Source organism: Nocardioides sp. LHG3406-4, from assembly GCF_049897745.1.
In the GTDB taxonomy this organism is placed as follows: domain Bacteria; phylum Actinomycetota; class Actinomycetes; order Propionibacteriales; family Nocardioidaceae; genus Nocardioides.
This window is the reverse complement of the sequence record NZ_JAFCWV010000002.1, coordinates 388162-443807: the sequence shown is the minus strand read 5'-3', so window position 1 is coordinate 443807 and position 55646 is coordinate 388162. Positions and strand designations below refer to the sequence as shown.

56 protein-coding genes (2 of these 56 only partly in view) are annotated in these 55646 nt (G+C 70.9%); 16 read left to right on the top strand and 40 right to left on the bottom strand.

The annotated features are described in order from the left end of the window. Together infB and ACP7BP_RS08150 are read right to left on the bottom strand one after the other, a co-directional pair. A protein-coding gene (gene infB / locus ACP7BP_RS08155) for a translation initiation factor IF-2 (protein ID WP_426244071.1) crosses the window boundary here: on the bottom strand, positions 1-880 show its start. Its footprint begins 1982 nt before the window's first position; only the first 880 of its 2862 coding nucleotides appear in the window; it begins with the start codon at positions 878-880; its stop codon lies beyond the left edge, outside the window. A 99-nt stretch (positions 881-979) separates the two neighbouring features. Further along, on the bottom strand, positions 980-1276 hold the full coding sequence (locus tag ACP7BP_RS08150) for a YlxR family protein (protein ID WP_426244778.1): 297 nt from the start codon (positions 1274-1276) through the stop codon (positions 980-982). A 117-nt stretch (positions 1277-1393) separates the two neighbouring features. On the opposite strand from ACP7BP_RS08150, the gene ACP7BP_RS08145 reads away from it, so the two are divergent. Continuing rightward, the gene (locus ACP7BP_RS08145) at positions 1394-1849 is read left to right on the top strand and encodes a GNAT family N-acetyltransferase (RefSeq protein ID WP_426244070.1); all 456 of its coding nucleotides are present in this window, start codon (positions 1394-1396) and stop codon (positions 1847-1849) included. 121 nt (positions 1850-1970) lie between these two features. On the opposite strand, the gene nusA is transcribed toward ACP7BP_RS08145, so the two are convergent. Together nusA and rimP are read right to left on the bottom strand one after the other, a co-directional pair. Beyond that, positions 1971-2948 carry a transcription termination factor NusA gene (gene nusA / locus ACP7BP_RS08140; protein WP_426244069.1) on the bottom strand — a complete coding sequence of 326 codons (978 nt, stop codon included), beginning with the start codon at positions 2946-2948 and terminating at the stop codon, positions 1971-1973. Then, the gene (gene rimP / locus ACP7BP_RS08135) at positions 2948-3493 is read right to left on the bottom strand and encodes a ribosome maturation factor RimP (protein ID WP_426244777.1); all 546 of its coding nucleotides are present in this window, start codon (positions 3491-3493) and stop codon (positions 2948-2950) included. Before rimP ends, nusA begins: the two co-directional genes overlap by 1 nt. A 93-nt stretch (positions 3494-3586) precedes the next feature. Here rimP and ACP7BP_RS08130 point away from each other — a divergent pair, with 93 nt between their 5' ends. Continuing rightward, positions 3587-4135, top strand: coding sequence for a hypothetical protein (locus ACP7BP_RS08130; RefSeq protein WP_426244068.1), 549 nt, complete (start codon positions 3587-3589; stop codon positions 4133-4135). Continuing rightward, positions 4132-4572: a ferritin-like domain-containing protein gene (locus ACP7BP_RS08125; protein ID WP_426244067.1), complete on the top strand. Its 441-nt coding sequence runs from the start codon at positions 4132-4134 to the stop codon at positions 4570-4572. The genes ACP7BP_RS08130 and ACP7BP_RS08125 overlap by 4 nt, the downstream gene beginning before the upstream one ends. A 53-nt stretch (positions 4573-4625) precedes the next feature. Here ACP7BP_RS08125 and ACP7BP_RS08120 read toward each other — a convergent pair whose 3' ends face one another. The 4 genes from ACP7BP_RS08120 to ACP7BP_RS08105 all read right to left on the bottom strand — a co-directional run bounded on the left by ACP7BP_RS08120 (position 4626) and on the right by ACP7BP_RS08105 (position 9833). Beyond that, positions 4626-5573, bottom strand: coding sequence for a zinc metalloprotease (locus ACP7BP_RS08120; protein WP_426244066.1), 948 nt, complete (start codon positions 5571-5573; stop codon positions 4626-4628). A gap of 297 nt (positions 5574-5870) precedes the next feature. Then, the gene (locus ACP7BP_RS08115; protein ID WP_426244065.1) at positions 5871-6593 is read right to left on the bottom strand and encodes an HAD family hydrolase; all 723 of its coding nucleotides are present in this window, start codon (positions 6591-6593) and stop codon (positions 5871-5873) included. Continuing rightward, the gene (locus ACP7BP_RS08110; protein WP_426244064.1) at positions 6590-8029 is read right to left on the bottom strand and encodes an amino acid permease; all 1440 of its coding nucleotides are present in this window, start codon (positions 8027-8029) and stop codon (positions 6590-6592) included. The genes ACP7BP_RS08115 and ACP7BP_RS08110 overlap by 4 nt, the downstream gene beginning before the upstream one ends. Before the next feature lie 34 nt (positions 8030-8063). Beyond that, positions 8064-9833, bottom strand: a complete 1770-nt coding sequence (locus ACP7BP_RS08105) for a proline--tRNA ligase (RefSeq protein WP_426244063.1) — start codon at positions 9831-9833, stop codon at positions 8064-8066. Positions 9834-9937: 104 nt separating this feature from the next. Here ACP7BP_RS08105 and ACP7BP_RS08100 point away from each other — a divergent pair, with 104 nt between their 5' ends. Next, positions 9938-10813, top strand: a complete 876-nt coding sequence (locus ACP7BP_RS08100; RefSeq protein WP_426244062.1) for a hypothetical protein — start codon at positions 9938-9940, stop codon at positions 10811-10813. A gap of 167 nt (positions 10814-10980) precedes the next feature. Here ACP7BP_RS08100 and ACP7BP_RS08095 read toward each other — a convergent pair whose 3' ends face one another. The 7 genes from ACP7BP_RS08095 to ACP7BP_RS08065 form a co-directional block, all read right to left on the bottom strand. Then, positions 10981-11772 carry an oxidoreductase gene (locus ACP7BP_RS08095; RefSeq protein WP_426244061.1) on the bottom strand — a complete coding sequence of 264 codons (792 nt, stop codon included), beginning with the start codon at positions 11770-11772 and terminating at the stop codon, positions 10981-10983. A 77-nt stretch (positions 11773-11849) separates the two neighbouring features. Further along, positions 11850-12422, bottom strand: a complete 573-nt coding sequence (locus tag ACP7BP_RS08090) for a TetR/AcrR family transcriptional regulator (RefSeq protein ID WP_426244060.1) — start codon at positions 12420-12422, stop codon at positions 11850-11852. Positions 12423-12486: 64 nt separating this feature from the next. After that, positions 12487-13335 (bottom strand): GNAT family N-acetyltransferase, encoded by an 849-nt coding sequence (locus ACP7BP_RS08085; RefSeq protein WP_426244059.1) that lies wholly within the window; start codon positions 13333-13335, stop codon positions 12487-12489. 46 nt (positions 13336-13381) lie between these two features. Further along, positions 13382-14512: a hypothetical protein gene (locus ACP7BP_RS08080; RefSeq protein ID WP_426244058.1), complete on the bottom strand. Its 1131-nt coding sequence runs from the start codon at positions 14510-14512 to the stop codon at positions 13382-13384. A gap of 32 nt (positions 14513-14544) precedes the next feature. Continuing rightward, complete coding sequence (gene ispG / locus ACP7BP_RS08075; protein WP_426244057.1) at positions 14545-15696, bottom strand: flavodoxin-dependent (E)-4-hydroxy-3-methylbut-2-enyl-diphosphate synthase; 1152 nt, start codon at positions 15694-15696, stop codon at positions 14545-14547. Positions 15697-15727: 31 nt separating this feature from the next. After that, positions 15728-17077 carry a M50 family metallopeptidase gene (locus tag ACP7BP_RS08070; RefSeq protein WP_426244056.1) on the bottom strand — a complete coding sequence of 450 codons (1350 nt, stop codon included), beginning with the start codon at positions 17075-17077 and terminating at the stop codon, positions 15728-15730. Further along, a complete protein-coding gene (locus tag ACP7BP_RS08065) occupies positions 17074-18186 on the bottom strand; it encodes a 1-deoxy-D-xylulose-5-phosphate reductoisomerase (RefSeq protein WP_426244055.1) in 1113 nt (370 codons plus the stop codon). Before ACP7BP_RS08065 ends, ACP7BP_RS08070 begins: the two co-directional genes overlap by 4 nt. 155 nt (positions 18187-18341) lie before the next feature. Here ACP7BP_RS08065 and ACP7BP_RS08060 point away from each other — a divergent pair, with 155 nt between their 5' ends. The 4 genes from ACP7BP_RS08060 to ACP7BP_RS08045 are packed head-to-tail and all read left to right on the top strand — an operon-like array spanning position 18342 to position 22232. Then, positions 18342-19469, top strand: coding sequence for an ABC transporter substrate-binding protein (locus ACP7BP_RS08060; RefSeq protein ID WP_426244054.1), 1128 nt, complete (start codon positions 18342-18344; stop codon positions 19467-19469). A gap of 2 nt (positions 19470-19471) precedes the next feature. Further along, a complete protein-coding gene (locus ACP7BP_RS08055; RefSeq protein ID WP_426244053.1) occupies positions 19472-20386 on the top strand; it encodes an ABC transporter permease in 915 nt (304 codons plus the stop codon). After that, the gene (locus ACP7BP_RS08050; RefSeq protein ID WP_426244052.1) at positions 20383-21177 is read left to right on the top strand and encodes an ABC transporter permease; all 795 of its coding nucleotides are present in this window, start codon (positions 20383-20385) and stop codon (positions 21175-21177) included. Before ACP7BP_RS08055 ends, ACP7BP_RS08050 begins: the two co-directional genes overlap by 4 nt. Then, on the top strand, positions 21174-22232 hold the full coding sequence (locus tag ACP7BP_RS08045) for an ABC transporter ATP-binding protein (protein ID WP_426244051.1): 1059 nt from the start codon (positions 21174-21176) through the stop codon (positions 22230-22232). Before ACP7BP_RS08050 ends, ACP7BP_RS08045 begins: the two co-directional genes overlap by 4 nt. Before the next feature lie 66 nt (positions 22233-22298). On the opposite strand, the gene ACP7BP_RS08040 is transcribed toward ACP7BP_RS08045, so the two are convergent. From ACP7BP_RS08040 to ACP7BP_RS08030, 3 genes are read right to left on the bottom strand one after another with little or no spacing between them, the layout of a single operon-like run. Then, a complete protein-coding gene (locus ACP7BP_RS08040; RefSeq protein ID WP_426244050.1) occupies positions 22299-22883 on the bottom strand; it encodes an AMP-binding protein in 585 nt (194 codons plus the stop codon). Then, complete coding sequence (locus ACP7BP_RS08035; protein ID WP_426244049.1) at positions 22880-24097, bottom strand: saccharopine dehydrogenase family protein; 1218 nt, start codon at positions 24095-24097, stop codon at positions 22880-22882. Before ACP7BP_RS08035 ends, ACP7BP_RS08040 begins: the two co-directional genes overlap by 4 nt. After that, positions 24090-25523 (bottom strand): gamma-aminobutyraldehyde dehydrogenase, encoded by a 1434-nt coding sequence (locus ACP7BP_RS08030; protein WP_426244048.1) that lies wholly within the window; start codon positions 25521-25523, stop codon positions 24090-24092. The genes ACP7BP_RS08035 and ACP7BP_RS08030 overlap by 8 nt, the downstream gene beginning before the upstream one ends. A 186-nt stretch (positions 25524-25709) precedes the next feature. On the opposite strand from ACP7BP_RS08030, the gene ACP7BP_RS08025 reads away from it, so the two are divergent. Continuing rightward, on the top strand, positions 25710-26912 hold the full coding sequence (locus tag ACP7BP_RS08025) for an LCP family protein (RefSeq protein ID WP_426244047.1): 1203 nt from the start codon (positions 25710-25712) through the stop codon (positions 26910-26912). 15 nt (positions 26913-26927) lie between these two features. On the opposite strand, the gene ACP7BP_RS08020 is transcribed toward ACP7BP_RS08025, so the two are convergent. Continuing rightward, complete coding sequence (locus ACP7BP_RS08020) at positions 26928-28541, bottom strand: amidohydrolase (protein WP_426244046.1); 1614 nt, start codon at positions 28539-28541, stop codon at positions 26928-26930. 93 nt (positions 28542-28634) lie between these two features. Between ACP7BP_RS08020 and ACP7BP_RS08015 the strand changes: the two genes are divergently transcribed. Continuing rightward, positions 28635-30005, top strand: coding sequence for an aspartate aminotransferase family protein (locus ACP7BP_RS08015; RefSeq protein WP_426244045.1), 1371 nt, complete (start codon positions 28635-28637; stop codon positions 30003-30005). Between the two features lie 233 nt (positions 30006-30238). Here the strand turns inward: ACP7BP_RS08015 and ACP7BP_RS08010 are convergent, their stop codons facing one another. Genes ACP7BP_RS08010 through ACP7BP_RS07990 form a run of 5 tightly spaced genes read right to left on the bottom strand, consistent with a single transcriptional unit; the run spans position 30239 to position 35591 of the window. Beyond that, positions 30239-31633, bottom strand: coding sequence for an NAD(P)/FAD-dependent oxidoreductase (locus tag ACP7BP_RS08010; RefSeq protein WP_426244044.1), 1395 nt, complete (start codon positions 31631-31633; stop codon positions 30239-30241). Further along, entirely contained in the window at positions 31630-32421 is a 792-nt protein-coding gene (locus ACP7BP_RS08005) for an ABC transporter permease (protein ID WP_426244043.1), read from the bottom strand. Before ACP7BP_RS08005 ends, ACP7BP_RS08010 begins: the two co-directional genes overlap by 4 nt. Then, positions 32418-33263, bottom strand: coding sequence for an ABC transporter permease (locus tag ACP7BP_RS08000; protein WP_426244042.1), 846 nt, complete (start codon positions 33261-33263; stop codon positions 32418-32420). Before ACP7BP_RS08000 ends, ACP7BP_RS08005 begins: the two co-directional genes overlap by 4 nt. Next, positions 33260-34417, bottom strand: coding sequence for an ABC transporter ATP-binding protein (locus tag ACP7BP_RS07995; RefSeq protein ID WP_426244041.1), 1158 nt, complete (start codon positions 34415-34417; stop codon positions 33260-33262). The genes ACP7BP_RS08000 and ACP7BP_RS07995 overlap by 4 nt, the downstream gene beginning before the upstream one ends. Further along, positions 34410-35591 carry an ABC transporter substrate-binding protein gene (locus ACP7BP_RS07990; RefSeq protein ID WP_426244040.1) on the bottom strand — a complete coding sequence of 394 codons (1182 nt, stop codon included), beginning with the start codon at positions 35589-35591 and terminating at the stop codon, positions 34410-34412. Before ACP7BP_RS07990 ends, ACP7BP_RS07995 begins: the two co-directional genes overlap by 8 nt. 154 nt (positions 35592-35745) lie before the next feature. Between ACP7BP_RS07990 and ACP7BP_RS07985 the strand changes: the two genes are divergently transcribed. Further along, complete coding sequence (locus ACP7BP_RS07985) at positions 35746-36216, top strand: Lrp/AsnC family transcriptional regulator (protein WP_426244039.1); 471 nt, start codon at positions 35746-35748, stop codon at positions 36214-36216. A gap of 9 nt (positions 36217-36225) precedes the next feature. On the opposite strand, the gene ACP7BP_RS07980 is transcribed toward ACP7BP_RS07985, so the two are convergent. Continuing rightward, positions 36226-37659 (bottom strand): M1 family metallopeptidase, encoded by a 1434-nt coding sequence (locus ACP7BP_RS07980; RefSeq protein ID WP_426244038.1) that lies wholly within the window; start codon positions 37657-37659, stop codon positions 36226-36228. A gap of 198 nt (positions 37660-37857) precedes the next feature. Here ACP7BP_RS07980 and ACP7BP_RS07975 point away from each other — a divergent pair, with 198 nt between their 5' ends. After that, positions 37858-38748: a serine protein kinase RIO gene (locus ACP7BP_RS07975; protein WP_426244037.1), complete on the top strand. Its 891-nt coding sequence runs from the start codon at positions 37858-37860 to the stop codon at positions 38746-38748. A gap of 27 nt (positions 38749-38775) precedes the next feature. Beyond that, positions 38776-39858: an LOG family protein gene (locus ACP7BP_RS07970; protein ID WP_426244036.1), complete on the top strand. Its 1083-nt coding sequence runs from the start codon at positions 38776-38778 to the stop codon at positions 39856-39858. 7 nt (positions 39859-39865) lie between these two features. Here ACP7BP_RS07970 and ACP7BP_RS07965 read toward each other — a convergent pair whose 3' ends face one another. The 10 genes from ACP7BP_RS07965 to rpsB form a co-directional block, all read right to left on the bottom strand. Then, positions 39866-41047: a glycosyltransferase family 4 protein gene (locus tag ACP7BP_RS07965; protein ID WP_426244035.1), complete on the bottom strand. Its 1182-nt coding sequence runs from the start codon at positions 41045-41047 to the stop codon at positions 39866-39868. A gap of 98 nt (positions 41048-41145) precedes the next feature. Continuing rightward, on the bottom strand, positions 41146-42270 hold the full coding sequence (gene rlmN, locus ACP7BP_RS07960; RefSeq protein WP_426244034.1) for a 23S rRNA (adenine(2503)-C(2))-methyltransferase RlmN: 1125 nt from the start codon (positions 42268-42270) through the stop codon (positions 41146-41148). A 61-nt stretch (positions 42271-42331) separates the two neighbouring features. Then, complete coding sequence (locus ACP7BP_RS07955; protein ID WP_426244033.1) at positions 42332-42706, bottom strand: hypothetical protein; 375 nt, start codon at positions 42704-42706, stop codon at positions 42332-42334. Between the two features lie 9 nt (positions 42707-42715). Next, positions 42716-43243 carry a histidine phosphatase family protein gene (locus ACP7BP_RS07950; RefSeq protein WP_426244032.1) on the bottom strand — a complete coding sequence of 176 codons (528 nt, stop codon included), beginning with the start codon at positions 43241-43243 and terminating at the stop codon, positions 42716-42718. Beyond that, a complete protein-coding gene (locus tag ACP7BP_RS07945; protein ID WP_426244031.1) occupies positions 43240-44022 on the bottom strand; it encodes an SDR family oxidoreductase in 783 nt (260 codons plus the stop codon). The genes ACP7BP_RS07950 and ACP7BP_RS07945 overlap by 4 nt, the downstream gene beginning before the upstream one ends. Then, entirely contained in the window at positions 44022-44915 is an 894-nt protein-coding gene (locus ACP7BP_RS07940) for a phosphatidate cytidylyltransferase (protein ID WP_426244030.1), read from the bottom strand. The genes ACP7BP_RS07945 and ACP7BP_RS07940 overlap by 1 nt, the downstream gene beginning before the upstream one ends. A 15-nt stretch (positions 44916-44930) precedes the next feature. Further along, positions 44931-45485 carry a ribosome recycling factor gene (frr, locus tag ACP7BP_RS07935; protein WP_426244776.1) on the bottom strand — a complete coding sequence of 185 codons (555 nt, stop codon included), beginning with the start codon at positions 45483-45485 and terminating at the stop codon, positions 44931-44933. 75 nt (positions 45486-45560) lie between these two features. Then, positions 45561-46313 carry a UMP kinase gene (pyrH, locus tag ACP7BP_RS07930; RefSeq protein ID WP_426244029.1) on the bottom strand — a complete coding sequence of 251 codons (753 nt, stop codon included), beginning with the start codon at positions 46311-46313 and terminating at the stop codon, positions 45561-45563. A 77-nt stretch (positions 46314-46390) separates the two neighbouring features. Next, positions 46391-47206, bottom strand: a complete 816-nt coding sequence (gene tsf, locus ACP7BP_RS07925; RefSeq protein WP_426244028.1) for a translation elongation factor Ts — start codon at positions 47204-47206, stop codon at positions 46391-46393. A gap of 47 nt (positions 47207-47253) precedes the next feature. After that, positions 47254-48297 (bottom strand): 30S ribosomal protein S2, encoded by a 1044-nt coding sequence (rpsB, locus tag ACP7BP_RS07920; RefSeq protein WP_426244027.1) that lies wholly within the window; start codon positions 48295-48297, stop codon positions 47254-47256. Positions 48298-48724: 427 nt separating this feature from the next. On the opposite strand from rpsB, the gene ACP7BP_RS07915 reads away from it, so the two are divergent. Continuing rightward, positions 48725-49360 (top strand): M23 family metallopeptidase, encoded by a 636-nt coding sequence (locus ACP7BP_RS07915; protein ID WP_426244026.1) that lies wholly within the window; start codon positions 48725-48727, stop codon positions 49358-49360. Here ACP7BP_RS07915 and ACP7BP_RS07910 read toward each other — a convergent pair. The 5 genes from ACP7BP_RS07910 to ACP7BP_RS07890 form a co-directional block, all read right to left on the bottom strand. Continuing rightward, positions 49308-50264 (bottom strand): tyrosine recombinase XerC, encoded by a 957-nt coding sequence (locus tag ACP7BP_RS07910; protein WP_426244025.1) that lies wholly within the window; start codon positions 50262-50264, stop codon positions 49308-49310. The two genes, ACP7BP_RS07915 and ACP7BP_RS07910, sit on opposite strands and share 53 nt — an antisense overlap. Before the next feature lie 69 nt (positions 50265-50333). Next, positions 50334-51140, bottom strand: a complete 807-nt coding sequence (locus ACP7BP_RS07905) for a GNAT family N-acetyltransferase (protein WP_426244024.1) — start codon at positions 51138-51140, stop codon at positions 50334-50336. Next, positions 51137-52351, bottom strand: coding sequence for a DNA-processing protein DprA (gene dprA, locus ACP7BP_RS07900; RefSeq protein ID WP_426244023.1), 1215 nt, complete (start codon positions 52349-52351; stop codon positions 51137-51139). Before dprA ends, ACP7BP_RS07905 begins: the two co-directional genes overlap by 4 nt. Then, on the bottom strand, positions 52348-53934 hold the full coding sequence (locus tag ACP7BP_RS07895; RefSeq protein WP_426244022.1) for a YifB family Mg chelatase-like AAA ATPase: 1587 nt from the start codon (positions 53932-53934) through the stop codon (positions 52348-52350). The genes dprA and ACP7BP_RS07895 overlap by 4 nt, the downstream gene beginning before the upstream one ends. Continuing rightward, on the bottom strand, positions 53934-54329 hold the full coding sequence (locus ACP7BP_RS07890; protein WP_426244021.1) for a YraN family protein: 396 nt from the start codon (positions 54327-54329) through the stop codon (positions 53934-53936). Before ACP7BP_RS07890 ends, ACP7BP_RS07895 begins: the two co-directional genes overlap by 1 nt. Positions 54330-54596: 267 nt before the next feature. On the opposite strand from ACP7BP_RS07890, the gene ACP7BP_RS07885 reads away from it, so the two are divergent. Next, positions 54597-55043 (top strand): TadE family protein, encoded by a 447-nt coding sequence (locus ACP7BP_RS07885; protein ID WP_426244020.1) that lies wholly within the window; start codon positions 54597-54599, stop codon positions 55041-55043. Positions 55044-55045: 2 nt separating this feature from the next. Next, positions 55046-55646, top strand: the start of a protein-coding gene (locus ACP7BP_RS07880; protein WP_426244019.1) for a pilus assembly protein TadG-related protein. The gene runs 641 nt beyond the window's last position; the window shows 601 of its 1242 coding nt (coding positions 1-601); the start codon lies at positions 55046-55048; the stop codon falls past the right edge of the window.

Sequence of the window (55646 nt, the reverse complement as noted above, 5' to 3'; positions counted from 1 at the left end):
AGCCGCCGGGACGTCCCGGAGCACCGGCTCCGGCACCGCCGCCGGGCGCACCGCGACCGGGAGCGCCGCCACGGCCGGGAGCACCGCCGGGGCCACCGCGACCGGGAGCTCCGCCGGGGCCACCGCGACCTGCCGGGGCACGGCCGCCTGGGCCGGCACCGAACGCGGCCGGGGACTTGGGCATCATCGCCGGGTTGGGGCGCGGCATGCCCGGGCGAGCCGGGACGCCGCCTTCGCGTGCCGCCGGAGGACGCGGCGGTCGCTGCTGGTCGTCGGCCGCGGGCGGGGCTGCGGGAGCGGCTGGACGTCGACCCATGCCCTGGCTGGGCGCGAACGGGTTGTTGCCGGGGCGCGGGGTGCCACCGGGCTTGCCGACCGGGCGCGGGGCCGGGGCCTTCGGCGTGGCACCGGCGGTGGGGGCCTCGGCGGCGGGCGCCTCGGGCGCTGCGACCTCGGCGGCCGGGGCCTCCGGTGTCGTGTCAGCAACCGGGGCGGCCTTGGGGCCGGGCTTGGGGCCGGGGCGCGGCGCAGACGACGCCGTGCTCGCGGCGGCGGCTGCCGGGGTCTCGGCCGGCGTCTCGGCCGGGGCCGCCACTGCGGCCTCGGGGGCGGGTGCGGCCTCGGGGGCCGGCGCGGCGGCCTTCGCGGCCGGCGCCTTGCGGGCCGGCTTCGCGGCCTCCTCGGCGGGGGCGGCGGGCGCCGGGGCCGCTGCGGCCCTCAGCTCGTCGCCGTACTGCTTCTTGAAGCGCATCTCGACGGGGGGTTCGACCGTCGACGATGCCGACTTGACGAACTCCCCCATCTCCTTGAGCTTCTCGAGAACGAACTTGCTCTCGACGTCGAACTCCTTGGCGAGTTCGTGGACTCGGGTCTTTGCCACGTTGGAACGCTGCTCCTTCTGGTCCGAGCCCCAGAAGGATGGGGTGATTCGGAACCGTTAGTTGTGGTGCTGGCTCATCGGAAAGAACTCATCGAGTGCTCATGAGCTGCCTGCTCCAGTTTCTGGTCGGTCGATCACGGTGGGTAGCGAGTCGAGGTAGTCCCTCACCGGTGTGCTGGCCAGTCCCTCTCGGGCCCTGAGGGCCCGGGAGAATGCCCGCCTGCGCACCGCGAGCTCGCAGCACTCGGTCGTGGGGTGCAGATGCGCTCCGCGGCCGGGTGCGGTGCCGGTCGGATCGGGTACGGCGGCCGGTTGCCCGGCCTGGTCCGTGCCGATGACGATGCGCACCAACTCGCTCTTCGTGGTCCGCCCCCGACATCCGATGCAGGTTCGCACAGGGGTGTTGCGGGTGCCGACCACTGCGACAACTCTACCGGGTCGCCCCGGCTACGACGAACCGGCCGCTTTCGCGGCCGGCCCGCCTGCCTGCGTGCCTGCCGCACAATGGTGCGCATGACCCGCCCGACCGTCGTCGTCCGTCCCGTCGTCGATGACGACCGCCCGGCGTGGGAGCGGCTGTTCGCCGGCTACCGCACCTTCTACGAGATGCCCGAGGACCCCGCCACGCTCGCGACGGTCTGGGAGTGGCTGCGCGATCCGGGCCACCCGGTCGGTGGGCTCGTCGCCGAGGTCGACGGTGAGATCGTCGGCCTGGCGCACCACCGGCGGTACGCCCGGCCGTCCGAGGGCGGCTACGGCACCTGGCTAGACGACCTCTTCACGCTCCCTCAGGCCCGAGGCCGTGGCGTGGCGAGGGCCCTCATCGAGGCCGTGACCGAGCTGGCGTCGGCCCGCGGCGACCAGCTCGTGCGCTGGATCACCGACGACGACAACAGCACCGCGCGACGTCTGTACGACGACCTCGCCGTCGCGACGCGCTGGGTCACGTACGACCGCGCGATCGGCTGAGGGGGCCGTGCCGCGATACCCGGGTAGCCGGGTATCGCGACGCTTCACGGGCGTTGCAACCCCCGTGAAGCGCACGGAAGCCCCGTGAGGCTCCCCTGCGCGACCGCTCGCGGTCGGAGGCTCACTCCGGGTCGGGGGCCTCGTCGCTGCGGATGTCGATGCGCCAGCCGGTGAGCCGGGCGGCGAGGCGGGCGTTCTGGCCCTCCTTGCCGATGGCGAGTGACAGCTGGAAGTCGGGTACGACGACGCGCGCGGACCGCGCGGCCAGGTCGACGATCTCCACCTTCGTCACCCGGGCCGGCGAGAGGGCGTGCGACACGAGCTCGGCGGGATCCTCGGACCAGTCGACGATGTCGATCTTCTCGCCGTGCAGCTCGGCCATCACGTTGCGCACCCGCTGGCCCATCGGACCGATGCACGCGCCCTTGGCGTTGACGCCCTGCGCGGTGGTGTGCACGGCGATCTTGGTGCGGTGGCCGGCCTCGCGGGCGATCGCGGCGATCTCGACGGTCCCGTCGGCGATCTCGGGCACCTCCAGCGCGAAGAGCTTCTTGACCAGGTTCGGGTGGGAGCGCGACAGCGTGATCTGCGGCCCGCGCATGCCCTTGCGCACCGACACGACGATGCACTTGATCCGGGTGCCGTGCTCGTAGTTCTCCCCCGGCACGCGCTCACCCAGGGGCAGCAGCGCCTCGAGCTTGCCCAGGTCGACCATGACGTCGTCGGGGTTGCGGCCCTGCTGGATGACGCCGGAGATGATGTCGCCCTCCTTGCCGGAGAACTCACCGAACCGGATGTCGTCCTCGGCGTCGCGCAGCCGCTGCAGCATGATCTGCTTGGCCGTCGTGGCGGCGATCCGGCCGAAGCCGTCGGGGGTGTCGTCGTACTCCGCGACCTTGGCCCCCTCCTCGTCGACCTCGGTGGCGAGCACGGTGACGTGCCCGGTCTTGCGGTCGAGCTCGACTCGCGCCTGCGCCTGCGCTCCCGGCGTCTTGTGGTACGCCGTGAGCAGGGCCTGCTCGATCGCCTCCACGAGGACGTCGAAGGAGATCTCCTTCTCGCGTTCGAGCATCCTCAGGATGCTCAGGTCGATGTCCATCAGGCGTCGTCCTTCTCAGGTGTGTCTTCGGTGTCCGGCTGGGTGCGCTTGCGGTTGAACTCGACCTGCACCAGGGCCCGGTCGACGTCGGCGAGGGCGACCTCGCGCTGCTCGCCGTCGACGTCGACGGTGGCCGACGTGTCCGTGCTGGCGACGATGCGACCGGTGATCTCGCCGCCCTCCAGGAGGTTGACCTTCACGAGCCGGTCCACGTTGCGGCGCCAGTGGCGAGGAAGCGTGAGCGGCCGGTCCACGCCGCGGGACGTGACCTCGAGCGTGTAGGGAAGCTCGCCCATCACGTCCGACTCGTCGAGGAGCCGGGAGACCTCGCGCGTGGTGTCCGCGATGTCGTCGAGAGTGACCCCGCCGTCCTGGTCCACGGCGACACGCAGCACGCGGCGCTTGCCCGCCGGGGTGAGCTCCACCGCCTCCACGTCCAGACCGAGGGCAGCCAGAGGGTCCCTGAGCTCGGCCTCGATGCGTTCCCGGACGGCGTCCTGCTTCGCCTTCGCAGGGTGGGACGCCCCGCCCACGGGCTTGTCGATCGAGCTCACGGTTTCGACCTCCTTGTGCTGTTGTGTCCGTCCACGATAGCGGCAACCGGCGGCGCCGCCGACGCCGGCGATAGGGTCGGCTGCGTGCTTCGCGCCCCGCTCCCCACCGACACCACCCGCCACCGGGTGACCCGGCGCGCACTCGTCGTCAGCCTCTCCGGATCCGCGCTGGGTCTGGCCGCGTGCGACCTCGATCCCCGCTCGGACGACGATGCCGCCGCGGGCCGGCCACCCGACGACCCGGACCTAAAGGCTCTCGCGGACACGCAGGCCGCGACCGTGGAGGTCGCCGCGCTGGTCGCCGCGACCACCGTCGCCCATCCTGCGCTGGCCGGGCGGCTCGCGGGTCTCGTCGACCTGCACGCTGCGCACCAGTCGGCGCTCGCGGGGGCGGCCGCCGAGCGGGCCGAGACCCCCTCCGCGACGGCCACGCCCGCAGGGTCGCCCTCGGTGGCCGCCGACGAGCCGCAGGCCCTGGCCGCCGTGCGCGCTGCGGAGAGCAAGCTGGCCACGCAGCTGGTCGGCCGGGCGCAGCGCGCAGAGAGCGGCCCCTTCGCGCGGATGCTCGCGGTGATGTCGGCTGCGCTCCAGCAGGGCCTGCTGGCGCTCGACCGGGCCGGCGCGGCCGGATGACGCTCCTCGACGCGCTCCAGACGACCCTGACGGCCGAGCACGCGACGGTCTACCTGTACGGCGTCCTGGGTGCGCAGACCTCCCAGTCCCGAGAACCTGCCCTCTACGACGCCCTCCTCCAGGGCTACCGCCGCCACCGGAGCCGCCGAGACCAGCTGACCGGCTACGTCACAGAGGCGGGAGGCGAGCCCGTGGCAGCCGCGCCGGCCTACGAGCTGCCGTCGCCACTGGCCGATGCCGAGCAGGTACGCCGCACCGCGCTCGGCGTGGAGCAGGCGTGCGCCTCGGCGTACTCCTCGCTCGTGGCCAACTCGGTGCGCGCCCATCGCCGCTGGGCGATCACCGCCCTCACCGACGCGGCGGTCCGGCAGCTGGCGTTCGGCGGCGTCCCGCAGCCGTTTCCCGGAGCAGTCGACCTCGCCCCGGACGGCAGCTGACCCGCCCGAGGCTCTCGAACGGGTCAGCCGGACGGGTCAGCCGGACGGGTCTGTCAGGCGCGGTAGGCCGTGAACATCGACGACATCCGCGAGCTCTGACCGGCAGTGAACTCGGTGTAGCAGGAGTCGTAGCTGTAGTCCATGTAGTTGTGGATGGGGTCGGTGCCCGGCAGCGAGCACGAGTCGCGGCCGGCCGGGCAACCGCTGGAGGCGCTCCCCTGGGCAGGCGTGTCGGCCACCGAGTCGTTCGTGGTGGTGCAGCCGCCCTGGAACGTGTGGTAGAGCCCGAGCCAGTGGCCGGCCTCGTGGGTGGCGGTCTCACCGAGGTTGAAGTTGGTGGAGGAGCCGCCGGGGAGCGAGGAGTACTGCACCCGGATGCCGTCGATCGACGGGTTCTTGGCGTAGTCCCACGGGAACGTCGCGATGCCGAGGTAGCTGAAGTCGACCAGCCAGATGTTCAGCGCGTTCGGGCCGCCCTTGCGCGTCTGAGAGCGGTACTTGGCCGACGCGCCGTCGCGGTTCCAGGTGTTGTTGTTGTAGCGGTAGGTGCCCACGAGCGAGAACGTGAAGCCGGTGTTGGCGGCGGTCGAGGACTCCTGGCCGGCGTAGGTCGCGTTGAGCACGTCGATCTGCTGGGCGATCTGCGAGTCGGTCACGTCGTCGCCGCCGGAGGCCGTCCGCATGACGTGCACGTAGACCGGGATCGAGCCGCCGAACTGCGTGGGCGCGACCGTCGCAGAGCCCGTCTTGTCCCGCAGGATCCGGGCGGTCTGCGCGTCGATGGACTTCTGCTCGCTGGCGGAGACGTCGCGGTGGTCGGCGCCGTGACCGCCTCGGGCCGAGGCCCCGAAGTCGGTGGCGCACACGTCCCGCTCCGCAAGGATCCGGGCGGAGGCGGACTCCGCGGCGCCGCCGAGGACGACGAGCGTGCCCGCGAGCGCGAGGCTGATGGCCGTGGTCCGGCACAGGGAGCGGGTGATGCGGCTGATGCGTGTGGTCACGAGCTGTCCTCTCGTCGGCGGTGCGATCCCGAGATGGCGCACCGACTGGTGGATGGGATGCACTGGCCGAAATGCAACGGTCCGCGTGCTCAGCCTCCTGGGACAGTCCCGAGATCTGCCCCAGAGCGGCGAGCACGCGGACCGTTCGGGCTGGTCAGCGTCACCCCGATGAGCGGGTCACCCCTGTCTCATGTGCGAAATCATGCAGGACGCCGGGAGCCAGGGCGAGAGTTTCGCGACTGCAGAAGATTGCAGTGCGCAAACCTGCAGAAAGACGTACCCCCGAAGCCGGGGCCGTCAGCTCCAGCTGTCGACGATCTCCGGGATGTCGGCCAGTCGGTGGGCGACCGCATCGGGCTCGCCCACGGTGTGCCCGACCTGGCTCGCCGGGATGACGCTGTGCGGGATGTGGATGGTGCGCATCCCGGCGCTCGACGCTCCGTGGATGTCGTCGAAGAGCCGGTCGCCGACGTAGACGCAGCGCGTCGGGTCGGTGGCGCCCACGGCCTCCATGGCCGCCTGGAAGGCTCGCTCGTCCGGCTTGGTCCAGGCGATCTCGCTCGTGTAGACGTCGCCGTCGACGAGCTCGAGCACCCCGTCGCGCTCGAAGAAGCCCCTGTGCCAGGCGCGCGGCCAGATGGTGTTGGAGAGCACCCCGACCGCCATGCCGCGCCCGCGCAGCTTCTGCCACAGCGGAGCGACGTCGGGGTCGGTGGCGGTGTGCGGCTCCCAGAAGTCGAAGTAGGCACTCAGCAGCTCGGGGTCGTGCTCGAGCCCGGCCTCGTCGAAGAGGTCGGCGATGGTCGAGCTGACGTGCTGGTCGCGGCTGCGGCCCCAGACGACGGCGCCGGCCCGGTGCAGCCGGGCAGCCTGCTCGGCGCGGGCGGCCTCGTCGGCCGGCGTACCCTCCACCGTCGGCACCGCCTGGGCGAGCGCCAGTGACTCGGCGTGGAAGTCGATGTCGTGCCATCGGGTGAGGGTGCCGCCCCAGTCGAAGATGACCGCGTCGATGGTGCTCACCGCTCCACGGTCTCCTGCTGCTGACGGGCGAGCAGCGAGTGGTGGCGCGAGTAGGCGAAGTAGACGATCAGGCCGAGCACGAACCAGACCGCGAAGCGCAGCCACGTCTCCCACGCCAGGAACGAGATCAGCCAGAGGCTGAACCCGATACCGACCAGCGGCACCACCGGGACCCCCGGGCAGCGGAAGGTCCGGGGCAGCTCGGGGTTCGTGTGGCGTAGGCGGATCACGGCGGCACACACGACCACGAAGGCCAGCAGAATGCCGATGTTGGTGAGCTCGGCGGCCTCGGCGATCGGCATCAGCCCGGCGATCCCCGCCGACAGGATGCCGGCGATCCAGGTGACGCGCACCGGCACGTGCCGCTTCTGGTCGGTCTTGGCGAACCACGCCGGCAGCAGGCCGTCGCGGCTCATCGAGTACCAGACCCGGGTCACGCCGAGCATGAACGTGAACATCACCGTGAGGATGCCGATGATCGCGCCGACGGCGATGATCGTGCCGACGCCGTCGAGACCGACGCTCGCGAAGGCCGTCGAGAAGCCGGCGTCGGGGTCGATCTCGCCGTAGTTCTGGATGCCGACCAGGGTCAGGCAGGCCAGCACGTAGAGCACCATCGAGATGGCCAGGCTGTAGATGATCGCCTTCGGCATGTGTCGCTGCGCGTCCTTCGACTCCTCGGCGGCGGTCGACATCGCGTCGTACCCGAAGACGGCGAAGAAGACCGTGGCGGCCCCGGTCATGGCTCCCCCGAACCCGGCCGGCGCGAAGGGCGAGTAGTTGTCGGAGGAGATGTGGAAGAAGCCGACGACGATGACCAGCAGCACCACGGCGATCTTGAGTCCCACCACGATGGTCTCGACGCGGGCGGCGTTCTTGATGCCGAGCGTCAGCAGCCACGCGATCAGCAGGCACAGGAGCATGGCGAAGAGGTCGACCCGGTGGCCGTCGCCGGTGCCCGGGGCGCCGAGCATCCACTGGGGCAGGTCCAGGCCGACCTGGTCGAGCAGGAAGGAGAAGTAGCCGGAGATGCCGATGGCCACGACCGCCACGATGGCGACGTACTCGAGCAGGAGGTCCCAGCCGATGCACCACCCGACGAGCTCGCCGAGCACGACGTAGCCGTAGGTGTAGGCCGAGCCGGCGCGCGGGATGAGCCCGGCGAACTCGGCGTAGGAGAGGGCCGCAGCGGCGCTGGCGACGCCCGCGATCAGGAAGCTGAGCACGACAGCGGGACCCACGCCCTTGCCGCCCTCGGCGCCGCTCGCGACCGCGCCGGCCAGGGAGAAGATGCCGGCACCGATGATGCCGCCGACGCCGATCGCGGTGAGCTGCCAGAGCCCCAGCGATCTCTCGAGGCCGTCGCCGGACTCGTCCTCGACCTGCTCGATCGGCTTCTTGCGCATGATCCCCAGCGCCCGAGAGTTGAGTGCCATGGGCAGCAAGCGTAGACCGCCCGGCGGGGTGGCGTCAGCCGCGGACGACCCGGACCACGTGCTCGACCGCGTCGCCGACGGCGACCTCGGTCTTCTCGCCAGTACGACGGTCCTTGACGTCGACAGTGCCGTCGGCGAGGCCACGACCCACCGTGACGATCGTCGGCACGCCGATCAGCTCGGCATCCTTGAACTTCACGCCGGGCGAGACCTTGCCGGCACGGTCGTCGTAGATCACCTCGACGCCGCGTGCCGAGAGCTCGGTGGCCAGCTTCTCCGCGGCCTCGAAGATCGCCGGGTCCTTGCCCGCCGCGACGAGGTGCACGTCGGCGGGCGCCACCTCACGCGGCCAGCAGAGGCCGATGTCGTCGAGGGTGTTCTCGGCGATGGCGGCCACCGCCCGCGAGGGACCGATGCCGTAGGAGCCCATGGTCACGGTGACGAGCTTGCCGTTCTCGTCCAGCACGCGCAGGCCGAGGGCGTCGGCGTACTTGCGGCCGAGCTGGAAGATGTGGCCCATCTCGATGCCGCGAGCGGACTCGAGCGTGCCCTCGCCGCAGTTGGGGCAGGCGTCCCCGTCGCGCACGTCGGCGGCCTCGATGGTGCCGTCGGGGGTGAAGTCGCGGCCGGCCACGAGGTCGACGACGTGCGACCCGTCGACGTTCGCGCCGGTGACCCAGCGGGTGCCCTCCACGACGCGTGGGTCGACGAGGTAGCGGATGCCGGATGCCGACTTCTCCCCCAGCACCTCCGGGCCGATGTAGCCCTTGACGAGGTCGGGGTGGGCGGCGAGCTCCTCCTCGGTCATGGCGTCGACCTCGATGGGCTCGAGCTGCCCCTCGAGCCGCTTCTGGTCGACGTCGCGGTCCCCCGGGAGGCCGATGGCCAGCGGCTCGCGCGTGCCGTCGGGGTGCCGGAGCACGAGGAGGACGTTCTTGAGCGTGTCGCCCGCCGCCCACGGCCGGTCGTCGCGGGGGTGCTTGTCGTTGAGGAAGGCGACCAGCGACTCGATGGTCGGGGTGTCGGGGGTCTCCTCGGCGTGCGCGGCAGGGACGTCGTCGTACGGCACGGGGGCGGGCGGCCGAACCGCCACCGCCTCCACGTTGGCGGCGTAGTCGCAGTGCGTGCACCGGACGTAGGTGTCCTCGCCGACGTCGGCCTTGGCCAGGAACTCCTCCGACCTCGAGCCACCCATCGCGCCGGAGGTGGCCTTGACGATGACGTACTCGAAGCCGAGGCGGTCGAAGATCTTGATGTAGGCGTCGCGGTGCGCCTGGTAGGACGCCTCGAGACCCGCGTCGTCGATGTCGAAGGAGTAGGAGTCCTTCATCACGAACTCGCGACCGCGCAGGATGCCGGCCCGAGGCCTCGCCTCGTCGCGGTACTTGGTCTGGATCTGGTAGATCGAGAGCGGCAGGTCCTTGTAGGAGGAGTAGAGGTCCTTGACCGCGAGCGTGAACATCTCCTCGTGGGTGGGGCCGAGCAGGTAGTCAGCACCCTTGCGGTCCTTGAGCCGGAAGATGCCGTCGCCATACTCCGTCCAGCGGTTCGTCGCCTCGTAGGGCTCCTTGGGGAGCAGGGCCGGGAACAGCATCTCCTGGGCGCCGATGGCGTTCATCTCCTCGCGGATGATGTCCTCGATCCGGCGCAGCACCCGCAGGCCCAGGGGCAGCCAGGTGTAGATGCCCGGGGCGTTGCGGCGGACGTAGCCCGCCCGGACCAGCAGCCGGTGGCTCGGGACCTCCGCGTCGTTGGGGTCGTCGCGGAGGGTGCGCACGAACAGCTTGGACATCCGGAGGATCATGCGGTGAAGGGTACGGCGGAGCGTGCGGCCGTCGCGAACCAGTTGGCAACCAAGTGCCCACTGGTCGCGTCCTACAGGTGACACCGACGACACAGGGGAACCACATGAGGACCAAGCTCGCGGCCATCGCCGTCGCCGCATCCGCAGCGCTCGTCGCAGCGCCCGCCTTCGCCGGCGTACCCACCACCGACCTCGACCCGGCCACTCTCGGGCGCGGCGCCGACGTCGCGATCCCCCACCTCGAGGGCAAGACCTTCGTCGACGGCGATCTCCGGGTGCCGCTGGGCGGGAGGTACGCGTGGCTGCTCGGCGCATCGGGCGGCGGTCACCTCGTGGCCGTCAACGCCATGAGCACCGCGGTGCGGCGCATCGATGCCGCCGGCAACGTGTCGACCGTCGTGAAGACGCCCACCGCGGCGTCGGTGCACCTGTCGGAGAACGGGCGCAGGATCGTCGTCACCGGTGTCACGGGTGGCAAGGCCCAGCCGCGGACGATCTACTCGGCGACCACCGGCGAGCCGCTGCGGCGCAGGACCTTCTCCGGCTACCCCACGACCCTCGGGATGACCGGCGCGAAGGTGCTGCTGTCGGACTGGAAGCGCGGCACCTACTGGTGGGCCAGCGGAAGCGGCAGGCTCACCACCGTCTCGAAGCGCCCGGCCGGCTACGCCGATCTCGGCAACGACCTCTTCGCCAGCTACACCGCTGACCCGTATCAGGGCGGCTGCACGGTGCTGAGCCGGATCAGCCGGCCGGGCAGGACCATCTGGCGCTCGTGCAAGGAGCGGGTCGAGAGCATCTCGCCCGACGAGCGGCTCATCGCCACCGTGGACATCCTCAGCGACGGCATCGGCCCCGCGACGTCATCCTGCGCACGAGGACCGGCACCAGGCTGGCCCACTACCGGACCGGTGTCTGGTTCGGCCAGATCACATGGGAGGACGACGACACGATCCTGCTCGACGCCAACGCGAAGGTGATGTCGGCGACCGTGCGCTGCGACGTCGCGGTGTGCGAGAACGCCACCGACCCGAAGCCGACCGAGCTTCCGTAAGAGCGGGCCGGGTCAGCCACGCGGTTGCGCGGTGCCGCACGCCCGCCGGTCTCGAGCCGCGTGGCCCGAGACCGCGGGGGCGCGTGGTGCGTCTCAGATGGTCTTGATCAAGCCGCCGTCGATGGTGAAGTCGGCGCCCGTGATGTTGCCGCTGCGCTCGCTGGCCAGGAAGAGCGCCAGGTCGGCGACCTCCTCCGGGCGGGTGAAGCGACCGGTGGCGAACCCACCCAGCCCCTCGACGACGGCAGCCACGGCCTGCTCCAGTGAGACGCCCATGGCTTCTCCGATCGTCTCAGCCAGGCCCCCGCTGCCGAGCCACATGTCCGTCTCGACAGGTCCCGGGCTGATCGTGTTGACCCGCACGCCCTGCGGGGTCACCTCCTTGGACAGCGACTTGGCGTAGCTGGCCAGCCCCGCCTTCGCTACGGCGTAGTCGACGACGCTCGGGTCGGGAAGGATCGAGTTCACCGACCCGATGTTGACGATCGCGCCCTCGGTCGCGATCAGTCCGGGCAGGGCTGCCCGGGTGGTGCGGATGGCGCTCAGCAGGTTGATGTTGAGGGTGGCGACCCACTCTTCGTCGGTCACAGCGGCGATGCCGCCCAGCCGCGGCGTCACGGCGCCGACGTTGTTCACCAGGACGTCGACCGGCCCGTAGGCGGTGGCGGCCTCGACGATCTGGACCGCTCCCTCGGCGGTGGCGAGATCCACCGTGACCGGCACGACGTCGTAGTCCTTGGCGAGCTCGCCGAGCGCTTCGCCGGGCGTGCGTGCTCCGGCGACGACGCGGGCGCCCTCCTGGGCGAAGGCCCGGGCAATGGCCAGGCCGATCCCGCGACTCGCACCGGTGACCACGACGACCTTGTTCTTGAGGTTGAGCTCCATGTGACGCATTCCTATTCTTGAGTGATCATTACATAACTTGGGCGTGCGTATCAGGCTGCAGACGACGTCGGCAGCGATCAGTCCAGGACGGTCAGCGCGCTCGCTATCGCGCTCTCGACCGCGGCTCGGCCCAACCGGGCTTGCCCGACGACGCGGAGGCCCTGGATGAAGGTGAGGAAGAAGCGGGCCAGGGCGGCCGGGTCCTTGTCGACCCCGAGCTCGCCGCCCGCCTTCGCCCGCTCGAGCGCACCGGTCAACGCTGACTCGACCCGGGCGAGGGTGGCCGAGACCCGATCGATCGTGGCCGGGTGGTCATCGCGCTCGACGGTGGCGTTGACCAGGAAGCAGCCCCGCGGCTCGGCCAGGTCCATCTCCATCAGACCCACGAGGATCCCCCGCAGGCCCGCACGAATGCCGTCCGCGCAGTCCAGCGCCTCGATGAGCGCGGCCGGCTGCTCCTCGCAGTAGCGCTCGAGGGCACGTTGGTAGAGACCCTCCTTCGAGCCGAACGCCGCATAGAGGCTGCCGGCGCCGAGGCCCAGCGCACCGGCCAGGTCCGAGACCGACGTGGCATGGAACCCCTGGTCCCAGAACAGGCACTTCGCGCGCTCGACCGCCTCGTCGGCGTCGAACTCCCTGGGCCTGGCCACACGTGAACCCTACGGATTCTGGAACGAACAGTCAAGAATGCGTGCTGGACCCCCAGAAGGCCCGTCAGAACATGATGGTCGAGAAGGTCCCGGTCTCCTGGAAGCCCACCCGCTCGTAGGCGGCCCGGGCGGGCGCGTTCCACTCGTTCACGTAGAGCGAGACCGCCGGGGCGATGTCGCGGCGTACGGCGGCGGCGACGGCCGCCATCCCGCTGGTGGCCAGCCCCCGGCCCCGGTGCTCCGGCGGCACGTAGACGCCCTGCACCTGCGCGGCGTACGGCGAGACGCATGCGACCTCGGCCTTGAACAGCACCCGGCCGTCGTCGTCGTAGCGGGCGAACGACCAGCCACGCGAGATCAGCTGGAGGATCCGGGCGCGGTAGTACTGCGCGCCGCCGCCGGCCTCGGGCGAGACACCGACCTCCTCGGTGTACATCGCCACGCACGCCGGGTAGAGCGTCGGCAGGTCCTCCCGGGTGCTTCGGCGCACGCCCGGGTCGGGCTCGACCGCGGGATCCTCGACCAGCACCAGGTGGGGCTGGTGCCAGCGACAGTCCCGCGGCGGCCCCCACTCCCCCGCCAGCACGTTCCACATGACGTCGACCGCGGCGGACGGGCCGACGATGGTCGAGGAGGTCCGGCCCCGCGCCATGGCGCGCTCGGCGAAGGCCTGGGCGGCGACCTGGTCGCACTGCACGGGGACAAGGTTGGCCCCCACGTGGCACGCGGCGACCAGGTCGCCCGCGTCGAAGTAGCCCCACATCTCACCGCCGAGCCAGCGAGGGTCCAGGTTCGTGGTGCGGGCCCGGTAGTCGGCGAAGACGTTGACGACCGCGTCTCGCGCGGCAAGGGCGGAGAACGAGGCGAGGTCCGCGGCGCCGAGCACGCGAACTCCCCGGCGGGTCGTGAGCACGCCGCGAGCCTACGCGGAGCGCGGCCTCGGCGCTGCGGCCGATACGTCAGGGCCTCCAGCGGCGGGTCGCGAAGCGGTCCTCGGTCGTCTCCTTGGTCGTCGTCAGGCCGAGCGTGCGTCGGGTGACCTGGGTGCGCAACATGAACCAGTCGGCGGCGACCATGGCGTCCTCCCGGCCGACCGGCACGCGGTAGCCCGACGTGCGGATCGCCACCGTCTCGGTGGGCCTCACGTCGATGGCCCAGGTCTCTCCCGGCAGGCCCGGTCGGCTCGGTCGCCACGCGAAGCGGACAGCGCCTCGCTTGCGCTGGACGGTGACGCAGTGGCCGGCGAACCGCTTCCGGCACGGGTGTCGCATCCAGCCCGGCGCGTGCGGGACCGCCAGCACGTCGTAGGTGCCGCGGGCGCCGTAGCGCTGCTTGAGCGTCAGCCGGGCGCCCAGCGTGCCCGGGCCGAAGTCGCGACGCAGCGGCGAGGGGAACATCCGCTTGAAGTCTGCGTAGCCGCCCCGCGAGAGCAGGTACGCCGCGGCGAGGGCGCGGTCGCTCGACGGCACGATGCTCAGCGCGAACGGGTCGGGCTCACCGCCCTCCCACTCGGGCAGCGCGGCTCCGGCGTCGACGACCGCCTGCGTGGTGAGCAGCCGCAGCCGCGGGTCCTGGGCGACCGCGACGAGGAGGTCGACGGGGATCTCGAGCTGCTGCAGCCGTGGGTCCCTGCGGATCACCGGCCCGGCGGCGTAGGCGAGCACCTGCTCGTCGTCGTGGCGGAAGAGCACGTAGTAGATGCCCGGATCCTCCTCCGGCTCCTCGGTCTTCCACACCAGCGTGGTGGTCGTGCCGGGGGGCGAGGCGAGGCTCACGCAGTGGGAGTACTCCGAGCAGGCCGCGTCGTGGCGCGGTCCGACGCTGACGCGCACCAGGTCGCCGTCGGACTCGCCGTCGCCGTGGTAGCGCAGGTCGGCGCCCAGCAGGCCGTCGGGGTTGCGCTGGTGGGTGTACATCGCGGACCGGCTCGTGGTGTCAGTCGGCAGGTGCTCCAGCGCGACCGCGGCGATGGCGCGCTGGGTGATCGGCACCAGCTCCTCGCGGGCCGCATCGGCCGCCGACGACGCGGAGACGGGCGCGAGCAGGGCGAGCAGGAGCGCAGCCGTGCAGAGCCCCGGGATCCTCTTCATGCCGCGACGCTACCGCGCGGGGCGCACGCAGGTCAGGACACGGAGACGGCGGCGCCGGCGCCCTCGACCGGCTCCATGCCCTCGGCGATGCGCATCGCTTCCTCGATGAGGGTCTCCACGATCTGCGACTCCGGCACGGTCTTGATCACCTCGCCCTTGACGAAGATCTGGCCCTTGCCGTTGCCCGAGGCGACGCCGAGGTCGGCCTCTCGTGCTTCCCCGGGCCCGTTGACGACGCAGCCCATGACGGCGACGCGGAGCGGGACCTCGAGGCCCTCGAGACCCGCGGTGACCTGCTCGGCCAGCGTGTAGACGTCGACCTGGGCGCGGCCGCACGAGGGGCAGGACACGATCTCCAGCTTGCGCTCGCGCAGGTTGAGCGACTGCAGGATCTGGAGGCCGACCTTGACCTCCTCGACGGGCGGTGCCGACAACGACACCCGGATCGTGTCGCCGATGCCCTGGCTGAGCAGCGCCCCGAACGCGGTCGCCGACTTGATCGTGCCCTGGAAGGCCGGCCCGGCCTCGGTGACGCCGAGGTGCAGCGGCCAGTCGCCGGCCTGGGCGAGGAGCTCGTAGGCGCGCACCATCACGACCGGGTCGTTGTGCTTGACCGAGATCTTGAAGTCGTGGAAGTCGTGCTCCTCGAACAGCCCGGCCTCCCAGACGGCGCTCTCGACGAGCGCCTCGGGGGTCGCCTTGCCGTACTTGTCGAGGATCCGCTTGTCCAGCGAGCCGGCGTTCACGCCGATGCGGATGGAGGTGCCCCGGTCCTTGGCGGCCGCCGCGATCTGCTTGATCTGGTCGTCGAACTTGCGGATGTTGCCGGGATTGACGCGTACGGCGGCACAGCCGGCGTCGATGGCGGCGAAGACGTACTTCGGCTGGAAGTGGATGTCGGCGATCACGGGGATCTGGGAGTGCTGGGCGATCTCGGGCAGTGCGTCGGCGTCGTCCTGGCTGGGGCACGCCACCCGGACGATGTCGCAGCCGGCGGCGGTGAGCTCGGCGATCTGCTGCAGCGTCGTGTTGACGTCGCTGGTGAGCGTCGTGGTCATCGACTGGACGGAGATCTGGTGGTCGCTGCCCACGCCGACCTTGCCGACCTGGATCTGGCGGGTGGGCCGGCGCGGAGCCAGGACCGGCGGCGGCATGGGGGGCATGCCGAGCCCGATGGAAGTCATGGCGCCAGTCTATGGACCGGCCGGTCAGGCCTCACTCGGGGATGTGGAGCGGCACCACGAGGTCGCCGACGATCAGGACGACGCCCATCACCAGCAGGCTCAGGCCGACGACGTACGCCACCGGCAGCAGCCTGGCCACGTCGACGTAGCCGGGGTCGGGTCGGCCGCGGAGCCGCGCCCAGCCGCGGCGTACGGCCTCCCACAGGGCACCGGCGATGTGGCCGCCGTCGAGGGGCAGCAGCGGCAGGAAGTTGAACATGCCGATGAAGAAGTTGAAGCCGGCGATCAGCATGAGCAGGAAGACGGCCTTCTCCTTGACCGGGAAGTCGTCGTGGGAGACCGTCTCGCCGGCGAAGCGGCCGCCACCGACGATGGAGACCGGGCTGTCGAGCTCGCGCTCCTGGAGGCCGACGATGGCGCGGCCGACGCCCCAGACCTTCGCCGGCAGCTCTGCGAAGGCCTGCACCGTGTCGACGGTCATCTGGCCCATCTGGCCGAGGGTGTAGCCCAGCCCGCCGGTCACGCGGTCGACGGCGGGGGTGACGCCCAGGAAGCCGACCTGAACCAGGTCCTCCGCGCCCTCGGTGGACGGGCGGGCGGCCACCGTGGTGTTGGTGTCGACGGTCAGCTGCTCGCCGTCTCGCAGGATCGTCAGGGTGGCGGCGCCGTCGTCGTTGTCACGGATGAGCTTGGAGAGCTCCCCCCACGTCGAGACCGGCTCCCCGTTGAACGCGAGGAACTGGTCGCCCTTCCGGAGACCCGCCAGGGCCGCCGGAGTCGCGGGGTCGTCGGCGCGGCAGGCACGGGCGTCCTCGGCCGCCGGCACGACACAGGGAGCGACGTTCTCGACGGTGAGGCTCACCTTGAGGTCGCTGGGGTTGCCGTAGGTGGCGAAGACCGGGGCGAAGATCGCCAGGGCGATGGCGATGTTGACCGTCGGCCCGCCGGCCATCACGATCACCTTCTGCCACCAGGGCAGCTTGTAGAAGAGCCTGCTCTCGTCCTCGGGGCCGATGGTCTCCCACTCGGCCGCACGCGCGTCGGAGATGAGCTGGGTGAAGAGCCCGGTGTTGGACTTGCGGACCCGCACGACCCGGTTGCCGTCGGCGTCGACCTCGACCGAGTCGGCCAGCTCCACGGCGCCGGGCGGCAGCATCCCGACGATCTTGACGTAGCCACCGAGCGGGATCGCCTTGACGCCGTACTCCGTCTCGCCGACCCGCTTGCTCCACACGGTGGGGCCGAACCCGATGAAGTACTGGGTGACCTTCCCGCCGAACCTCTTGGCCGGGATCATGTGACCGAGCTCGTGCAGACCGATCGACACCAGGATCGCCAGCACGAAGGCGACGACGCCGAGTGTGTAGAAGATGGCGGTCATGTGGTGACGGTCCCCCGGGTCGGGCTGATGAGGCGGGCGGTTTCCTCGCGGGCCCAGAGGTCGGCGCCCAGGACGTCGTCCACGGTGAGCTGCTCCTCCGAGGGTACGTCGTGGGCGGTGACCACGGCGCTCACCACGTCGACGATCTCTACGAACCTCAGCCGCCCGGTCCGGAAGGCCTCCACGCAGACCTCGTTCGCCGCGTTGTAGACGGCTGGTGCGGTGGACCCGCGCTTCCCGGCCGCCCGAGCCAGTGCCACCGCCGGGAACGCCTCGTCGTCGAGCGGGAGGAACTGCCACGTCTGCGGGCTGGTCCAGTCCACCGGCGGTGCCGTGTCGGGCACCCGGTCGGGCCAGCCCAGCCCGAGGGCGATCGGGATGAGCATGGTCGGCGGGCTGGCCTGCGCCAGCGTCGAGCCGTCGACGAACTCCACCATCGAGTGCACGACGCTCGTCGGGTGCACCACCACCTCGATGCGGTCGAGGGGGATGCCGAAGAGCAGGTGCGCCTCGATGACCTCGAGACCCTTGTTGACCAGGGTGGCGGAGTTGATGGTGATGACCGGACCCATGTCCCACGTCGGGTGAGCCAGCGCCTCGTCCACCGTGACGCCGGCGAGCTGTTCGCGGCTCCGCCCGCGGAACGGGCCGCCGGAGGCGGTCAGCACGAGACGGCGTACCTCCGCCTCACTGCCGCCTCTCAGGCACTGGGCCAGGGCGGAGTGCTCGGAGTCGACGGGCACGATCTGGCCCTCGGCAGCCCGACGCAGCACCAGCGGGCCGCCCATGATCAGCGACTCCTTGTTGGCCAGGGCCAAGGTGTTGCCGGCGTCGAGGGCGGCCAGAGTGGGTCGCAGGCCCACCGCGCCGGTGATGCCGTTGAGCACGACGTCGCACGCGACCGCCGCCACTTCCGTTGAAGCAGCCTCCCCCAGCCCGTGGTGGGCGGGGGCGAACTCGGCGACCTGGGCCTCGAAGAGCGCGGGGTTGGAGCCGCCCGCGGTGAGCCCCACCACGCGGAACCGGTCGGGGTGGGCGCGGACCACGTCGAGGGCCTGGGTCCCGACTGATCCGGTGGAGCCGAGGATCACCACGTCGCGTCTGTGCATGCAGCCATCCTCCCAGCACCGGCGTTGACCAGCCGGACGCCGTATGGTCGGCTGCAGTTCTTCCGCGCGGAATCCACCTCGCACCCGCAATACACGTGGATGCCCGACCGTGACCCACCGGACACATCCGTCCCAGACGAGAGGTTCACCGGCACATGAGAAAGACACGCATCCCGGCACTGCTGGCCACAGCCACCACCGTGCTGGCCCTGGCCGCATGCGCGGCGCCAGACGACAGCGGCGACGACACCAAGACCGAGTCCGGCACGTCGGCCGACGAGGCGACCTCAGCGGCCGACTTCGGGGACCTGGACGCACTCATCGAGGCTGCGCAGGAAGAGGGCGAGCTGAACGTCATCGCGCTCCCGCCCGACTGGGCCAACTACGGCGAGATCATCTCCACGTTCGAGGAGAAGTACGACATCGAGGTCAACTCCGACCAGCCCACCGCGGCCAGCCAGGACGAGATCAACGCCGCCAACGACCTCAAGGGCACCGAGCGCGCCCCAGACGTCTTCGACCTAGGACAGTCCGTGGCGCTGGCCAACACCGACATGTTCGCGCCGTACAAGGTCGAGAACTTCGACGAGATCCCCGAGGAGTTCAAGGACCCGGACGGCGCCTGGGTCAACGACTACGGCGGCTACATGTCCATCGGCTACGACTCGGCCGAGGTGCCCGACGTGACCTCGCTCGAGGACCTGCTCGGCCCGGAGTTCAAGGGCAAGGTCGCCCTCAACGGCGACCCGACGCAGGCCGGCGCGGCGTTCAGCGGCGTGATGATGGCGGCCATCGCCAACGGCGGCTCCGCCGACGACATCAAGCCCGGGGTCGACTTCTTCGGTGACCTGAAGAAGGCCGGCAACTTCCTGCCGGTGGACCCCGACTCCGCGACCATCGAGTCCGGCCAGACCCCGGTCGTCATCGACTGGGACTACCTCGGCGCGGCGGCAGCGGCCAACGTGGACACCTGGAAGACGGTCGTCCCGGAGGAGGCCGTGGTCGCGGGCTACTACTACCAGGCGATCAACGCCGACGCCCCGCACCCCGCGGCGGCGCGGCTGTGGCAGGAGTTCCTTTACAGCGACGAGGGCCAGAACCTCTGGCTCAAGGGTGGCGCCCGACCGGTCCGCGGTGACGCGATGGCCGAGGCCGGCACCATCGACGAGAAGCTGTGGAGCGCGCTGCCCGAGGTCGCCGGCACCCCGGTGATCCCGACCAACGAGCAGACCGAGGTGGCCACCGAGTACCTGGCGAAGAACTGGTCGAAGGTCATCAGCTGACCGTGAGCGTCGCCGACGTCGCGACTCCGGCGCCGGTGGTGGGCACTCCGCCCCCCACCGGCGCCGGCCGTCGCTCCTCCCTGGGCGCCTACCTGGCGCTGCTGCCGTTCCTCGGCTTCCTGCTCGTCTTCCTCATCGTCCCCACGGTCACGGTCATCGTGGGTGCCTTCCAGAGCGAGGGCGGCGGCTTCACGCTCGGCAACGTCCGCGCGCTCACGTCCGACGCCGCGCTCAACTCGCTGTGGAAGAGCGTGCTGCTCTCCGCCAGCACCGCCGCCATCGGTGCCTTCCTGGGCGCGCTGCTCTCCTACCTGATCCTGTCGCTGGGCGAGCGCAGCCTGCTGAGGCGGGCGACGCTCTCGGTGTGCGGGGTGCTGGCGCAGTTCGGCGGGGTGACCCTGGCCTTCGCCTTCATCTCCCTCCTAGCCATCAACGGCGTGCTGACCCAGGCGCTCCAGTCCTCGCTCGGGCTGGACATCTACGGCTCCGGCTGGCTCTTCGGCCTCAACGGGCTGATCGTCGTCTACACCTACTTCCAGATCCCGCTGATGGTCATCGTCTTCACGCCCGCCCTCGAGGGGCTCCGGCCGCAGTGGCGCGAGGCGGCCGTCAGCCTCGGCGCCACCACGGGCCAGTACTGGCGCCAGGTCGGCTTCCCGCTGCTCACGCCAGCGTTCCTCGGCTCGGCACTGCTGCTCTTCGCCAACGCCTTCGCGGCCTACGCGACCGCCGCAGTGCTGGTCAGCCAGGGCAACCCGATCAGCCCGCTCCTCATCCGCTCGGCGCTGACGAGCGAGGTCCTGCTCGGTCAGGCCAACCTCGGGTTCGCGCTGGCGCTACAGATGATCGTCGTGGTGGCGATCGTGATGGGGCTCTACGCGCTCCTGCTGCGCCGTACGTCGCGGTGGATCAAGTGACGGGCCAGTCGACCGGGTTCCGCGTCTTCCGCGCCGTCGCCCTGACGCTGTTCGCCGCGTACTTCCTGCTGCCACTGCTTTCGATGCTCGACTTCAGCACCCGCGGCCGCGGCGACGAGGGCCGCACCTGGGACGCCTGGCGCGCGCTCGTCGAGAACGAGGACCTGCGCGAGGCCATCATCGCCTCCCTCCTGCTGGCGCTCTTCACCGTGCTGCTGATGGTCGTGCTGCTCGTGCCGACCATGATCTGGGTGCGCCTGAAGGTGCCGGGGATGTCGCGGGTGATCGAGTTCCTATGCCTGCTGCCCCTGACGATCCCGGCCCTGGTGATCGTGGTCGGCATCGCGAACGTCTATGCGTGGGTGACCTATTTCCTGGGCGACTCTGCACTGACCCTGACCTTCGCGTACGTCGTGCTCGTGCTGCCCTACGCGTACCGGTCCATCGACTCAGCGCTGGCGGCCATCGACGTGACCACCCTGTCCGAGGCGGCCCGCTCGCTCGGCGCGGGCTGGCTGACGGTGATCACCCGGATCGTGCTGCCCAACATCGTCACCGGCGTGCTCAGCGCCGCGTTCATCGCGGTCGCGTTGGTGCTGGGCGAGTTCACGTTCGCCTCGCTCCTGCACTTCGACACGATGCCGGTCGCGCTCGCGGCGATCTACAAGACCGAGGCGCCCACCGCGGTCGCCGGGGCCCTGGCCTCGATCGTCGTGGTCTCGGCACTGCTGCTGGGCCTGTCGTACCTCAGCGGCAACCGCGCTCCCGACACCGGAGGAACCAACGAATGACCACCGCCACCGACACCGCCCGCGGCCTGGCCGTCGAGCTGACCGACCTGACGCGGACGTACGGCGCCGTACGCGCTCTCGACGGGCTCACCCTCCACCTCGAGCCGGGCGAGCTGGTGGCCCTGCTGGGGCCGTCGGGCTGCGGCAAGACCACGGCGCTGCGCATCCTGGCCGGGCTCGACCGCCCCACCTCCGGCACCGTCTCGGTCGGCGGAAACGACCTGACCCGGGTGCCCGCCAACAAGCGCGACATGGGGATGGTCTTCCAGGCCTACAGCCTCTTCCCGCACATGACCGTGCGCGACAACGTCGCCTTCGGGCTCAAGCTGCGCGGGCGCCCCTCGGCCGACCGTCGCGGCCGCGCCGACGACATGCTGGAGCTCGTCGGCCTCTCCCAGCATGCCGACCGGTACGCCCGCCAGCTCTCGGGCGGCCAGCAGCAGCGCGTGGCACTGGCTCGCGCGCTGGCGATCGAGCCGTCGGTGCTGCTGCTCGACGAGCCGCTGTCGGCCCTCGACGCGAAGGTGCGGGCACAGCTGCGCGACGAGATCCGCCGGGTGCAGCTCGAGGTCGGCACCACGACGCTCTTCGTGACGCACGACCAGGAGGAGGCGCTGGCGGTCGCCGACCGCGTGGGCGTGATGAACGCCGGGCGCCTCGACCAGATCGACGCTCCCGCCGAGCTCTACGCCCACCCGGCCACCCGTTTCGTCGCCGAGTTCGTCGGCCTCAACAACCTGATGAACGCCGAGGTGAGCGGCGGTACGGCGCGCGTGCTGGGCACGACGGTGCCCGTGATCGAGGGCTCGATCCCCTCGGGCACCGGCAAGGCCATGGTGCGGCCCGAGGCGATCACCGTCGGTGGCAACGGGGCGGACAACGCGACGGTCATGTCGGTCGGCTTCCTGGGCCCGATCTCGCGCGTCTACGCCGACCTCGACGACGGCCAGCACGCCATGGCGCAGATCGCCAGCTCCCTCGCGATCACGCTCTCCCCCGGCGACCGGGTGCGGCTCGGCATCGAGCCCACCGCGCTGCTGGTGGTCGACGCCTGACCCTTGCGGGGTAGTCCGGTGCAAATCAGGGCTGCAACGGGCCTCAGAGCCCCGATTCGCACCGGACTACCACCCGGGCAGGTGGATGGTCCCTCCGGCGAGCAGCGGGCCGAAGACGTCGTCGTGGACCTCGCCGTCCGCGACGGCGAGGAGGTGCTCGGCGGTCGGCACGGGTCGCCCTCCGAGCACCCGCAACGGGGCCTCGGCTCGTACGTCGGAACATCCGGCGGGGTCGGACCGTCCGGCCGTCATCGCCATCTCCCACGTCAGGTCGCCGGTGACGTCCGCCGTGATGACCGGGAGGTCTCCCGTGGCGTCGACGGGGAACGTGCCGAGCACGGCCAGAACGGGGGCCGGCGGCTCGGCGTCGAAGACGACGGCGCCCAGCCGTGCGCACGCCAAGGTGACGACGACGTGCTGCACAGGCGGCAGTCCGCCAACCAGCACCTCGTCACCGGTGGAGACGCCCACGCCGCGCATGGCCCCGGCGAAGGCGCCGACCTCGGTCAGCAGCCGGGCGTAGGAGTACTCCCGGTCGCCGACGAGGGCGAGGTGGTCGGCGAGCCCGCGGATGACGTGCCGGTCGACGGCGTTGTAGCAGGCGTTCAGGGTCTCCCCGGCGCGGAACCAGTCGATGCCGCTCACCGTCATCCGGGCAGCTCCTGCTGGCCCCACGGGGCGCCGTACTCGTTGAGCAGGTCCAGGAACGGGACGGCGTCGAACGCCTCCGGACCCAGGACGCCCGCGCCCGACCACACGCCGCGAGACAGCAGCTCGAGCGCGATCACGGGGTTCACGGCCGTCTGCCACACGACGCACTGGTGGCCGTACTCAGACATCGACCACTCGTTGTCGACCACGTGGTAGAGGTACGTCGACCGCCGGGCACCGTCCTTGCCGGTCCCGGTGACCCAGAGCCCTGCACAGGTCTTGCCCTTCATCCTGGGGCCGAGCTCGGCCGGGTTGGGCAGGCACGCCGCGACCACGTCGCGCGGCGAGACCTCGACACCGCCGACCCTCACCTTCTCGGTGGAGTCGAGGCCGAGCTTGTGCAGCGTCTTGAGGACGTCGATGAACTCGTCGCCGAGGCCGTACTTGAACGTGGCGCGCTTCGCGTCGATCCAGCGCGGCATCAGCAGCACCTCCTCGTGCTCCACGTTGACGCACTCGACCGGTCCGATGCCCTCAGGGAAGTCGAAGACCTCCGGCTCGCTGAACGGCTCGGTGGTGAACCAGCCGCGGTCCTTCTCCCACACGACGGGCGGGTTGAGGCACTCCTCGATCGTCGTCCAGATGGAGAACGACGGGGCGAAGTCGTGACCCTCGACCGTGAGGTTGGCACCGTCGCGCACGCCGAGCTCGTCGATCTCGCCGAAGAGGTGGTCGGCCGCGTAGCGCGCGAAGACGTCGGAGAGGCCCGGCTCGACGCCGATGCCGACCAGGGCCAGGCGCCCATCGCGCTCCCAGGCCTCCGCGGCGGCGAACTGCTCGTCGCCCAGCTTCACCCCGGTCTGCTCGTACGGCGCGTCGGGATGCGGTCGCGACAGCGACATGGCCATGTCGAGGTAGTCGGCGCCCGCGGCGTACGCGCCCTGGAAGATCGGCATGACGAACCGCGGGTCGACGGCGTTCATGACGTGCGTGATCGAGTGCTCGCGACACAGCTCCTCCACCGAGGACGCGGAGGACGCGTCGACCTCGGCGGACTCGAACCGGTCGTCGACGGCGGCTGCGCGCTCGGCGCTGGCCAGCGAGTAGTCGGCGATCACGACCGACTCGAAGAAGTCACGTCGCGCGGCGATAGCGGCGAACGCCCCACCGACGCCGCCCGCTCCGACGAGCAGGATGCGCATCGCGTCACTCACCGATGTAGCTCATGACGTGCTTGATGCGCGTGTAGTCCTCGAGGCTGTACATCGAGAGATCCTTGCCGTATCCGGAGTGCTTGAAGCCACCGTGGGGCATCTCCGAGATGAACGGGATGTGGGTGTTGATCCACACCACGCCGAAGTCGAGCTTGCGCGACATCCGCATCGCCCGCCCGTGGTCCTTGGTCCACACCGAGGACGACAGTCCGTACTTCGTGCCGTTGGCCCAGCGCAGGGCCTCCCCCTCGTCGCTGAACTGTTGGACGGTGATGACGGGCCCGAAGATCTCGTCCTGCACCTGCTCGTCGTCCTGACGCAGCCCCGAGACGACGGTGGGCTCGTAGAAGTAGCCTGTCTCGCCCTGGCGTCGTCCGCCCGTCTCGAGGCGCGCGTGGTCGGGGAGCCGGTCGACCATGCCACTGACCCGGCTCAGCTGGTCGGCGTTGTTGAGAGCGCCGTAGAGCACGTCCTCGTCGTCGGGCATGCCGGTGCGGATGCCGCGAGCCTGCTCGGTGATCGCGGCGACGAAGTCGGAGTGGATGCCGGGGCCGGCCAGGACGCGCGTGGCCGCCGTACAGTCCTGGCCGGCGTTGAAGTAGCCCGCTTCGGCGATGGCGGCGGCCGCGGCCTCGACATCGGCGTCGTCGAACACGATGACCGGTGCCTTGCCGCCGAGCTCGAGGTGCACGCGCTTGAGGCCCTGGGCGGCCGAGCCCGCGACCTCCATCCCCGCCCGCACGGAGCCGGTGATCGAGACCATCTGCGGAGTCGGGTGCTCGACGAGGGCACGCCCGGTGTCGCGGTCACCGCACACGACGTTGAGCACCCCCGGCGGGAGGAACTCCTGGCAGATCTCGGCCAGCAGTGTCGAGGACGCGGGAGTGGTGTCGCTGGGCTTGAGCACCACGGTGTTGCCGGCTGCGAGCGCCGGGGCGATCTTCCAGATCATCATCATGAGCGGGTAGTTCCACGGCGTCACCTGCCCGACGACGCCGATCGGCTCCCGGCGGACGAACGACGTGTGGTCGGCGAGGTACTCCCCCGCCGACTTCCCCTCGAGCACTCGCGCGGCACCGGCGAAGAACCGGAAGTGGTCAGAGCTCGGTGGCAGCTCCTCGCTGGCGGTCAGCCCGAGTGGTTTGCCCGTGTCGCGCGACTCCACCCTGACGATCTCGTCGGCACGCGCGTCGATCGCGTCGGCGATCCGAAGCAGGGCCCGGGCGCGTTCCTGCGGCGTGCTGCCGCCCCAGCCCTCGAAGGCACGGTCGGCGGCGGCGTAGGCGCGGTCGAGATCCTCTCCGCGCGACATGGGTGCGGTGGCGTAGCCGTCACCGGTGCTGGGATCGACCACGTCGTAGGTCCCACCGGACGCGGCGTCCACGAGGGCGCCGTCGATGACGTTCTTGAACGACTCTGCTGACATGGTCCGACAGTAGCGACAGTTCCCGCGGATTCGATAGGTGCTGACCACGAATCGCGACTGATTCCGTCGTCATCGGCGACGCGGCCGTGGCGTACCCCGTCGGACGACCACCGGTACGGCAGGATCATCCCGAGGTCGAGCGGGGCGCACGGGGCGTCGGGGCGCTCACGACACGGGGACGGGTGGATGCGCAGAGCCTGGATCGCCTTCGCACTGATCGTGCTCGCCATCGCCGCGGTGGTGGCCGCGCTCTCGTGGCTCCTCCTCCACGGCCACCTCGAGCTCGTCGCCTGGCTGCTGGCCGCGCTCGTGGTCTCGCTCGTCGGCACGGCCGTGTGGCAGGCCGTCCGCGGCCACCGCCGCCGCGGCGTACTCCTGATCGCCGGGGCCGTGCTCGTGGCCGCCACCGTGGGCGGCTATGCCTGGTCCCTCAACGGCAAGCTCTCCGACATCGACCGCATCGACGCCTCGGCCATCGGGCAGGGCGACCGGCCCGATGCCAGCCCGAACCGGTCGATCAACGTCCTGCTCATGGGCGCCGACAACCCCGACAGACTGGCGGACAAGCCCACGGTCGCCGAGCTCCTCGCCGACGGTGATTGGGACCCGGGCGCCTACCGCAGCGACACCATGATGGTGGTGCACATCCCGGCCGACCGGAGCGCGGCGTACGTCGTGTCGATCCCGCGTGACTCCTACGTCCCCATCCACGACCCGGAGGGGCGGGAGCACGGCCTCGACAAGATCAACGCCGCCTTCTCCGCCTACGGCCCGATCGGAACGTGGCGGACCGTCGAGAACCTCACCGGGCTGCGGATGAACCACATGGCGATCATCGACTACGCGGGCTTCACCGATCTCACGGACGCGATCGGCGGCGTGGAGGTCTACATCCCCGAGGCCGTCTACGACCCCAAGCAGCACCAGCAGTGGGAGCAGGGCACGACGCTGCTCAAGGGCGAGCTGTCGCTGAAGTACGTCCGGATGCGCTACGGCCTCGCGGAGGGCGACTTCTCCCGTGTGGACCGGCAGCAGAACTTCATGCGCGCGCTCATGCGCAAGACCCTGGCCGACGACACCCTGGGCAACCCGATCAAGCTCAGCAACATCCTCGACGCGATCGCGGGCAACCTCACGGTCGACTCCGGCTGGACCAACGGCGACATCCGAGCGCTCGCCGTCAGCCTTCGAGGCCTCGACGCCTCGAAGGTGAAGTTCCTGACCCTGCCGCTCGAGCGGTACGACACGGTCGAGGGCGCCGGGTCCGTCAACATCATCGACGACTCCGCCGCCCGGGAGCTGTGGCGGGCGGTGCGCGAGGAGAAGGTCCGCGGCTACGTCCGGGACCACCCCGAGGACGCGCTGCCCGACGACGACGAGGTCAGCTGACGCCTCGCCGAGGCGTCAACCGTGCACCTTGGCGCCGTCGACCCACGTCGAGACCACCCGGGTCGCGCCGATCTCCTCGACCGGGCCGGCGAACGGGTCCCGGTCGAGCACCACCAGGTCGGCGACCGCGCCGGGACGGATGACCCCGGCGTCGTCACGATGGTTGATCCAGGCGCTCCCCGAGGTGTACGCCGCGAACGCCGTCGCCAGGTCGAGGGCCTGACCCGGCAGGAAGGGCTCCGACCCCATCGGCCCGGCAGCCCTGTAGCCGGTGCGGTTGACCGCCGTGTGCATGGCCAGCAGCGGGTCGGGCGAGGTCACCGGCCAGTCGCTGCCCGCGACCAGCCGCGCGCCGGCGCGGTGCAGGTCGCCGAACGGGTACTGCCATCCGGCCCGCTCCGCACCGAGGTAGGGCAGCGTCAGCTCGGTCATCTCGGGCTCCAGACACGCCCACAGCATCTGGAGGTTCGCCGCGACCCCGAGCTCGGCGAAGCGGCCGACGTCGTCGGGATGCACGATCTGCAGGTGCGCGAGGTGGTGGCGCAGGTCGCTCCGCCCGGCATCGCGGAGCCCGGCGAACGCGTCGAGCGACTCCCGGACGGCGCGATCGCCGATCGCGTGGACGTGGATCTGGAACCCGTCCTCGTCGAGGGCCGCCACGGCCGTGGCCAGGGCGGACGCGGTGACGAACGAGTGCCCGCGGTTGCCCGTGGCGTGGCCGCACCTGTCGAGGTACGGCTCGAGCATGGCTGCCGTGCCGTTCTCGGCGACGCCGTCCTGCATGACCTTGACGGTCGTGGCCCGGAAGCGCCCGTCGGTGAGCTCGTCGCGCCGCCGACGGAGCTCGGGCAGCTGCTCGAGGCCGCGGTCGCGCTCCCACCACAGCGCGCCCACGACGTACGCCGTGAGGTCACCGCGCCGGGCGGCCCGCCAGTAGATCGGGCCGGGGTCGTCCATGCCGGCGTACGCGCCGACGATGGCGTCCTGCCAGCCCGTGACGCCCAGCGAGTGCAGGTAGCGCTGCCCCTCGAGGAGGGCCTGGTCGTACTCCGAGTCCTGGGTGCGGGGCAGCAGTCGAGTGACCAGGCGCATGGCGCCCTCGTGGAGGGTTCCGGTCGGCTCGCCGTCGGCGTCCCGCTCGATGCGCCCGTCGGGCGGGTCCGGCGTGTGCCGGTCGATGCCGGCCCGGCGCAGCGCCGCCGTGTTGAGCCAGGCGCCGTGGTGGTCACGGTTGGGCAGGAACGCCGGCCGGTCGGAGACCACCGTGTCGAGCTCGGCGGCGGTGGGTGTCCCGCCCGGGAACACCGCCATGGACCAGCCCCCGCCCAGGATCCACGGTCGGTCCGGGTGGGCATGGGCGTAGGCGGCGATCGTCTCCAGGTAGACCTGCTTGTTCTCCGCGTCCACGGAGAGGTCGCAGCGGACCCGCTCCAGACCACCCTGCACCGCGTGCACGTGGGCGTCGATGAAGCCGGGCACCAGCAGGCCGCCGGAGAGATCGACGATCTCGCCCCCGACATCGAGGTCCGGGCCGACCGCGACGATGCGGTCGCCCTCGACCGCGACATCCGTCCGCCCCACGTGTTTTCGCCCGTCGAACACCGTTCCATTGCGGAAGACGACGGTCATATGGGCATTCCTGCACGAAATACGTGCCTATTTGGGCGAAATCGACACGGAATCCCTTGCCTCGCTAGGCGAACGCCCCCCAGGATGGTTGCCATGGACACAAGGTACGGGCATCTGCAGCAGGCCGCCAAGGATCACCTGTGGATGCACTTCACTCGCCACTCGACCTACGACGACGCCGAGGTGCCGGTGATCGTGCGGGGCGAGGGCGCCTACATCTGGGACAGCCACGGCAAGCGCTACCTCGACGCGCTCGCCGGTCTCTTCGTCTCTCAGCTGGGTCATGGCCGCGAGGACCTGGCCGACGCCGCGGCGGCCCAGGCCAAGGAACTGGCCTTCATGCCGCTGTGGTCCTACGCCCACCCGAAGGCCATCGAGCTGGCCCAGCGGGTCGCCGGCTACGCGCCCGGCGACCTGAACCGGGTGTTCTTCACCAGCGGTGGCGGCGAGGCCGTGGAGTCGGCGTGGAAGCTTGCCAAGAACTACTTCAAGCTCACCGGCAAGCCGATGAAGCACAAGGTGGTCAGCCGTGCCATCTCCTACCACGGCACCACCCAGGGCGCGCTGTCCATCACGGGCCTGCCCGCCCTCAAGCAGCAGTTCGAGCCGCTGGTGCCCTCGACGTTCCGGGTGCCCAACACCAACATCTACCGCGCCCCGATCCACGGCGACGACCCCGAGGCCTTCGGCCGCTGGGCCGCCGACCAGATCGCCGTGGCGATCGAGAACGAGGGCCCCGACACCGTCGCCGCGGTCTTCCTCGAGCCGGTGCAGAACGCCGGCGGCTGCTTCCCGCCGCCCCCCGGCTACTTCCAGCGGGTGCGCGAGATCTGCGACGAGTACGACGTACTGCTGGTCTCCGACGAGGTGATCTGCGCCTTCGGCCGACTGGGTCACATGTTCGGCGCCGACCGGTACGGCTACCAGCCGGACATCATCACCTGCGCCAAGGGCATCACCTCGGGGTACGCACCCCTGGGCGCGATGATCGCCACCGACCGGCTGATGGCGCCGTTCCTCGAGGGCACCAACTCCTTCGCGCACGGCTACACCTTCGGCGGCCACCCCGTCTCGGCAGCCGTGGCGATGGCCAACCTCGACGCGTTCGAGAACGAGGGCATCCTCCAGCACGTCCGTGACAACGAGGGCGCCTTCCGGTCGACGCTCGAGCGGCTGCTCGACCTGCCCATCGTGGGCGACGTACGCGGTGACGGCTTCTTCTACGGCATCGAGCTGGTGAAGGACAAGGAGACCAAGCAGAGCTTCAACGAGGCGGAGTCCGAGAAGCTGTTGCGCGGCTACCTCTCGAAGGCGCTGTACGACGAGGGCCTCTACTGCCGTGCCGACGACCGGGGCGACCCGGTAGTGCAGCTGTCCCCGCCGCTGATCTGCACCCAGGAGCACTTCGACGAGATCGAGCAGATCCTCCGCGTGGTGCTCGACAAGGCGTGGTCCCTGCTCTGACCCCCGCGTTGCTGTTGAGTCGCGCCCCCGTTGCTGTTGAGTCGCGTCCCCGTACCCGTTGAGTTGCGCCCTCGTTGCTGTTGAGTCGCGTTGAGGGACATCGCGAGGTACGCCGGCGCAACTCGACGGTGCGCGAGGCGCAACTCAACAGGTACGCGAGGCGCACCTCAACGGTGCGGGAGGCGCAACTCAACGGTGCGGGAGGCGCAACTCAACGGGTAGGTGAGGACCGCTCAGAAGTCGAACCCGAGACCGAGGCGGTCCAGGGTCTTGAGCCACAGGTTCTGCCGGCCGTCGTTGCGATCGGCGCGCGCCATCGACCAGCGGGTCGCCTGGATCCCGGCGTAGCGCAGCGGCTCCGGCGGGAAGGGCAGCGGCTTCTCCCGCACCATCCGCAGCCGGGTCCGCTCCGTCTCCTCACCGGCCAGCAGGTCCAGCATCACGTCGGCCCCGAAGCGGGTGGCGGCCACTCCCAGCCCGGTGAAGCCGAGCGCGTACGCCGCCCGGCCGGCGTACGCCGTCCCGTAGAACGCCGAGAACCGCGTGCACGTGTCGATCACGCCGCCCCAGCGGTGCGTGAAGCGCAAACCCTCGAGCTGCGGGTACGTCGCGAAGAAGTTGCGCGCCAGCAGGGTGTGGACCGCGTCCGACTGCTCGAGCGACCGCGCGATCCTCGACCCGAAGTGGTACCCCGCGTCGTAGCCGCCCCACAGGATGCGGTTGTCCCGCGTCAGCCGGGAGTAGTGGAAGAGGTTGCCCGCGTCACCGACGCCCTCACGGCCCGCCCAGCCGAGAGAGGCGAGCTGGGCACTCGTCAGCGGCTCGGTCATCAGCACGTGGTCGTAGACCGGCACCGTCATCAGCCGAAGGCGCCGCAGCAGGGACGGGAAGGCGTTGGTGGCCAGCGCCACCTGCCCCGCGCGCACCCGGCCGCGTCTGGTGCGGGCGACGAGCGCCGTACCGTCCCCCTCTAGAGCGACCACCGGCGAGTGCTCGTGGATCACCGCTCCGAGGTCGAGACAGGCCTGCCGCAGCCCCCAGGCCAGGCGGGCCGGCTCGACAAGAGCCGTGCCCTGCTGGTCGAGCAGGCCTCCGACGTACGTCGGGGAGTCGAGGCGGGCGCGCAGCTGATCCTCGTCGAGCAGCGCGACGACGTGGCCGGCCGCGGTCATCGCCTCGGCCTGCTCCCCCAGCTGCCGCAGCTCGTGAGTCGCTCGGGCCACGGTCAGCTCGCCGGTCTCCTCCCAGTTGCAGTCGATGCCGTGCCGTGCGACGGTCTCGCCGATCGCGCGCAGGTTGTCGGCGCCGAGCCGGTCGAGCTGCGCGAGCTCCTCGGGCCAGCGCGCACACCCGTTGCCGAAGCCGTGGGTGAGGCTGGCGTCAGCGAAGCCGCCGTTGCGGCCGCTCGCCTCGTCGCCGCACCGGCCCGCCTCGAGGACGACGACGGAGCGACCCGGGTGGCGCTCGAGGGCACGCAGCGCTGTCCAGAGCCCGGTGTAGCCGCCGCCGACGACCAGCAGGTCGGCGTCGACCGCACCGCGCAACGGAGCCGTGGCGGGGGGTCGTGCCGGGTCGTCGAGCCAGAAGACCGACGGCGCGGCGTCGACCAGGGAACGCTCCGGGCTCACGTCGTCCGGGCCCGCCGGTGGCGCAGCTCGGCGCTCAGCACGATCGCGATGGAGACGACGAACATCAGCGTGCCGACGACGTTGACCTGCATGGGTACGCCGCGCTGCGCCACCCCCCAGACGTACATCGGGAACGTCGTCGTGGTGCCGGCGTTGAGGTTGGTGATGATGAAGTCGTCGAAGGACAGCGAGAAGCTCAGCAGCGCCGCCCCGAGGATGCCGGGGAACACCAGCGGGAAGGTCACCCGCCAGAACGTCTGGGCAGGCGTCGCGTAGAGGTCCTGGGCTGCCTGTTCGAGGTTGTCGTCCATGCCCGCGAGCCGGGCTCGCACCGTGACGACCACGAACGACAGGCAGAACATGATGTGGGCGACGAGGATGGTCCAGAACCCGAGCTGCCCGGCGAAGCCAGAGGCCACGAAGAGGGCGAGCAGGGAGGACCCCAGCACGATCTCGGGTGCGGCCATCGGCAGGAAGATCAGCAGGTTGGTCGACGAGCGCCCGGCGAAGCGGTGCCGCACCAGCGCGAACGCCGCCAGCGTGCCGAGGATCGTGGCGACCAGGGTGGCGAGCAGCCCGATCTCGACGCTTCGCACCAGCGCGTGGCACATCGACGGGTCGGCGCACGGGTTGAGCCAGTTGTCGAGGGTGAACCCGTCGAAGGAGTAGACGTTGCGGCTGCGCGGTGCGTTGAAGCTCATCAGCACGACCACGAAGATCGGCACGAAGGTGTAGACGAGCACGACGAGGCCTAGGACGAGCACGAGGTTGCGCCGTAGCCAGCTCACAGGAGCTCCTCCGTCCCGGCGCGGCGCACGTAGACCAGCACCATCGCCACGATCAGGGCCATCAGGATCACCGAGAGCGCCGCGGCCGCCGGGTAGTCGTTGGCGTCGGTGAAGAGGCTCTGGATGATCCCGCCGATCATCCGCTGGTTGGGGCTGCCGAGCAGCTCGGCGTTGATGTAGTCACCCACAGCAGGGATGAACGTCAGCAGCGTGCCCGACACTACGCCGGGCAGCGAGAGCGGCCAGGTCACCTTGAAGAACCCCACCACCGGGTGGGCGTAGAGGTCGCTGGAGGCCTCGATCAGCCGGTGGTCTACCTTGTCGAGGCTGGCGAAGAGCGGCAGCACCATGAACGGCAGGAAGTTGTAGGTGAGACCCGCGACCACGGCGACCGGGGTGGCCAGCAGCCGCCCGTCGTCACCGAGCACCTGCAGCGCCTGGAGGGTGTTCACCACCCAGCCGTCGTCGGCGAGGATCAGCTTCCACGACAGGGTGCGCACCAGGAAGCTGGTGAAGAACGGCGCGATGACCAGCACCAGCATGAGGTTCTTCCAGCGGCCGGCCTTGAAGGCGATGGCGTAGGCCAGCACGTACCCCAGCACCAGGCAGAACGCCGTGGCTGCAGCGCCGTACCCGAGCGAGCGCAGCAGGGGGCGCCAGTAGTCGCGTACGGCGTCGGCGTAGTTCGCGACGTGGTAGGTCATGTCGTAGCCGCGGAAGTCGGACCCGGCCGGGTCGTAGAGGCTGGTCGCGACCAGTGAGTAGAACGGCACCACGAAGAAGAGCAGCAGCCACAGCATCCCCGGGAGCAGCAGGAAGTAGCCGGTCCGGGCTCGTCTCACGACGCGTCCGCCCGCTGTGCGCCGGCCGAGGCGTCCTGGGCGTGGTCGAGGAGGAAGGCGTACTCCGGCCGCCACGACAGCTCCACCTGCTCGCCGGTGCGGAAGAGCCGGTGCCGCCCGGTGTTCTGTGCGAACACCTGCAGCTCCTGGCCCCACGGCATCCGTACGAGGTACTGCGTGCTGACGCCGACGAAGCTGACGTCGGTCACCACGCCCCCGGGGATGGTGTTGCCCGGCGCGTCGAGCTCCTCGCCCGGCTCCCCCACCAGCACCTTCTCGGGCCGGATGCCGATCCAGCCCTTGTCGCCCGACGCGTGCGAGCGGTCCGCCGGGACCGACACGGCGGTGCCGTGCATGTCGACGGTGACCAGGTCGCCGTCGCGGCCGGTGACGGTGCCCTCGATCAGGTTGGACTGCCCCAGGAAGTTTGCCACGAACGTGCTGCGCGGGTTCTCGTAGAGCTCCGCCGGCGGGCCGAGCTGCTCGATGATGCCGGCGTTCATCACCGCGACCGTGTCGGCCATCGTCATGGCCTCCTCCTGGTCGTGGGTGACGTGGATGAAGGTCAGCCCGACCTCGTTCTGGATGCGCTTGATCTCGATCTGCATCGAGCGCCTCAGCTTGAGGTCGAGCGCGCCGAGGGGCTCGTCGAGCAGCAGCACCTCGGGCTCGTTGATCAGCGCCCGGGCCAGCGCCACCCGCTGCTGCTGCCCGCCGGAGAGCTGCGCGGGCTTCTTGTCGCGCTGGCTGACCAGCTCGACGAGCTCGAGCATCTCCCCTACCTTCTGGGACACCTCACGCACCTTGCGCCGGCGCAGGCCGAAGGCGACGTTCTCGAAGATGGTCAGGTGCGGGAACAGCGCGTAGCTCTGGAACACCGTGTTGACGGGCCGCTGGTGGGCTCGTCGGTGGGTGATGTCCTCCCCGGCCAGGTGGATGGTGCCGGACGTGGGCTCCTCCAGGCCGGCGAGCATCCGCAGGGTCGTCGTCTTGCCGCACCCCGAGGGGCCTAGCAGGGCGAAGAAGGAGCCACGAGGCACGTCGAGGTCGAGGGAGTCGACCGCGGTGAAGGAGCCGAACGACTTGGTCAGCGACCGCATCCGCAAGCCGTCGTACGACGCCCCGTCGGGTGCGTCGGCCCTCTGCTCAGCCACCGATGACATCTGACCAGTCCCTCTCGTAGGCGATCGTCTGCCGGTCGTCGAGCGGCATGAAGTCGAAGGTGTCGGCGAGGTCCGACTCGTCGGGGAAGATGAGCTTGTTGTCCACCAGGCTGGGGTCGATCTTCTCCATCTCCTCGCGGGCCCCCTCGACGGGACAGATGTAGTTGACCCAGGCGGCCAGCTTGGCGGCGACCTCGGGCTGGTAGTAGTAGTCGATCCACGCCTCGGCGTTGGCCTGGTGCGTCGCCTGGTTGGGCACCAGCATGTTGTCGCTCCACAGCGCCAGCCCCTCCTCCGGCACCACGAACTTGATGTCGGGGTTCTCGAACTGGAGCTGGATGACATCGCCCGACCAGGCCTCGCAGGCGAGGATGTTCCCGGCCGCCAGGTCCTGGGTGTAGTCGTTGCCGGTGAACGCGCGCACCTGGCCGGAGGCGACGACCTTGCGCAGCTCCTCGATCGCGTTCTCCCACTCCTCCGGGGTGAAGTCGTCGGGATCCGCGCCGCCGATGCGCAGCATGAAGCCCATCGTGTCGCGCATCTCCGAGAGCAGGGTGACCCGGCCCTTGAGCTCGGGCTTGGTCAGGAGCTCCGCGAAGGTCTTCACCTCGCCGGTCTTCGCCGCGTTGTAGGCGATTCCGGTGAGGCCGGTCTGCCAGGGCGCGTGGTAGCTCAGGTCGCGGTCCCACTGGCGGTTGCGCAGCGGCTCGATGAGGTTGGCGTGGAGGTTGGGCACCTTGTCGGGGTCGAGCGGCTGGATCCAGCCCAGGCCGATCATCCGGGCGGCCATCCAGTCGGTCAGCATGACCATGTCCCGGTCGATCGGCTCGCAGGTGCCCAGCTGGTTGCGGACCTTCGCGTAGAACTCCGCGTTGTCGTTGACGTCGTCGGTGTAGTCGACGGTGATGCCGGTCTGCTGCTGGAAGACCTGGAAGGTCGAGGTCTCCTTGCGCTTCGGGTCGATGTAGCCCGGCCAGTTGGAGACGACGAGTCGCTTGTCGGTGCCCGACCGGTCGCGCGCGATGCACTTTGCCGGGTCCTGCTGGGCGCCCGACACCTCGAAGAACGGCAGCTTGAGCGCCGCGACGCTCGCCCCGGCGAAGGCCACCGTGCCGGCGCCGCGGAGCAGCGCTCGTCGGCTCAGACCGGCTTTCGTGGACGCCATGCCCCACCCTTCGTCGTACGGCGAGTTGTCGGGATCGTGTCATGCACGGTCGCGTCTCACAAGGGATCCGGTTGACCAACGCGCCGATCGCAACGAAATCTGTGGTCTCCGCGGGTGTTTCGGTGGGGTTCCATCGTCTTGTACGTTGCGTGTCATGAATGCGGCGGCACGACCCGGAGGACACCTCGACGACGTCTCCAAGGCGATCATCGAACAGCTCCAGCAGGACGGGCGCCGTTCGTACGCCGCCATCGGCAAGGCCGTCGGCCTTTCGGAGGCCGCCGTCCGCCAGCGGGTGCAGCGGCTCACCGACACCGGCGTCATGCAGGTCGTCGCCGTCACCGACCCCATGGAGCTCGGCTTCGCCCGCCAGGCCATGATCGGCGTGCGGATCAGGGGGCCCCTCGAAGGCGTCGCCGACCTCATCGCGACGTTCGACGAGGTCGACTACGTCGTGATCACCGCCGGCACGTTCGACCTGCTGGTCGAGGCGGTATGCGAGAGCGACGAGCACCTGCTCGAGCTGGTCTCCACCAAGATCCGGGCGATCGAGGGCGTCGAGGGCACCGAGACGTTCATGTACCTCAAGCTCAAGAAGCAGACGTACTCCTGGGGGGTCCGCTGAGCCCCTGCCTCAGAGCAGGCCGTTGTCGGCGGTCTTCGCCGGCTTCGCCCGGTCGCGCAGCCACGCCTGGAAGAAGCCGGTCAGGTCCTCGCCGCTGACCTGCGCGGCGAGCGCCTCGAACTGCTCGGAGCTGCCGTTGGCGCCTGAGCGGGTCGACAGCCAGGTGGGCAGCAGCGTCCAGAAGGCCTGCTCACCGATGCGGTTGCGCAGCGCCTGGAGTGCCATGCCACCGCGGGTGTAGACGGCGTTGTCGAAGATGTCGGCCTCGCCGGGATCGACGACCGGCGTCCTCCAGAAGGAGTCGCCGGCACCGAAGGCGGCGTACTGGCTCTGCAGCCAGGCCGCGCCGGCCGGGCCGCCGTGCGTCTCGGCGTACCGCGCCTCCATGAAGGTGGCGGCCCCCTCGTTGAGCCAGATGTCGCGCCACTGGTCGATGCCGACGTCGTCGCCGAACCACTGGTGCGCGAGCTCGTGGACGAGGAGGCTGGTCGAGCCGGAGCCCAGGGCCGGATAGGTCGGACGGGTCTGGTTCTCCAGGGCGAAGCCGGGGTCGAGCGCGGTCACGAGCCCACCGGTGACCGAGAACGGGTAGGCGCCGAGGTCGGCCTCCAGCGACTTGACGATCGCGGGGCTCCGGCGCAGCTGGCGCATCGAGGCCCTCGTCGCCCGGGGCGGCAGCGCCTTCGACGCGGCCACCAGCCACGGCAGACCCTGGTGGGTGCCCCGGTCGATCTCGAAGTCACCCGCCGCGAAGAACGCCAGGTAGGTGCTCATCGGCTCGTCGGCGCGCCAGTGCCACGTCGTGGTCGACTTGTGGGAGCTCTTGTCGACGAGCCGGCCGTTGGCCACGACCTCCTTGCCGCGGGGCACGGTGATCGTGATGTCCATCAGGGCCTTGTCGCGCGGGTGGTCGTTGGAGGGGAACCACCACGGCGCCATGTGCGGCTCGTTCATCGCGACGGCCTCGCGCCCGTTCGCCAGCCAGTTGCTCTCACCCTCGTAGCGGTGCCGGGCGGGGCGGCCGTCGTAGTCGACCACGACGGTCACGGTGGTCCCGGTGGCGATCGGCGCCGCGGGCGTGATGCGCAGCTCGTGCTCGCTGGGCTTGGCGTGGTCGGCGCGCACCCCGTCGACGGTGACCTTGCGAACGCCCAGGAGGAAGTCGAGGTTGAACGACGAGAGGTCCTGGGTCGCGAGGAGCGTGATCCGGGTCGACCCCCGCAGCCTCTTCGAGGCGAGGGCGTACCGGTCGTGCACGGCGTAGCTCTGGACGTCGATGCCGCCGTTGCCATCGGCCGGGAAGTAGGTGTCACCGATGCCGCTGGAGCCGGGCGTCGCCGCCCGGTGGCTCGTGGCGGTGGCTCCTGCCCCACCGACGAGACCGGTGGCGAGGACGACGGCGAGCGGGCCGATGACGCGGCGTACCGTGGAGTGGGAGATCACCCGCCGAACCTACCCGGTCGTCGACATCGCGCTAATTGCGTTGCGGCGCCGCCCACCGCACCTCCATGCTGAGCACTCAGACACACCACCGGGGCGCTGACGCGTGCCCGTCGAGCGAGAGGAGCAGTGACGTGACCACCACTGTCCTTGGCCTGTCCGCAGACCAGACCCTCTCGACCTCACGGAGCACATCCAGCCATGACGCACACCCCGCACGAACGGGCCCTCGAATGGGCCCTCGGCCCGGCCCCCGAGCCGGCTGACGAGCTCGACCCCAGCTTCGTCTTCGACTTCACCACCTACGACGACCTCGACGAGGCGACCCAGCGCTGGTCGACCTGGATGAGCGTCGAGCCCCTCAGCCGCGGCCCCGAGCCGCGGCCCGACTGGGTGGTGACCTCCCAGGGCGCCATCGACACCGACCTCGGCATCCTCAAGACCGGGAAGGAGGCCGACGTCTTCCTGCTCGAGCGCGCCGACCCCCTCGAGCCCGAGGCCGGCGTGATCATGGCCGCCAAGCGCTACCGGGACACCAACCACCGCACGTTCCACCGGGCGGCGTCCTACACCGAAGGGCGCTCCATGAAGCGGTCGCGCGACGAGCGCGCCCTCAAGCGCAAGTCGACGTTCGGTCGACTGGTCGCGGCCGGGGAGTGGGCCGTCTCCGAGTGGGGAGCGCTCACGCGGCTCTGGGAGCTCGGGGTGCCGGTGCCCTACCCGGTGCAGATCGACGGCACGGAGATCCTGATGGAGTGGATCACCCACGACGGCGAGACGGCACCGCGGCTGGCCCAGACCCGGCCCGCTCCGGACCTGCTGGCGTCGTACTACGACCAGCTCCGGGACACCCTGGCCACGATGGCGCAGGCGGGGGTCGTGCACGGTGACCTGTCGCCGTACAACACGCTGGCGGCCGGTGACCGGCTCGTCGTCATCGACCTGCCCCAGATGGTCGACCTGGTCGGCAACCCCCAGGGCATGGACTACCTGATGCGCGACTGCACCAACATGTGCACCTGGTTCCGGGCCCGCGGGCTCGAGGTGGACGAGCAGGACCTGTTCGCCGAGCTGATGGCGCACGCGTTCTGAGACTGTCGGTGGGCTAGGTTCTGGCGGGTGAGGCGCAGCCGGGGACGCGTGGTCGACGTCGAGACTGCCGAGGAGTTCGTACGACGCGTCGCCGACGGCACCTCCTCACTGTCCGGCTGGCGGCTGAGTGGCATCGACCTGACCAACCACTCGCGCACCCTGGCGGGGTGCCGTGCGGGCGGTGCGCTGTTCCTCGGGTGCCGCTTCGCCGACGGCGACGAGGCGCGCGTCCGCGCGGAGGGTGCCCTGGTCTTCCCCCAGCCGCCGGACTCCCCGGTCGACGGCTACCGCACCGAGCTCTACACGGCCCGTGAGCTGTACGGCGCCGCGTCCTACCGCGACTCCCTCGACGGCCGGGCCTATGCCTGGTCGAAGGGCCGACGCTCACAGGACTCGGCTCTCGCCAAGGCGCTGCACGACCACGCCATCGACCAGGCGCTCGCCCGGTGGGTCTCGGACCGCGACCTCGTCGGCGTCATGGGCGGGCACGCAGTCGAGCGCGGCTCACCCGGCTACGCCGACGCGGCCCGCCTCGGTCACCTGCTCGGGGCCTCGCGCACGGTCGCCACCGGCGGCGGACCGGGCGCGATGGAGGCCGCCAACCTGGGCGCGAGGCTGGCCGGAGCCCCGGCACAGGCGGTCGACAAGGCACTCGCCGAGCTGGCCGCCGTGCCGTCGTACCGGCCGTCCGTCGAGGCCTGGGCCGCCGCGGGCTTCGACGTGCTCGACCGGCACTCCGAGGCGACTGAGACGCTCGGCGTGCCCACCTGGCACTACGGCCACGAGCCGCCCAACGTCTTCGCCACGGCGATCGCGAAGTACTTCGGCAACCCGGCCCGGGAGGCGGTCCTGCTTCAGGTCTGCAACCGGGGCATCGTGTTTCTCGGTGGCGCCGCGGGCACCGTGCAGGAGATCTTCCAGGACGCCTGCGAGAACTACTACGCCGACGAGTCCGCGGTCGCGCCGATGGTCCTGGTCGGCAGCGACCACTGGACGCGGGTGCTTCCCGCGTGGCCGCTCCTGCAGGCGCTCGCCCGCGGTCGGCCGATGGAGCAGCACGTGCACCTGGTAGAGACCGTCGACGAGGCCGCGGAGCTGGTGAGCGGGTGACGCCGGGTCACCCGGCCCGACGACGAGCCAGGCCCACCCCGCTGACCTCGCGGTAGTGACGGACGAGCAGCTCGTTGACGCTGTGCCACGAGCGGCCCTCGACGCTGCGCCGGGCCTGGCGACTCATCCGCAGGCGCAGCATCGGGTCGTCGACCAGCCGCTTGGTGTACGACGTCAGCTCGGCGGCGTCGCCGGGCGCGTAGAGGAAGCCGGCCACCCCGTCGTCGATGACGTCGATCGGACCTCCCGCCCGCGGTGCGACCGCGGGCACCCCCGACGCGAGCGCCTCCTGCGCCGCCTGGCAGTAGGTCTCGTGCCGGCCGGTGTGCACGAAGACGTCGAGGCTCGCGTAGGCGACGGAGAGGTCCTGCCCGTGCAGGACGCCGAGGAAGACGGCGTTGGGCAGCAGCGCGCGCAGCCGCCCCTCCTCCGGTCCCCCGCCGACGAGCACCAGCCGGACGCCCGGTGTCGCGTCCAGCGGCACCAGCAGCTCGAGCTCCTTCTCGGCGGCCAGCCGGCCGACGTACCCGACGAGCAGGTCGCCGGGCAACGCGAGCCGGTCGCGCAGCCGGTCGGACCGGTGTCGCGGGTCGAACTGCGCGAGGTCGACGCCCCGGGGCCAGCGTCCGAGGTTGGCGATCCCCATCGCGCGGAGCTGCTCCAGGCTGGCCGTCGAGGGCACCAGGGTCCGGTCCACCCCGGTGTGGATCCGCCGCGTCAGCGCAGTCATCGCCGCCGCGCCGCCCGGGACGCCGTACTGTCGGGCGAAGCCGACCAGGTCGGTCTGGTAGACCGCGACGGTCGGTACGCCGAGCTCGCGCGCCGCTCGCGCCGCCTGGTGGCCGAGGGTGGCCGGAGACGCGATGTGCACGACGTCGGGCCGGAACCGGGTGATGGCGGCCCTCAGCCGGCGCCGCGTCTCGAGACCGATCCGGAAGTCCCGGTAGCACGGCAGGCTGGTGCCGCGCGTGTGCGTCACCGTGAACCCGGCGTACGTCTCGGGGCCGGTCGGCGCGACCAGCTCAGCCTCGTGGCCCTCGGCGGCGAGATGCTCCAGCACCCGACGAACGGAGTTGGTCACTCCGTTGACCTGCGGTAGGAACGACTCGGAGACGACCAGCACGCGCAGCCGGGGCGGCCCAGCCACGGGGTGGGCCTGCCTGCGTGGTGCCAGCGAGGTGAGCGCCATGCCTCAGACGCTAGGAACCGCCCCCGAACTCACGCCCGTCCTGCCGTGGACGACACGTGAACGGCGGCCGTCGGGTCATCCGACCCGATGCACCGAGGTCACTCGGCGGCGGCCAGCTGCCCGCACGCCCCGTCGATCTCGCGGCCGCGGGTGTCCCGCACCGTGGTGGGGATGCCCTTCGCCTCGAGCCGGCGCACGAACTCGCGCTCGTCCCTGGGGTCGCTGGCGGTCCACTTCGAGCCCGGCGTGGGGTTCAGCGGGATCAGGTTGACGTGCACCCAGCCCCAATCGCCGTAGGAGTTGAGGAGGTCGCCGAGCAGGTCGGCGCGGTGGGCCTGGTCGTTGATGCCGCGCATCATGGCGTACTCGATCGAGACTCGGCGCTTGGTCTTCGCCGCGTAGTTCCAGGCCGCGTCGACCGTCTCGGCGACCGACCAGCGCGTGTTGACCGGCACCAGCTCGTTGCGCAGCTCGTCGTCGGGTGCGTGCAGGCTCAGCGCCAGGGTCACCGGGATTCCCTCGTCGGCGAGCTGGATCATCCGCGGCACGAGGCCGACCGTCGACACGGTGACGCCGCGGGCGCTCAGGCCCAGGCCTGCGGGGTTCGGGTCGGTGAGGCAGCGCACGGCGCCGATCACGGCCTTGTAGTTGGCCAGCGGCTCACCCATCCCCATGAAGACCACGTTGGACACGCGTCCCGGCCCGCCGGGGACCTCGCCGCGCGCCATCGACCGGGCACCCGCGACAACCTGCTCGACGATCTCGGCGGTCGACATGTTGCGCTGCAGCCCGCCCTGGCCGGTGGCGCAGAAGGGGCAGGCCATGCCGCAGCCGGCCTGGCTCGAGACGCACACCGTGGCGCGGTCGGGGTAGCGCATCAGCACGGACTCGACGAGGGCGCCGTCGAAGAGCTTCCACAGGGTCTTGCGGGTGGTGCCCTTGTCGGCCTCGAGCGTGCGGAGCGGGGTCATCAGGGTCGGCAGCAGGGTCGAGACGAGCTCGTCGCGCTGCGCGGCCGGGAGGTCGGTCATCTGCGCAGGGTCGTCGACCAGCCGGCTGAAGTAGTGCGTGGAGAGCTGCGTCGCGCGGAAGGCCGGGAGCCCGGCCTCGCTCAGCAGCTCCTTGCGGCCAGCCTCGTCGAGGTCGGCGAGGTGTCGCGGCGGCTTCTTGCGTCCGCGCGGCTCGGTGAAGACCAGGGGCAGGGTGATGGGGGCGTCAGACATAACCGACCGATCATCCCACCGAACGGCTGCGTTGACCGACTCGAGGCGAGTCGAGGCGGGCTCAGGAGTCGTAGCGGACCATGAAGTAGAGCACCAGCGACGCCACCCCGAGCACCACCAGCGCCGTGAGCACCATGCCGATCACCATGAAGACGCCGAACCTGCGGGTCTTGCGCTTGGTCAGCAGGGCGATCGGCACCACGAGCCCGATGGCGACGAGCGGGAAGAGCTCCTCGGCCCGGTGGTAGGGGAACATCAGGCGCAGGATGCCCGCGAAGCCACCCGGGACGGCGGTGACGAAGACCATGCCGGCGAAGAAGCCCGTCAGTGCCGCGAACGTCGGGTGGCTGTGGTGCCACCAGTCGAGCGGCGACTTCGCGTCGGCGGCGCCCTCGACCTCGTGGTCGGGGGCTCGGTCCGACTGATCGGTGGTCATGACCGGATCCTAGGTGGCGAACGGGCCGTCGAGACGGATCACGTCCGGCATGGCGAGGGCCGCCCACACCCCGAGGTCGGGGGCGCTCCCGGTGAGCTCCGCCACGAGCAGGGTCCAGGCGGTGCCGTGCCCCACGAGCACCAGGTCGCCCTCGCCCACGGCGGCCAGCGCGGGCCGCACCGCGGAGACGACGCGACGCCGGCAGTCGGCGAGCGGCTCCCACCCGTCGTACGCCGCCCGGTCGGGCTCCGCGAAGGCCCGGCGCACCGTGCCCTCGAAGTCGTCGATCCAGTCCGTGGACTCGCGGCGGTGCTCGGCGAGGTCGTCGACGACACCGACCTGCGCGTCGGTGAGCAGCGTGGCCGTGCCGATCGCCTTGGGCTCGGGAGAGCTGAACCACGCGGCCCGCCCGGGAACGCGACCCGACTCGCGCAGCGCCCAGATGTCGTCGTACCCCCGCGGGTCGAGCTCCCATGCGCGGGCCGGCACCGCGGTGTCGATCAGCGGCCGGCCGTGCCGGACGAGGAACAGGCTCACAGGAACTCCGAGGCGCCGCGCAGCCGGGTGGCCAGCACGCCGGCCGCACGCGTGGAGTCGAGGCGTACGTCGATCGGTCCGGGCACGCCTGCCGCCTCCCGGGACACCCCGCGCAGCCGCGAGGCGTCGAGGCCGTCGCGCCGGGCGATCAGCCGGCCCAGGTCGAGCCTGCTCATGGCCTCGGCGCCGGCGACGTGGAGGATGCCGCGGTAGTCGGACGTGCCGACCTCGACGAGGGCGGCCGCGAGATCCTCCACGTGCACCGGGCACCGCATCTCGTCGTCGAAGAGCGCGCCCCCGGCACCTCGCAGCAGGCCGTGCACCAGCCGCTCGTGCTGGGAGTCCCCGTCACCCACGATGAGCGACGTGCGGGCCACCACGGAGTCGCCGACCAGCGCCGCGGTGACCGTCTCCGCCGCCGCCTTGGCCGCGCCGTAGGGCGTGATCGGGTCGGGAGGCGCCGTCTCGTCGTAGAGACCGTCTGCTCCCGAGAAGACGACGTCGGAGGAGACCAGGACCAGCCTGGCGCCGCCGATCGCACACGCGCCCGCGACGTGAGCGGCACCGGTGGCCGTCACCGCCCAGTCGGCCTGAACGTAGGCGGTGTGGATGACCACGTGGGGCCGGTGCGTGGCGACGAGGCCGGACACGGCCGACGCGTCGCGGAGGTCGGCGTCGGCGCTCGAGACACCCGTCACCTCGTGCCCGGCGGCGCGCGCGGCAGCGACCACGGCCCGACCGAGGTATCCGGTCCGGCCGCCGGTGACCAGCACCCTCATCAGAAGACGAGGTAGTGCAGGAGCAGCCAGATCGGTGCGATGGTGGCGAGCAGGGAGTCGAGCCGGTCCATCAGGCCGCCGTGACCCGGGATGACCTGGCTCATGTCCTTGATGCCGAGATCGCGCTTCATCACCGACTCGCACAGGTCGCCGAGCGTCGCCATGACGACGGCGATCAGGCCGAGCGCGACGCCGACCCACCAGTCGCCGTCGAGCAGGTAGACGACCAGGGCCACACCGGCCGCGACCGTGAAGACCAGCGAGCCGGCGAAGCCCTCCCACGACTTCTTCGGCGAGATGACCGGGGCCATCGGGTGCCGGCCGAACAGCACGCCGGCGACGTAGCCGCCGATGTCGGAGGCGATCGTGACCAGGATGAACGCGATGATGCCCTTGACGCCCTCGTCGAAGTGGTCGAAGCCGGTCGCGCCGCCCTCGGCGAGCAGCAGGGCCACGAACGAGCCGAGGAACGGCACGTAGACGAGCGTGAAGACCGACGCGGTCGCGGTCTGGACGTAGCCCGCGACGCCTCGGCGCAGCAGCCAGAGCATGAGCACGAGAGCCGTCACCGCGGTCGCCGTCACCAGTGCCGGGGCGCCCCAGAAGTAGGCCACGACCACCATCACCACGCCGCCGACCATCAGCGGCTGCTGCGGCAGGTCGATGTCCTTGGCGAGCAGGCCCTGACGCAGCTCCCAGATCGCGACCGCTACGGCCGCCGCCACGATCACCATGAAGGCGGTCTTCCAGACAAGCAGCGACGCGGCGATGGCCGCAAGCAGCACGACGGCGGAGGCGATGGCGGCAGGGAGGTTGCGCCCGGCGCGGCCGTGGTCCCGGGCCGGGGGTCCTGCCGGTGCCGTCGGGCCGGCGGGTGGGGGCGTGTCAGTCATGGCGGCTCGTCGAGGTCAGACCTCGAGCAGCTCGGCTTCCTTGTTCTTGAGGAGCTCGTCGATCTGGTCGGTGTAGGTCTTGGTGGAGGAGTCGAGACGCTTCTCGGCACCTGTCACGTCGTCGGTGCCGACCTCGCCGTCCTTGTCGAGCTTCTCCAGGGCCTGCTTGGCGGTACGACGGATGTTGCGCACGGAGACGCGGCCGTCCTCGGCCTTGCCCTTGGCGAGCTTGATGTACTCCTTGCGCCGTTCCTCGGTGAGCTCGGGGAAGGCGCAGCGGAGCACCGTGCCGTCGTTGGCCGGGTTGACGCCCAGGTCGGAGTCGCGGATGGCGCGCTCGATGTTGGCCATCGCACCCTGGTCGTAGGGCGAGATCAAGATGACGCGGGCGTCCTGCGCAGTGAACGACGCCAGCTGCTGGAGCGGCGTCGGCGAGCCGTAGTAGTCGACGACGATCTTGCTGAACATGCTCGGGTTGGCGCGCCCGGCACGGATCGTCGCGAACTCCTCCCGGGTCGCCTCCACCGACTTCTTCATCTTGTCCTCGGCCTCGTTGAGGATCTCGTTGATCACGACGTACTCCTGGGGTGGGTTCCGGTGTGCTGGTCGTACGGCGACCGGCCGGTCGAGCGTAGTCGAGGCCGCTCAGGCCTCGGTGCTGACGAGCGTGCCAATCTTCTCACCCTGCACGATGCGCAGGATCGCGCCCTCGTCGTCGCCTCCGAAGACGATGAGCGGCATCTCGTTCTCCATGCAGAGGGCGAAAGCCGTCGCGTCGGCGATCTTGAGGCCCTGCTGGAGGGCCTCCTGGAAGGTGAGCGTGTCGTACTTCGTGGCCGTGGGGTCCTTCTTCGGATCGGCGCTGTAGACGCCGTCGACGCCCTGCTTGGCCATCAGCACCACCTCGCACTTGGTCTCGAGCGCGCGCTGGGCGGCGACCGTGTCGGTGGAGAAGAACGGCATGCCGGCACCGGCGCCGAAGATGACGACGCGGCCCTTCTCGAGGTGCCGCATCGCCCGGCGCGGGATGTAGGGCTCGGCGACCTGGCCCATCGCGATCGCGGTCTGCACGCGCGTCTCGATGCCCTCCTTCTCGAGGAAGTCCTGGAGGGCCAGGCAGTTCATGACGGTGCCGAGCATGCCCATGTAGTCGGCGCGCGAGCGGTCCATGCCGCGCTGCTGCATCTCGGCCCCGCGGAAGAAGTTCCCGCCGCCGACAACGATTGCCACCCCCACGCCGGCGCGGACGACAGCGGCGATCTCCTTGGCCACCTTGGCGACGACGTCGGGGTCGACGCCGACGCGGCCGCCTCCGAAGACCTCACCGGAGAGCTTGAGCAGGACGCGGTGGTAGGCGGTCACGAGAGTTCCTTCACGGTGCCGTCGAGGTGGGGACATGAGAAGGCCGGCTCGGTGATCCATTGCTGAGTCATCGAACCGGCCTCCTCGTCGTACGTCGTGGGAACCCTATCGGGTCAGGCGCCGACCTCGAACCGGGCAAAACGGGTGAGCGTCACGCCGGCCTCGTCGAGGACCTTCTTCACGGTCTTCTTGTTCTCGGTCACCGACGGCTGCTCGAGCAGGACGACGTCCTTGAAGAAGCCGTTGAGGCGTCCTTCGGTGATCTTGGCGATCGCCTGCTCGGGCTTGCCCTCCTCGCGAGAGGTGGCCTCGGCGATGGCCCGCTCGTGCTCGACGATGTCTGCCGGGACGTCCTCACGGGTGAGGTACTGCGGCTTCATCGCGGCGATCTGCATCGCGGCACCGCGAGCGGCGTCGGGGTTGGAGCCGGTGAACTCGACCAGGACACCCACGGCGGGCGGCAGGTCGGCCGCACGCTTGTGCATGTAGGCCACGACGTCGCCGTCGAAGTGGACGTACTGGCCGAGCTCGATCTTCTCGCCGATCGAGATCGCGAGGCCCTCGACGACCTCGCCGACGGTGCGCCCGTCCAGCGGGACCCTCTTGAGCGCCTCGACGTCGGCCGGCTTGGCCTCGGACGCGGCGTCGGCGATCTTCTGGGCAGTGGCGACGAAGTCCTCGCCCTTGGCCACGAAGTCGGTCTCGCACCGGAGCTCGACGAGCACGCCGGCGGAGTGCGCGACCAGGCCGGCGGAGGCCTCGCGCTCGGCACCGCGCTTGGCAGCCTTGGCGGCTCCCTTGACGCGGAGCAGCTCGACAGCCTTGTCGAAGTCGCCCTCGGCCTCCTCGAGCGCCTTCTTGCAGTCCATCATGCCGGCGCCGGTGAGCTCGCGGAGCTTCTTGACGTCGGCAGCGGAGAAGTTAGCCATGTTCCTTCTTCCTGAGTTGTGTGTTCGAGGTGGGACCGACGCGGAGGTCAGTCCTTCTTCTCAGCGTCGGCGACCGGCTCGGCGTCAGCGACCGGCTCGGCGGCCGGCTCCTCGGTTGCCGGCTCGGCGTCGGCGACCGGAGCCTCGGTGGCGGGCTCGGTGGCCGGCTCCTCGGTTGCCGGCTCGGCGTCGGCGACCGGCTCGGCGGCGGCTTCCGCAGCGGCGACGGCGGCGGGAGCCTCGGTGGCAGCACCGGTGCTCTCGGCGGCGGCGGTGTCGGTGGCGGCGTCGCCACCGGTGGCAGCCACGGCGGCCTTGTCGGCGTCACCGGCGAGCAGCTCGCGCTCCCACTCGGCCAGCGGCTCCTCGACGGTGGCCGCGTCGGCGCCCGTCTTGGCGCCCGAGCGGGCGATGAGGCCCTCGGCGACTGCGTCGGCGACCACGCGGGTCAGCAGGCCGACCGCGCGGATCGCGTCGTCGTTGCCCGGGATCGGGAAGTCGACGAGGTCGGGGTCGCAGTTGGAGTCGAGGATGCCGATGATCGGGATGCGCAGCTTGCGCGCCTCCTCGACCGCCAGGTGCTCCTTGTTGGTGTCGACGATCCAGACGGCCGAGGGGGTGCGCGTCATCTCGCGGATACCGCCCAGGGTCTTGTCGAGCTTGTCGCGCTCGCGCTTCATCTGCAGCAGTTCCTTCTTGGTGCGACCGGAGCCGGCGACGTTGTCGAAGTCGATCTCGTCGAGCTCCTTGAGGCGGTTGATCCTCTGGTGCACGGTCTGGAAGTTGGTGAGCATGCCGCCGAGCCAACGCTGGTTGACGTACGGCATGCCGACGCGGGTCGCCTGCTCGGCGATCGCCTCCTGGGCCTGCTTCTTGGTGCCGACGAACATCACGACGCCGCCCTTGGCCACGGTCTCCTTGACGAAGGCGTAGCTGCGGTCGATGTAGGCCAGCGACTGCTGCAGGTCGATGATGTAGATGCCGTTGCGCTCGGTCATGATGAAGCGCTTCATCTTCGGGTTCCAGCGACGGGTCTGGTGCCCGAAGTGGACGCCGCTCTCGAGAAGCTGGCGCATGGTGACGACTGCCATGTGGATCTCCTGTGGTGATGCGGTCACGCGCGTCGTGTGCTGGTCGTCACTGACCAGGGCCCGACCTTGAACCAGGTCGGACGGACGGCGTACCGCTGTGTGGTTTTCAGTTCATGCCACCGACAGGTGCCGGCGGCCCTGACGCTCACGCGCGATCTCATCCACTCCCCCCGGAACGGGCGGAGGAGTGGAACCGAGGATCGGCGCCCACGGGTGGTCGGAGTCCAGGAATGCAGCTCCGTCGCGGTCTGCGAGCGTGCGAAGTCAGCCCCGGAGGGCTGCTGCGTGAATCCTAGGCCACCACGGCCGGGCGGACCAATCGGTGCCGTCGGACCGCAAGGTGTCCACAGCAGCGACGAAACCGATCCTCTCCACAGGCTTCGACAGGCGCCAGGCAGGAGCGCCCCGCACCGGCCAGGCTCGACCCATGTTCTCCCGTGTGCTGTCCGCCGTCGTCGCCGTCACCCTTCTCCTGGCGGCTGCACCGGCCCGCGCCTCGACCCCACCCGATCCGGCCGCGGAGCCGACGGGTGTCTGGCCCCTGTCACCCGAGCCCGAGGTGGTGGCCGGCTTCGACCCACCCGACGATCCCTGGGGTGCTGGTCATCGCGGCGTCGACCTGGCGGGGATGCCAGGGCAGGCCGTGCTGGCGGCCACGGCCGGACGGGTCACCTTCGCCGGCCAGCTCGCGGGTCGCGGCGTGGTGGTCGTCGACCACGGCGAGACGCGCACGACGTACGAACCGGTGACCGCCACGGTGCGCGTCGGCGACGAGGTCCAGGCAGGAGGCGCGATCGGGCGCCTGACCGTGCCCATGTCCCACTGCTTCCCGCGCGCCTGCCTGCACTGGGGCTGGCTGCGGGGAGACACCTATCTCGATCCCCTCGAGCTCGTCGGCGAGGGCGGCGAGATCCGGCTGCTGCCCCTGTGGCGCGACGTCCCATTCGCACCGCCCACGACGCTGGTCCCCTACGCCGGGTGGCTCCGGTTCGCTCCACTGCGAGCCTGGCTCACGCGCGCGGGTGCGCCTGCCTGTACGCCGTGCGCAGCCGGTCGGTGGTGACGTGCGTGTAGAGCTGGGTAGTGGCCAAGGAGGCGTGCCCGAGCAGCTCCTGCACCGACCGGAGGTCGGCACCTCCCTCGAGGAGGTGGGTGGCCGCCGTGTGCCGGAGTCCGTGCGGTCCGATGTCGGGTGCGCCGGGCACGGCCGCGATCAGCCGGTGCACGATGTCGCGCACCACCCGCTGGTCGATCCGCCGGCCTCGGGCACCGAGGAAGAGCGCCGCTCCGGCGCCCTCGGCCCTCATCTGCGGGCGACCGTGGGTGAGCCAGCGCGCCAGCGCCGCCGCGGCGGGCTGGCCGTAGGGCACGGTCCGCTCCTTGCGTCCCTTGCCGAACACTCTGGCGACCCGACGCTCGTGGTCGAGGTCGTCGATGTCGAGCGCCACCAGCTCGCCCACGCGGATGCCGGTGGCGTAGAGCAGCTCGAGCATGGCCACGTCGCGGACCCCCACGGGGCTGCCGTCGTCCGCCAGCTCCGCGGCGCTCTCGATGAGGTCGCGCGCCTCGTCGGCGCGGAGGACCGGTGGCAGCGACTTCGGCTTCTTCGGAGAGGCCAGGGATGCGCCGGCGTCTGCCGGCGCCCGACCGGTGCGCGCGAGCCACCCGGTGAAGACCCTGGCGGCGGTCGCCCGGCGGGCGACGCTCGTGCGGGCGCTGCCCATCGAGTGCTGCTTGGCCAGCCAGCTGCGCAGGCTCCGAAGGTCGATCGTCGCGACGTCGTCGTGGCCGAGACGGCGCAGGTGGTCGAGCAGGGAGTGCACGTCGCCGACGTACGCCCGCACGGTGTGCGGGGTCAGGTCCCGCTCGGAGACCAGGTGCCGTTCGTACTCCCCCAGCAACCGGGCGAACCCTTCGGGCAGCTCGTCATCGTGTCCCTCGTCGGCCGGCGTGCCGTCAGCGCTCATGCGCACGTCTCCGCTCGGCCATCCTCCGAGTCTAGGAACCGCGGCGCGCCGCGGCCGGCAGGCGCACGCTCAAGAACGGGCCCAGTTGTACGGCGTCGTGGTGGTCACCGCGACCAGGCCGCTGCGCTCGAGGATCGGCCGGGACATGTCGGTGCAGTCGCTGTGCAGGTAGACCCCGCCCAGCCGGAGCGCCGACCGTGCCCGGGCTGCCACCAGGGCACGGTAGATCCCCTTCCCGCGCCACTGGGCCAGTGTCGACCCGCCCCACAGCCCACCGAACTCGGTGCCCGGGACCATCTCGAGGCGTCCGGCGGAGACCACCGTGCCGTGCTCGTCCTCGGCCAGCCACAGCTCCGAGAGCTCCGGGGACTCGACCAGCTGCTCGGCGAGCTCGGCTGGGTCGGGGCCACCGGACTTGCCGAAGACGCTCTCCTGCATCCGGGCGGCGGCCGAGACGTCGGCCAGCAGGTCTCCCCCGTCGCCGGCCCGGCGCACGACCAGGCCGGCGGGCAGGTCAACGGCCACGTCGAGGCGCTCGGCGGCGCCGATCATGACTGTCTCGACCGGATCGGCCACCAGGCCGTGGGCCTCCAGCCGCTCGGGCAGGTCGGCGGGAGCGTCGTGACCGCGCGTCTTCCACTCGAACATGCTGACGTCGGTCTCGTCGCGGAACCACGCGACCGTGTCGGCGATCAGCGCGTCCAGCGCAGAGCCCTCGAGTCCGGCCAGATCGCGGTAGGTGACGAACCCCCCGCGGCCGGTGATGGCGCGCACGAGCGGGCCGTGGCGGTGCCACTCCCGGGCGGACGTCACCTCGGCCTCCTGCCTGAGCTGGTCGTCGTAGGCCTCGAGCAGGTCAGCGGAAGTGGCGGTCACGTGCGGAGGCTATCGCCGGCGGATCCCGGGAGACCAACGAGTTTCGCCTCCTCCCCAGGGCCGCGACCCCCGCGGGTGTCGACCAGACGCCACCCTCCCCGGACGAGCTCCACGAGGCCGCGCTCGGCGAGTCTGGTGAGCGTGCTCCGGACCTCCAGGAGCCCCATGCCTGCAGTGCGGGCCACCGAGTCGACCGGGGCCGGCGCACGCACCGGGACCGCGTCGATCACCTGGCGCTGGCGAGAGGTGAGCCGGTCGCGCGGACGCGTCGGCTCACGAGGGTCCTCGCGCAGGTGGTCACCGGCCAGGCTGATGAGCTCGAGGACGTCGCTGCCGCAGGTGACCAGGCTGGCCGCGCCGGTGCGGACGAGCTGATGGACGCCCTGGGACTGGGCGCTCGTCACCGGCCCGGGCACGCCCATCACCACTCGGTTCAGCCGGTCGGTCCAGTTGGCGGTGTTGAGGGCGCCGCTGCGGATCGCGGCCTCCACGATGACCGTGCCAGTGCCGAGCGCGGCGATCAGCCGGTTGCGGGCGAGGAAGCGGATGCGGGTGGGTGAGCACCCGGGCGGGGACTCCGAGACGACGGCGCCCACGCTCCCGATGTGGTCGATGAGAGCCCGGTGCGCCTCGGGATAGGCCCGGTCGGCGCCGCACGCGAGCACCGCCACGGTCATGCCGCCGACGGCCAACGCCCCGCGATGGGCCGCCTGATCGATGCCGAACGCGGCACCGGAGATGACCGAGACGCCGGATCGCGCGGCCGTGGCCGCGATCTCGTCGGCCACCCGGAGGCCGTAGGTGGTCGCGGACCGAGAGCCCACCACTGCCAAGGACCGATCGAGCGACGACAGGTCGAGAGGGCCACGGACCCACAGGCCGATCGGTGCACCGCTGCGCTCGTGCAGCGAACCGGCACCGGCGAGGTCATCGAGGCGGCTCGGCCACTCGGCATCTCCGGGGATGACGTAGCGGATGCCCAGCTTCTCGGCACGCCGGAGGTCGCGCTCGGGGTCGACACCCGCCAGCCGGCCGGCCACGTCCGCGAGCAGGCCGCGCGGATCTCGCTCGGCACACAGAGCCTCGTACAGCCGGACGGCGCCCAGCTCCGCCGCCAGCCCGGCCAGCCGGGTCTCTCCCGGCTCGCCGAGTCGGGCCAGCGCGACCCGGGCCAGACGCTCGTCGTCGGACGGTGCCGCCGCCGCGTTCATCCGGCACGCCCCAGCGCCGGCAGCTCGAGCGGCTCCCCGGAGCGCAGGTCCAGGGCCACGGCGACCTCGTCGAGACCGGGCTGCTCGAGCCCACGGAGGTCAGACACGGTGAGCGCCAGCCGGTGCACCCGCACCGCGCCGCGGCGGGTCAACCGGCCGCCGTAGAGCTCCTCGTCGAGCAGGGCGCGCGCCGGCGGCTCGAGTGGCCACTCCGACTCGAGCAGGTGGCCGGGGACCTGGCTGTTGAGGCGGAAGCCGCGGCCGGCGTAGCGCTCGGCCTGTCGCTCGCGGGCCAGGGTGACGCGGCGGCGGACCTGGTCGGACCGCTCACGCAGCGCGAACACGTCTGCCGATCCGTGCGGCGCCTCCGGCTCGACGTGCCGCAGGATGTCGATGCGGTCGGCGATCGGACCCGTCAGCTTCTGTCGGTAGGCCCGGCGCACCGCCTCGTGGCAGGTGCACTGGTTGCGTGGGACCGACGGGGTGTAGTCGCCGCACGGGCAGGGGTTCGCCGCCAGCACCACCATCCCGCGGGCCGGGAAGGTCGCGAACTCCTCGCCCCGCGCGATCGTCACGGCGCCGCCCTCCAACGGCTCGCGCAGGGCCTCGACCACGTCGGTGCGGAAGAGCGGGAACTCGTCGAGGAACAGCACGCCGCAGTGCGCCCTGCTCACCGCCCCCGGGCGCACTCGGCCGGTGCCGCCGCCGAGCAGGCTGGCCTTGCTCGCGTCGTGGTGCGGTGCGAAGTAGGGAGGGCGACGGATGAGGTCGTCGCCCGGCTCGAGGGCCCCTGCCAGGGAGTGGATCGCCGTCAGCTCGAGCGCCTCCTCGGGGCTCAGGTCGGGCAGCACGGAGGGAATGCGCTCGGCCAGGGTGGTCTTGCCGGCCCCCTTGGGCCCGGAGAGGAGGAGGTGGTGCCCGCCGGCGGCGGCCACCTCGACGGCGTACTTGGCGTCGGGCATGCCGACCAGGTCGGCCATGTCGACCTCGGCCCGCTGGTGCTGCCCGCGCCAGGAGAGCAGCCTCGCCCCCGACATGGGCGCGACCGGCGGTGCCTCGGGGACCGGCTCGCCGTTGAGCATGCTGAACACCTGGGCGAGCGACCGCACACCGAACACCTCCATGCCCGGCACCATGGCCGCCTCGCGCACCTGGGGCTCGGGCACGAACACCCGGACCACGCCGCGCTGCGCCGCGGCCATCACCATCGGCAGCACGCCCGGGACCGAGCGCAGCCCGCCCGACAGCGTGAGCTCGCCGATGAACACGGTGGACTCCAGCGCGGACGCGGGCACGAGCGCTTCGGCGGCCTTGATCGCCACCGCCATCGCGAGGTCGAAGTGGGTGCCGCTCTTGGGGAGGTCGGCCGGCCCGAGCAGGATGGTGACCCGGCGGGTGGACGGCCAGGCCAGCATCGAGTTGGCGATGGCCATCCGCACCCGGTCGCGGGCCTCGTTGAGCGTGGCATCGGGGCGGCCGACCACGGTCATGCCCACCAGCCCCTGGGAGACATCGGCCTGGACCTCGATCAGGTGCCCGACAGAGCCCTGCAGGCTCACGGTGTGGGTGGTGGCGAACGGCATCAGCCGACTCCAGCCACGTGCTCGACGACCGAGGCGCCGCGTGGGGGCCTCAGCACGGCGACCAGGTCGACCCGGATGTCACCGGGCGACAGGGACCGCTCGCGCACCCACTCGTCTGCGACCCGTCTCAGCCGGGCCACCTTGGCCGCGTCGACCGCCTCGTGCGGGGTGCCGCACTCGAAGGTCGTGCGGGTCTTCACCTCGCAGGCGACCAGGACGTCGCCGTCGCGCAGCAACAGGTCGACCTCGCCCTCGCGACAGCGCCAGTTGCGGTCGAGCAGCACCATGCCTCCAGCGACGAGATGCCGGGCGGCGAGGGTCTCGCCGTACTCGCCGAGGGCCCCGTTGTGGGTGGGCGGTGCGATGCGGTGGTCTGCGGTCTGGCTTCGGGTCATGGATGAACCTCCTGACCGCAGCGTCGTCGTCGGCGCCGACGCCGGTCGGACGCCGGAGGCAGCCCTGTGGATGAGCACGGTTTCGGCGACCCTGTGGACGGGTTCGGGGTCGGTCTAGATGGCTTTGCCCATTCCCCTACATCAGCCGAGGGCGAGCCGCACAATTGTGCCGTGCTCCCCTGCCGATCCGACGCAGCCTGCGGACCCTCCCCGTCATGGCGAGCCGCTGCCCTGCGACGCCGGCGGAGCGAGCGTGGGGCCGCCGCGGTGGAGTTCGCGCTGGTCATGCCGATCTTGTTCCTGCTGGTCTTCGGCATCCTCCAGTACGGCCTGTACTTCAACGACTCGCTCAGCACCCGCCAAGGCGTCCGTGAGGGCGCGAGGATAGGAGTTGTCCAGACCCCGATCACCGGTTGCGGCACGGGTCAGATGGCGCAACTGGCGTGCGAGACCAAGAAGCAGATCGACGCACTGACCGGTGTCGAGTACGTCAAGGTCAGCGCTGCGTCATGGGCGAAGGGATCTCCGTTGGTCGTCTGCGCCTACGTCAAGTCTGATGGAGGCGTCGGACTACTCCCCATGCCGGACGGTGGATGGATCTTTTCCAAGACCCAGATGTCGATCGAGAAGGACACTCCCGTGCCGAGCCCGCTCTCCGCCGTGTCGACGCCCGCTCTTCCCGCAGGCGCTCCTGCTTGGCCGACAGGATGCTGACGATGCGCACTGCCGCCCGCAGACGCGACGAACGCGGCGCCGTCGCGATCATGGTGGCGTTCTTGGCGATTACCCTCTTCGTCATCGCCGCGCTGGTCGTCGACCTCGGCCTGGCCCGTGACACGCGGCGCCAATCGCAGAACGCCGCCGATGCGTCGGCGCTGGCCGCTGCCAACCAGCTTTACCTGCCCACCGCATCGGGCGGCTGCCCGACCAAGCCGTGTGTGGCCATGGCAGTGGCGGCCGCCAAGTCCTACGCGGCGATCAACTACGGGACCACAGACGCCGACTGGGCGGCGTGCACCGATGTTGGTCGCCCCGCTTCCTACGTCGTCCCTGCGTTCTCGTCCCCATGCATCTCGTTCGACCAGATCGCCAAGCCGACCAAAGTTCGGGTCACCGTCCCCGGTCGCGACATCGTCACCGGCCTGGGCCGCGCCGCGGGTGTTGACGAGGTGACGGTGGCGGCTGGCGCCGAGGCGCAGGTCGCGGCTGCTCTCGACATCAAGTGTGGGTTGTGCTTCATGGGCGGGGTCAGCCCCGGCAACGCCGACTATTCGGTCAGCCCCGGTGGAATCGCCGTCAACGGCGACATCAACGCCA

Excerpts from the sequence above, each read along its gene's own strand:
- ACP7BP_RS08145 (WP_426244070.1), top strand. The coding sequence starts at position 1,394 with ATGACCCGCCCGACCGTCGTCGTCCGTCCCGTCGTCGATGACGACCGC.
- nusA (WP_426244069.1), bottom strand. The coding sequence starts at position 2,948 with ATGGACATCGACCTGAGCATCCTGAGGATGCTCGAACGCGAGAAGGAG.
- ACP7BP_RS08125 (WP_426244067.1), top strand. The coding sequence starts at position 4,132 with ATGACGCTCCTCGACGCGCTCCAGACGACCCTGACGGCCGAGCACGCG.
- ACP7BP_RS08110 (WP_426244064.1), bottom strand. The coding sequence starts at position 8,029 with ATGGCACTCAACTCTCGGGCGCTGGGGATCATGCGCAAGAAGCCGATC.
- ACP7BP_RS08105 (WP_426244063.1), bottom strand. The coding sequence starts at position 9,833 with ATGATCCTCCGGATGTCCAAGCTGTTCGTGCGCACCCTCCGCGACGAC.
- ACP7BP_RS08100 (WP_426244062.1), top strand. The coding sequence starts at position 9,938 with ATGAGGACCAAGCTCGCGGCCATCGCCGTCGCCGCATCCGCAGCGCTC.
- ACP7BP_RS08095 (WP_426244061.1), bottom strand. The coding sequence starts at position 11,772 with ATGGAGCTCAACCTCAAGAACAAGGTCGTCGTGGTCACCGGTGCGAGT.
- ACP7BP_RS08080 (WP_426244058.1), bottom strand. The coding sequence starts at position 14,512 with ATGAAGAGGATCCCGGGGCTCTGCACGGCTGCGCTCCTGCTCGCCCTG.
- ispG (WP_426244057.1), bottom strand. The coding sequence starts at position 15,696 with ATGACTTCCATCGGGCTCGGCATGCCCCCCATGCCGCCGCCGGTCCTG.
- ACP7BP_RS08070 (WP_426244056.1), bottom strand. The coding sequence starts at position 17,077 with ATGACCGCCATCTTCTACACACTCGGCGTCGTCGCCTTCGTGCTGGCG.
- ACP7BP_RS08065 (WP_426244055.1), bottom strand. The coding sequence starts at position 18,186 with ATGCACAGACGCGACGTGGTGATCCTCGGCTCCACCGGATCAGTCGGG.
- ACP7BP_RS08060 (WP_426244054.1), top strand. The coding sequence starts at position 18,342 with ATGAGAAAGACACGCATCCCGGCACTGCTGGCCACAGCCACCACCGTG.
- ACP7BP_RS08045 (WP_426244051.1), top strand. The coding sequence starts at position 21,174 with ATGACCACCGCCACCGACACCGCCCGCGGCCTGGCCGTCGAGCTGACC.
- ACP7BP_RS08040 (WP_426244050.1), bottom strand. The coding sequence starts at position 22,883 with ATGACGGTGAGCGGCATCGACTGGTTCCGCGCCGGGGAGACCCTGAAC.
- ACP7BP_RS08030 (WP_426244048.1), bottom strand. The coding sequence starts at position 25,523 with ATGTCAGCAGAGTCGTTCAAGAACGTCATCGACGGCGCCCTCGTGGAC.
- ACP7BP_RS08025 (WP_426244047.1), top strand. The coding sequence starts at position 25,710 with ATGCGCAGAGCCTGGATCGCCTTCGCACTGATCGTGCTCGCCATCGCC.
- ACP7BP_RS08020 (WP_426244046.1), bottom strand. The coding sequence starts at position 28,541 with ATGACCGTCGTCTTCCGCAATGGAACGGTGTTCGACGGGCGAAAACAC.
- ACP7BP_RS08015 (WP_426244045.1), top strand. The coding sequence starts at position 28,635 with ATGGACACAAGGTACGGGCATCTGCAGCAGGCCGCCAAGGATCACCTG.
- ACP7BP_RS07990 (WP_426244040.1), bottom strand. The coding sequence starts at position 35,591 with ATGGCGTCCACGAAAGCCGGTCTGAGCCGACGAGCGCTGCTCCGCGGC.
- ACP7BP_RS07985 (WP_426244039.1), top strand. The coding sequence starts at position 35,746 with ATGAATGCGGCGGCACGACCCGGAGGACACCTCGACGACGTCTCCAAG.
- ACP7BP_RS07975 (WP_426244037.1), top strand. The coding sequence starts at position 37,858 with ATGACGCACACCCCGCACGAACGGGCCCTCGAATGGGCCCTCGGCCCG.
- ACP7BP_RS07965 (WP_426244035.1), bottom strand. The coding sequence starts at position 41,047 with ATGGCGCTCACCTCGCTGGCACCACGCAGGCAGGCCCACCCCGTGGCT.
- rlmN (WP_426244034.1), bottom strand. The coding sequence starts at position 42,270 with ATGTCTGACGCCCCCATCACCCTGCCCCTGGTCTTCACCGAGCCGCGC.
- ACP7BP_RS07955 (WP_426244033.1), bottom strand. The coding sequence starts at position 42,706 with ATGACCACCGATCAGTCGGACCGAGCCCCCGACCACGAGGTCGAGGGC.
- ACP7BP_RS07945 (WP_426244031.1), bottom strand. The coding sequence starts at position 44,022 with ATGAGGGTGCTGGTCACCGGCGGCCGGACCGGATACCTCGGTCGGGCC.
- ACP7BP_RS07940 (WP_426244030.1), bottom strand. The coding sequence starts at position 44,915 with ATGACTGACACGCCCCCACCCGCCGGCCCGACGGCACCGGCAGGACCC.
- pyrH (WP_426244029.1), bottom strand. The coding sequence starts at position 46,313 with ATGTCCCCACCTCGACGGCACCGTGAAGGAACTCTCGTGACCGCCTAC.
- tsf (WP_426244028.1), bottom strand. The coding sequence starts at position 47,206 with ATGGCTAACTTCTCCGCTGCCGACGTCAAGAAGCTCCGCGAGCTCACC.
- rpsB (WP_426244027.1), bottom strand. The coding sequence starts at position 48,297 with ATGGCAGTCGTCACCATGCGCCAGCTTCTCGAGAGCGGCGTCCACTTC.
- ACP7BP_RS07915 (WP_426244026.1), top strand. The coding sequence starts at position 48,725 with ATGTTCTCCCGTGTGCTGTCCGCCGTCGTCGCCGTCACCCTTCTCCTG.
- ACP7BP_RS07910 (WP_426244025.1), bottom strand. The coding sequence starts at position 50,264 with ATGAGCGCTGACGGCACGCCGGCCGACGAGGGACACGATGACGAGCTG.
- dprA (WP_426244023.1), bottom strand. The coding sequence starts at position 52,351 with ATGAACGCGGCGGCGGCACCGTCCGACGACGAGCGTCTGGCCCGGGTC.
- ACP7BP_RS07895 (WP_426244022.1), bottom strand. The coding sequence starts at position 53,934 with ATGCCGTTCGCCACCACCCACACCGTGAGCCTGCAGGGCTCTGTCGGG.
- ACP7BP_RS07890 (WP_426244021.1), bottom strand. The coding sequence starts at position 54,329 with ATGACCCGAAGCCAGACCGCAGACCACCGCATCGCACCGCCCACCCAC.